The organism is Amycolatopsis sp. NPDC043889 (assembly GCF_056435645.1).
In genome coordinates this window covers 113,968-170,692 of the sequence record NZ_JBWKEC010000014.1, presented here as the reverse complement: position 1 = coordinate 170,692, position 56,725 = coordinate 113,968, and the positions used below count along the sequence as shown (strand labels likewise).

Annotated in this window: 57 protein-coding genes and 1 pseudogene (2 of these 58 running past the window's edge); 16 read left to right on the top strand and 42 right to left on the bottom strand. The window is 69.2% G+C overall.

Annotated elements, in window-relative coordinates; translation table 11 throughout:
• From AC0685_RS25005 to AC0685_RS24985, 5 genes are all read right to left on the bottom strand, one after another.
• On the bottom strand, positions 1–547 hold the 5' portion of the coding sequence (locus AC0685_RS25005; protein WP_478227729.1) for an ABC transporter ATP-binding protein. The gene continues 371 nt to the left of window position 1, outside the view; only the first 547 of its 918 coding nucleotides appear in the window; its start codon is at positions 545–547; its stop codon lies off the left edge, out of view.
• Positions 548–693: 146 nt separating this feature from the next.
• Complete coding sequence (locus AC0685_RS25000; RefSeq protein WP_340685416.1) at positions 694–2,082, bottom strand: glycine--tRNA ligase; 1,389 nt, start codon at positions 2,080–2,082, stop codon at positions 694–696.
• Between the two features lie 91 nt (positions 2,083–2,173).
• A complete protein-coding gene (locus AC0685_RS24995; protein WP_478227728.1) occupies positions 2,174–2,836 on the bottom strand; it encodes a class F sortase in 663 nt (220 codons plus the stop codon).
• Between the two features lie 158 nt (positions 2,837–2,994).
• Entirely contained in the window at positions 2,995–3,624 is a 630-nt protein-coding gene (locus AC0685_RS24990) for a class F sortase (RefSeq protein WP_478227727.1), read from the bottom strand.
• Between the two features lie 7 nt (positions 3,625–3,631).
• Positions 3,632–4,705, bottom strand: a complete 1,074-nt coding sequence (locus AC0685_RS24985) for a hypothetical protein (protein ID WP_478227726.1) — start codon at positions 4,703–4,705, stop codon at positions 3,632–3,634.
• Positions 4,706–4,962: 257 nt separating this feature from the next.
• Between AC0685_RS24985 and AC0685_RS24980 the strand changes: the two genes are divergently transcribed.
• Entirely contained in the window at positions 4,963–5,346 is a 384-nt protein-coding gene (locus AC0685_RS24980; RefSeq protein WP_340685420.1) for an ArsR/SmtB family transcription factor, read from the top strand.
• A 2-nt stretch (positions 5,347–5,348) separates the two neighbouring features.
• Entirely contained in the window at positions 5,349–5,762 is a 414-nt protein-coding gene (locus AC0685_RS24975; protein ID WP_034316411.1) for a Fur family transcriptional regulator, read from the top strand.
• A gap of 85 nt (positions 5,763–5,847) precedes the next feature.
• Here AC0685_RS24975 and AC0685_RS24970 read toward each other — a convergent pair whose 3' ends face one another.
• The 21 genes from AC0685_RS24970 to AC0685_RS24870 all read right to left on the bottom strand — a co-directional run bounded on the left by AC0685_RS24970 (position 5,848) and on the right by AC0685_RS24870 (position 22,359).
• On the bottom strand, positions 5,848–6,573 hold the full coding sequence (locus AC0685_RS24970) for a TIGR03943 family putative permease subunit (protein WP_340685421.1): 726 nt from the start codon (positions 6,571–6,573) through the stop codon (positions 5,848–5,850).
• The gene (locus tag AC0685_RS24965; RefSeq protein WP_478227725.1) at positions 6,570–7,586 is read right to left on the bottom strand and encodes a permease; all 1,017 of its coding nucleotides are present in this window, start codon (positions 7,584–7,586) and stop codon (positions 6,570–6,572) included. Before AC0685_RS24965 ends, AC0685_RS24970 begins: the two co-directional genes overlap by 4 nt.
• Positions 7,587–7,623: 37 nt before the next feature.
• Positions 7,624–8,046: a hypothetical protein gene (locus tag AC0685_RS24960; protein ID WP_005158775.1), complete on the bottom strand. Its 423-nt coding sequence runs from the start codon at positions 8,044–8,046 to the stop codon at positions 7,624–7,626.
• On the bottom strand, positions 8,043–8,873 hold the full coding sequence (locus AC0685_RS24955) for an isoprenyl transferase (RefSeq protein ID WP_340685422.1): 831 nt from the start codon (positions 8,871–8,873) through the stop codon (positions 8,043–8,045). Before AC0685_RS24955 ends, AC0685_RS24960 begins: the two co-directional genes overlap by 4 nt.
• A gap of 39 nt (positions 8,874–8,912) precedes the next feature.
• The gene (recO, locus tag AC0685_RS24950; RefSeq protein WP_478227724.1) at positions 8,913–9,674 is read right to left on the bottom strand and encodes a DNA repair protein RecO; all 762 of its coding nucleotides are present in this window, start codon (positions 9,672–9,674) and stop codon (positions 8,913–8,915) included.
• A gap of 49 nt (positions 9,675–9,723) precedes the next feature.
• Positions 9,724–10,155 carry a CD225/dispanin family protein gene (locus tag AC0685_RS24945; protein WP_038517052.1) on the bottom strand — a complete coding sequence of 144 codons (432 nt, stop codon included), beginning with the start codon at positions 10,153–10,155 and terminating at the stop codon, positions 9,724–9,726.
• A gap of 38 nt (positions 10,156–10,193) precedes the next feature.
• Positions 10,194–10,661 carry a CD225/dispanin family protein gene (locus AC0685_RS24940; RefSeq protein ID WP_091599740.1) on the bottom strand — a complete coding sequence of 156 codons (468 nt, stop codon included), beginning with the start codon at positions 10,659–10,661 and terminating at the stop codon, positions 10,194–10,196.
• A gap of 54 nt (positions 10,662–10,715) precedes the next feature.
• Positions 10,716–11,945 (bottom strand): RDD family protein, encoded by a 1,230-nt coding sequence (locus AC0685_RS24935; RefSeq protein ID WP_478227723.1) that lies wholly within the window; start codon positions 11,943–11,945, stop codon positions 10,716–10,718.
• Between the two features lie 147 nt (positions 11,946–12,092).
• Complete coding sequence (locus AC0685_RS24930) at positions 12,093–12,545, bottom strand: DUF2752 domain-containing protein (RefSeq protein ID WP_478227722.1); 453 nt, start codon at positions 12,543–12,545, stop codon at positions 12,093–12,095.
• A complete protein-coding gene (locus tag AC0685_RS24925) occupies positions 12,542–12,892 on the bottom strand; it encodes a CD225/dispanin family protein (RefSeq protein WP_478227721.1) in 351 nt (116 codons plus the stop codon). The genes AC0685_RS24930 and AC0685_RS24925 overlap by 4 nt, the downstream gene beginning before the upstream one ends.
• A gap of 25 nt (positions 12,893–12,917) precedes the next feature.
• Positions 12,918–13,259, bottom strand: coding sequence for a CD225/dispanin family protein (locus tag AC0685_RS24920; protein WP_478227720.1), 342 nt, complete (start codon positions 13,257–13,259; stop codon positions 12,918–12,920).
• 156 nt (positions 13,260–13,415) lie between these two features.
• Entirely contained in the window at positions 13,416–14,315 is a 900-nt protein-coding gene (era, locus tag AC0685_RS24915; RefSeq protein WP_478227719.1) for a GTPase Era, read from the bottom strand.
• Complete coding sequence (locus AC0685_RS24910; RefSeq protein ID WP_478227718.1) at positions 14,315–14,641, bottom strand: cytidine deaminase; 327 nt, start codon at positions 14,639–14,641, stop codon at positions 14,315–14,317. Before AC0685_RS24910 ends, era begins: the two co-directional genes overlap by 1 nt.
• Positions 14,634–15,986 (bottom strand): hemolysin family protein, encoded by a 1,353-nt coding sequence (locus AC0685_RS24905; RefSeq protein WP_478227717.1) that lies wholly within the window; start codon positions 15,984–15,986, stop codon positions 14,634–14,636. Before AC0685_RS24905 ends, AC0685_RS24910 begins: the two co-directional genes overlap by 8 nt.
• 11 nt (positions 15,987–15,997) lie before the next feature.
• Positions 15,998–16,552 (bottom strand): rRNA maturation RNase YbeY, encoded by a 555-nt coding sequence (gene ybeY / locus AC0685_RS24900; RefSeq protein WP_340685430.1) that lies wholly within the window; start codon positions 16,550–16,552, stop codon positions 15,998–16,000.
• A 55-nt stretch (positions 16,553–16,607) separates the two neighbouring features.
• Positions 16,608–17,690 (bottom strand): PhoH family protein, encoded by a 1,083-nt coding sequence (locus AC0685_RS24895; protein WP_478227716.1) that lies wholly within the window; start codon positions 17,688–17,690, stop codon positions 16,608–16,610.
• A gap of 114 nt (positions 17,691–17,804) precedes the next feature.
• Positions 17,805–18,155, bottom strand: a complete 351-nt coding sequence (locus tag AC0685_RS24890; protein WP_340685432.1) for a histidine triad nucleotide-binding protein — start codon at positions 18,153–18,155, stop codon at positions 17,805–17,807.
• A 529-nt stretch (positions 18,156–18,684) separates the two neighbouring features.
• Positions 18,685–19,437 carry a 16S rRNA (uracil(1498)-N(3))-methyltransferase gene (locus AC0685_RS24885; RefSeq protein ID WP_340685433.1) on the bottom strand — a complete coding sequence of 251 codons (753 nt, stop codon included), beginning with the start codon at positions 19,435–19,437 and terminating at the stop codon, positions 18,685–18,687.
• A 3-nt stretch (positions 19,438–19,440) separates the two neighbouring features.
• The gene (gene dnaJ / locus AC0685_RS24880; protein WP_340685434.1) at positions 19,441–20,601 is read right to left on the bottom strand and encodes a molecular chaperone DnaJ; all 1,161 of its coding nucleotides are present in this window, start codon (positions 20,599–20,601) and stop codon (positions 19,441–19,443) included.
• Between the two features lie 42 nt (positions 20,602–20,643).
• Positions 20,644–21,669 (bottom strand): heat-inducible transcriptional repressor HrcA, encoded by a 1,026-nt coding sequence (gene hrcA / locus AC0685_RS24875; protein WP_478227715.1) that lies wholly within the window; start codon positions 21,667–21,669, stop codon positions 20,644–20,646.
• Between the two features lie 81 nt (positions 21,670–21,750).
• Positions 21,751–22,359 carry a DUF1707 SHOCT-like domain-containing protein gene (locus AC0685_RS24870; protein WP_478227714.1) on the bottom strand — a complete coding sequence of 203 codons (609 nt, stop codon included), beginning with the start codon at positions 22,357–22,359 and terminating at the stop codon, positions 21,751–21,753.
• Between the two features lie 298 nt (positions 22,360–22,657).
• On the opposite strand from AC0685_RS24870, the gene AC0685_RS24865 reads away from it, so the two are divergent.
• Positions 22,658–23,848, top strand: a complete 1,191-nt coding sequence (locus AC0685_RS24865) for a lipase family protein (RefSeq protein WP_478227713.1) — start codon at positions 22,658–22,660, stop codon at positions 23,846–23,848.
• A gap of 104 nt (positions 23,849–23,952) precedes the next feature.
• Here the strand turns inward: AC0685_RS24865 and AC0685_RS24860 are convergent, their stop codons facing one another.
• Complete coding sequence (locus AC0685_RS24860) at positions 23,953–25,449, bottom strand: CoA-acylating methylmalonate-semialdehyde dehydrogenase (protein ID WP_478227712.1); 1,497 nt, start codon at positions 25,447–25,449, stop codon at positions 23,953–23,955.
• Between the two features lie 145 nt (positions 25,450–25,594).
• Here AC0685_RS24860 and AC0685_RS24855 point away from each other — a divergent pair, with 145 nt between their 5' ends.
• The gene (locus tag AC0685_RS24855; RefSeq protein ID WP_478227711.1) at positions 25,595–27,217 is read left to right on the top strand and encodes a PucR family transcriptional regulator; all 1,623 of its coding nucleotides are present in this window, start codon (positions 25,595–25,597) and stop codon (positions 27,215–27,217) included.
• 59 nt (positions 27,218–27,276) lie between these two features.
• Positions 27,277–27,642, top strand: a complete 366-nt coding sequence (locus tag AC0685_RS24850) for an SSI family serine proteinase inhibitor (protein WP_340685441.1) — start codon at positions 27,277–27,279, stop codon at positions 27,640–27,642.
• A 121-nt stretch (positions 27,643–27,763) separates the two neighbouring features.
• Here the strand turns inward: AC0685_RS24850 and AC0685_RS24845 are convergent, their stop codons facing one another.
• The 3 genes from AC0685_RS24845 to AC0685_RS24835 all read right to left on the bottom strand — a co-directional run bounded on the left by AC0685_RS24845 (position 27,764) and on the right by AC0685_RS24835 (position 31,113).
• Positions 27,764–29,326, bottom strand: coding sequence for a DUF4153 domain-containing protein (locus AC0685_RS24845; protein ID WP_478227710.1), 1,563 nt, complete (start codon positions 29,324–29,326; stop codon positions 27,764–27,766).
• Between the two features lie 69 nt (positions 29,327–29,395).
• Complete coding sequence (locus tag AC0685_RS24840; protein WP_478227709.1) at positions 29,396–30,433, bottom strand: HAMP domain-containing sensor histidine kinase; 1,038 nt, start codon at positions 30,431–30,433, stop codon at positions 29,396–29,398.
• Positions 30,430–31,113: a response regulator transcription factor gene (locus tag AC0685_RS24835; protein ID WP_478227766.1), complete on the bottom strand. Its 684-nt coding sequence runs from the start codon at positions 31,111–31,113 to the stop codon at positions 30,430–30,432. The genes AC0685_RS24840 and AC0685_RS24835 overlap by 4 nt, the downstream gene beginning before the upstream one ends.
• Positions 31,114–31,354: 241 nt before the next feature.
• On the opposite strand from AC0685_RS24835, the gene AC0685_RS24830 reads away from it, so the two are divergent.
• From AC0685_RS24830 to AC0685_RS24815, 4 genes are read left to right on the top strand one after another with little or no spacing between them, the layout of a single operon-like run.
• Positions 31,355–32,926, top strand: coding sequence for an NCS1 family nucleobase:cation symporter-1 (locus AC0685_RS24830; protein ID WP_478227708.1), 1,572 nt, complete (start codon positions 31,355–31,357; stop codon positions 32,924–32,926).
• A complete protein-coding gene (locus AC0685_RS24825; RefSeq protein WP_037310537.1) occupies positions 32,877–33,719 on the top strand; it encodes a nitrilase-related carbon-nitrogen hydrolase in 843 nt (280 codons plus the stop codon). The genes AC0685_RS24830 and AC0685_RS24825 overlap by 50 nt, the downstream gene beginning before the upstream one ends.
• Positions 33,719–35,104 carry a dihydropyrimidinase gene (gene hydA / locus AC0685_RS24820; RefSeq protein ID WP_478227707.1) on the top strand — a complete coding sequence of 462 codons (1,386 nt, stop codon included), beginning with the start codon at positions 33,719–33,721 and terminating at the stop codon, positions 35,102–35,104. The genes AC0685_RS24825 and hydA overlap by 1 nt, the downstream gene beginning before the upstream one ends.
• Before the next feature lie 12 nt (positions 35,105–35,116).
• A complete protein-coding gene (locus tag AC0685_RS24815) occupies positions 35,117–36,106 on the top strand; it encodes a TIGR03842 family LLM class F420-dependent oxidoreductase (protein ID WP_063274641.1) in 990 nt (329 codons plus the stop codon).
• A 61-nt stretch (positions 36,107–36,167) separates the two neighbouring features.
• Here the strand turns inward: AC0685_RS24815 and AC0685_RS24810 are convergent, their stop codons facing one another.
• Positions 36,168–37,661, bottom strand: a complete 1,494-nt coding sequence (locus AC0685_RS24810; RefSeq protein ID WP_478227706.1) for an FAD-dependent monooxygenase — start codon at positions 37,659–37,661, stop codon at positions 36,168–36,170.
• Positions 37,662–37,835: 174 nt separating this feature from the next.
• Between AC0685_RS24810 and AC0685_RS24805 the strand changes: the two genes are divergently transcribed.
• The gene (locus AC0685_RS24805; RefSeq protein ID WP_478227705.1) at positions 37,836–39,299 is read left to right on the top strand and encodes an alpha/beta hydrolase; all 1,464 of its coding nucleotides are present in this window, start codon (positions 37,836–37,838) and stop codon (positions 39,297–39,299) included.
• Here AC0685_RS24805 and AC0685_RS24800 read toward each other — a convergent pair.
• The 4 genes from AC0685_RS24800 to AC0685_RS24785 all read right to left on the bottom strand — a co-directional run bounded on the left by AC0685_RS24800 (position 39,275) and on the right by AC0685_RS24785 (position 43,251).
• Positions 39,275–40,504 (bottom strand): styrene monooxygenase/indole monooxygenase family protein, encoded by a 1,230-nt coding sequence (locus AC0685_RS24800; RefSeq protein WP_478227704.1) that lies wholly within the window; start codon positions 40,502–40,504, stop codon positions 39,275–39,277. The genes AC0685_RS24805 and AC0685_RS24800 overlap by 25 nt on opposite strands.
• A gap of 9 nt (positions 40,505–40,513) precedes the next feature.
• Positions 40,514–41,749, bottom strand: coding sequence for a serine hydrolase domain-containing protein (locus AC0685_RS24795; RefSeq protein ID WP_478227703.1), 1,236 nt, complete (start codon positions 41,747–41,749; stop codon positions 40,514–40,516).
• Positions 41,750–41,759: 10 nt separating this feature from the next.
• Positions 41,760–42,560 (bottom strand): siderophore-interacting protein, encoded by an 801-nt coding sequence (locus AC0685_RS24790; RefSeq protein WP_478227702.1) that lies wholly within the window; start codon positions 42,558–42,560, stop codon positions 41,760–41,762.
• Positions 42,561–42,837: 277 nt separating this feature from the next.
• Entirely contained in the window at positions 42,838–43,251 is a 414-nt protein-coding gene (locus tag AC0685_RS24785) for an SgcJ/EcaC family oxidoreductase (protein WP_478227701.1), read from the bottom strand.
• A gap of 111 nt (positions 43,252–43,362) precedes the next feature.
• Between AC0685_RS24785 and AC0685_RS24780 the strand changes: the two genes are divergently transcribed.
• Positions 43,363–44,037 carry a TetR/AcrR family transcriptional regulator gene (locus AC0685_RS24780; RefSeq protein ID WP_340685454.1) on the top strand — a complete coding sequence of 225 codons (675 nt, stop codon included), beginning with the start codon at positions 43,363–43,365 and terminating at the stop codon, positions 44,035–44,037.
• Positions 44,038–44,265: 228 nt separating this feature from the next.
• Here the strand turns inward: AC0685_RS24780 and AC0685_RS24775 are convergent, their stop codons facing one another.
• The 4 genes from AC0685_RS24775 to AC0685_RS24760 are packed head-to-tail and all read right to left on the bottom strand — an operon-like array spanning position 44,266 to position 48,150.
• A complete protein-coding gene (locus AC0685_RS24775; protein ID WP_478227765.1) occupies positions 44,266–45,288 on the bottom strand; it encodes a GNAT family N-acetyltransferase in 1,023 nt (340 codons plus the stop codon).
• The gene (locus tag AC0685_RS24770) at positions 45,282–46,325 is read right to left on the bottom strand and encodes a GNAT family N-acetyltransferase (RefSeq protein ID WP_478227700.1); all 1,044 of its coding nucleotides are present in this window, start codon (positions 46,323–46,325) and stop codon (positions 45,282–45,284) included. Before AC0685_RS24770 ends, AC0685_RS24775 begins: the two co-directional genes overlap by 7 nt.
• Entirely contained in the window at positions 46,322–47,425 is a 1,104-nt protein-coding gene (locus tag AC0685_RS24765; protein ID WP_478227699.1) for a hypothetical protein, read from the bottom strand. Before AC0685_RS24765 ends, AC0685_RS24770 begins: the two co-directional genes overlap by 4 nt.
• Complete coding sequence (locus tag AC0685_RS24760; protein WP_478227698.1) at positions 47,425–48,150, bottom strand: hypothetical protein; 726 nt, start codon at positions 48,148–48,150, stop codon at positions 47,425–47,427. Before AC0685_RS24760 ends, AC0685_RS24765 begins: the two co-directional genes overlap by 1 nt.
• A 322-nt stretch (positions 48,151–48,472) precedes the next feature.
• On the opposite strand from AC0685_RS24760, the pseudogene AC0685_RS24755 reads away from it, so the two are divergent.
• The 5 genes and pseudogenes from AC0685_RS24755 to AC0685_RS24735 form a co-directional block, all read left to right on the top strand.
• Positions 48,473–49,423, top strand: a pseudogene (locus AC0685_RS24755) (glycosyltransferase family 2 protein); the annotation flags it as partial.
• A 3-nt stretch (positions 49,424–49,426) separates the two neighbouring features.
• Positions 49,427–50,707 (top strand): ATP-grasp domain-containing protein, encoded by a 1,281-nt coding sequence (locus AC0685_RS24750; protein ID WP_478227764.1) that lies wholly within the window; start codon positions 49,427–49,429, stop codon positions 50,705–50,707.
• On the top strand, positions 50,704–51,981 hold the full coding sequence (locus tag AC0685_RS24745; protein WP_478227697.1) for a hypothetical protein: 1,278 nt from the start codon (positions 50,704–50,706) through the stop codon (positions 51,979–51,981). Before AC0685_RS24750 ends, AC0685_RS24745 begins: the two co-directional genes overlap by 4 nt.
• Positions 51,982–52,001: 20 nt before the next feature.
• Positions 52,002–53,804 carry a carbamoyltransferase family protein gene (locus AC0685_RS24740; protein WP_478227696.1) on the top strand — a complete coding sequence of 601 codons (1,803 nt, stop codon included), beginning with the start codon at positions 52,002–52,004 and terminating at the stop codon, positions 53,802–53,804.
• The gene (locus AC0685_RS24735) at positions 53,801–54,493 is read left to right on the top strand and encodes a hypothetical protein (RefSeq protein WP_478227695.1); all 693 of its coding nucleotides are present in this window, start codon (positions 53,801–53,803) and stop codon (positions 54,491–54,493) included. Before AC0685_RS24740 ends, AC0685_RS24735 begins: the two co-directional genes overlap by 4 nt.
• A gap of 455 nt (positions 54,494–54,948) precedes the next feature.
• On the opposite strand, the gene hemW is transcribed toward AC0685_RS24735, so the two are convergent.
• From hemW to AC0685_RS24720, 3 genes are all read right to left on the bottom strand, one after another.
• Positions 54,949–56,163, bottom strand: coding sequence for a radical SAM family heme chaperone HemW (gene hemW / locus AC0685_RS24730; protein WP_478227694.1), 1,215 nt, complete (start codon positions 56,161–56,163; stop codon positions 54,949–54,951).
• A 65-nt stretch (positions 56,164–56,228) separates the two neighbouring features.
• On the bottom strand, positions 56,229–56,585 hold the full coding sequence (locus AC0685_RS24725) for a hypothetical protein (protein ID WP_478227693.1): 357 nt from the start codon (positions 56,583–56,585) through the stop codon (positions 56,229–56,231).
• 85 nt (positions 56,586–56,670) lie between these two features.
• A protein-coding gene (locus tag AC0685_RS24720; RefSeq protein ID WP_126729537.1) for a VOC family protein crosses the window boundary here: on the bottom strand, positions 56,671–56,725 show its end. Its footprint extends 359 nt past the window's final position; 55 of the gene's 414 nt are visible here — the last part of the coding sequence; its start codon lies beyond the right edge, outside the window — the gene reads right to left on this strand; it ends in the stop codon at positions 56,671–56,673.

Here is a 56,725-nt window from a genome sequence, read left to right as displayed (position 1 = left end):
TCGTGTACTCGTACATGGACTTCCAGAACTCGCGGCGCGTGCCGACGTCCATCGCGGCGGTCGGCTCGTCGAGGATCAGCAGATCGGGGTCGCTCACGAGCGCGACGGCGAACCGCACGCGCTGCTTCTGCCCACCGGAAAGCTTGGTGGAGCGCCGGTTCGCGAGGTCATCGATCCCGGCGCGGCGCAACGCCTCGCGCACGGGCATCGGCTCGCGGTGCAGCGCCGCGACCGTGCCGACGGTCTCGGCGACCGTGAGATCCTCGACGAGGGCGCCGCCCTGCAGCATCGCGCCGATCATCCCGTCGCCGACCGCGTCCCCCGGCTCACGCCCGAAGACGGTCACGGAACCGCTGTCGGGCACGCTCAGGCCCAGGATCATGTCGACCGTGGTGGATTTGCCCGCGCCGTTGGGGCCGAGGAGGGCGACCACCTCGCCCGGCGCGATCGTCAGTTCCACGCCGTCGACGGCGTGGACGTCGCCATAGTGCTTACGCAGACCGGAAATCCGGACCGCCGCCCCCGCGGTGATGTCTTGTTCTCGCATGCCTCAAGCCTGTCGCGACCGGGCGGCCTGGGCGTGGGCCGCGCGTCACGACCTGAGGGTGACAGTTGTCAGGGGTATAGCGCGTGAAGGCCCCCTTCCCTCGGCTGAGCAGAGGGAAGGGGGCCTTCACGCGCCAGGAACGGGCGTCAGGCGCCGATCAGCCGACCCGCCAGGTACGACTCCAGCTTGTCGATCGCGACCCGCTCCTGCGCCATGGTGTCGCGCTCCCGCACGGTCACCGCGTGGTCGTTGAGCGAGTCGAAGTCGACGGTGACGCAGTACGGCGTCCCGATCTCGTCCTGGCGCCGGTAGCGGCGGCCGATCGCGCCGGCGTCGTCGAAGTCGGCGTTCCAGTGCTTGCGCAGCGCCGCCGCGACGTCGCGCGCCTTCGGCGTGAGATCGGCGTTGCGCGACAACGGGAGAACGGCGACCTTGAACGGCGCGAGCCGGTAGTCCAGCTTGAGCACCGCGCGGGTGTCGGTGCTGCCCTTGGCGTTCGGCACCTCTTCCTCGTGGTAGGCGTCGACGAGGAACGCCATCATCGACCGGCCGACACCGGCCGCGGGCTCGATGACGAACGGGCGGAAACGCTGCTTCGTGGCCTGGTCGAAGAACGACAGGTCGACGCCGGAGTGGTTCGAGTGCGTCGTGAGATCGAAGTCGGTGCGGTTCGCGATGCCTTCGAGCTCGCCCCATTCCTGGCCCGCGTTGAACGCGAAGCGGTACTCGATGTCGACGGTGCGCTTCGAGTAGTGGGAGAGCTTTTCCTTCGGGTGCTCGTAAAGGCGGAGGTTGTCCGCCTTGATGCCGAGATCCTTGTACCACTCGGTGCGCGCGTCGATCCAGTACTGGTGCCAGGTCTCGTCCTCGCCCGGCTCGACGAAGAACTCCATCTCCATCTGCTCGAACTCGCGCGTGCGGAAGATGAAGTTGCCCGGCGTGATCTCGTTCCGGAACGATTTGCCGATCTGGCCGATGCCGAACGGCGGCTTCTTGCGCGCCGCGGTCTGCACGTTGAGGAAGTTGATGAAGATGCCCTGCGCGGTCTCCGGGCGGAGGTAGTGCACGCCTTCCTCGGACTCGACCGGGCCGAGGTAGGTCTTGAGCATCATGTTGAAGTCACGCGGCGCGGTGTACTGCCCGCGGGTGCCGCAGTTCGGGCACGGCACCTCGGACAGGTCGTCCTCGGACACCTCCTTGCCCGAGCGGGCGGAGAAGTCCTCGGCCAGCTGGTCGGCGCGGAAACGCTTGTGGCAGGACAGACATTCGATCAGCGGGTCGGTGAAGACGTCGAGGTGACCCGACGCGACCCACACCTGGCGCGGCAGGATGACCGAGGAGTCGAGGCCGACGACGTCGTCGCGGCTCTGCACGACGGTCTTCCACCACTGGCGCTTGATGTTGTCCTTCAGTTCGACACCGAGGGGCCCGTAGTCCCACGCCGACTTGGTACCGCCGTAGATCTCTCCACACGGGAAAACGAAGCCTCGACGCTTGCACAGGCTGACGACGGTCTCAATGGTGTTGGCGGGCACTCCACGCTCCGAAGCATGCGGGGACGGGTATGGACTAGAAGGACAAGACTAACCGCCCGTCCCCGCACGACCTCCGGCGAGGTCGGACCGCTCAGGGCCTGCTGACCAAGGAGGCGGTGACGATGCGGTTGTCCTCGTAACCGTCGGTCCCGCCGACGTACTCGCCACCACAGGTGACCAGCACCAGCCGATGCGGCCCGTCCGGTCCGAACAGCTTCTCCGCCTGTTCGGCCAGCTTCGTCTTGTGCACGGTGACGATCTCGCCGATCTGGTAGACCCACTTGCCGCCGTCGGTGTCTACGAGGTCGACCTGCTGGCCGGTCTTGAGCCGCCACAGTTCGTCGAACGGGCCCTTCTTCCCCTTCCAGTTCACATGCCCGGAAAGCACGGAAGCACCCTGGCCGGCGCCCAGTTTCGCGCCCCACCAGGTGGCTTCGTCGAGACCCTCGGGGATGGGGAGGGTCCCGTCCGCGGTCAGTTCCTTGCGGATCAGTTTCGCCGTGCCGCCGCCGGGGAGCCTGACCGTGCCGGGCGCCTGTCCCGTGTCCGCCGGAGCCTGGGGTGTCTGCACCGACGACGTGGTCACCTGGTCCTGGGCGGCCGCGACGACGGAATCACTCTTTCCGGTGAAAACCAGCACCGCGACCACGGCCGCCACCACGAAGATCGCGCCACCGGCGAGGATCAAGCCCAGGCCGGAACGCTTTTTCGGCCGCTCCTCGCTCGCCGTACCGTCGTCGAACTGTCCCACCATCGGGTATTACTCCTTGCTCGCGTCAAGCCGCCGGAGCGGCCGGTGTGGCTAGACACGCGACGCGAGCCGAGAGAGGTTGCACCGACTTCCCGCGTTTCGTCCTCTGAATGCGGTAGTTGCGCACGCATGGACCGCATTCAGAGGACGAAATGCGGGAGTCAGGCGGGCGGCCCGGAAACGAGAGTCGCGACGATGACCCGGTTGTCCCGGTAGCCGTCCGTTCCCCCGAGGTAGTCGCCGCCGCAGGTGACCAGCACCAGCCGGTGCGGCCCGCTCTGCGCGAACAGCTTCGCCGCCCGCACGGGCAGGTCGTTCTTGTGCACGGTGACGACCTCGCGCACGCGATAGACCCAGATGCCGCCCGCCGCGTCGCTGACGGCCACCTCCTGGCCCTCGTGCATCCGCCACAGCTCGTCGAAGGGCCCTTTGACGCCGCCCCAGTTGACGTGCCCGGAGATCAGCGACGTACCCGTTTCGGCGCCGAGCCGCGCACCCCACCACGCCGCGCCGCCGAGGCCGCGCGGGATCGGGAGGACACCGTGGGAGGTGACCTCGGAGCGGACGAGTTTCGCCGATCCGCCTTCGGGCAGGCGGATCGTGCCGGGCCGCTGCCCCCGTTTCGAACTGTCGGCGGGCAGCGCCAAGGGAGCGCCGTCCTCGCCCGGCATGACCGCGGGTTCCGCGAGCGAGACCACCGGTTCGGGCGGGATCCAGGTCAGCACGACGACGCCCGCTGAGATGGCGAGCGCGGTGACCACGGCGGACAGTACCGCCAGCCAGGACCGCACGGGGCCGCTACTTCTCCCGCACCGGCACGGGCTTGCGACGGCGGAGCAGCAGCATGGCCGCGGCGCCGATCACGATGCCGCCGCCCAGCAGCGCGAGCCCGACCACGGTCCGCGTCGAGTCCGCGGTCTGCGGCGGGATACCGCCCGCGGGCACCGTGCCCGGCACCGCGGGCTGCGCGGGCGCGGCGCCGGGTCCCGTACCGCCGGCGGGCTTCGCCACGAAGTTCCTCGGGATACCGCAGCTCACGCCGCCGAGCACGATCGTCGTGCGGGCCTCGCGCAGATCCTTGTCCTCCTCGTCGCGCACGTGCGTGACGACGTCGACCTTCCAGCCCGCCACCGCGGTCACGTCACCGGCGCGCCAGCCGTCCTGCCGGATGAGCTGGTCGAAGGCGGTCACCCGCGACACGGTCAGGTCGGAGGTGGTCTTGTCCTTGCTGGCCGTCTTGTCGATCCCGCCGGTCGACGGCGGGCCGAGCTTGAGTCCCTTGACGTCGATACCCGAAGCGCCGGACGGCTTCAGGTCACCGTTCTGGTCCCGCACCCAGATCTTGCCCACGCTCGTCGACGACGTCGCCTTGCCAGGCGAGGAGCAGTCGACGGAGCTCTTCGCGCCTTCGAGCACCAGCACGGTGTTGTCGATGGGCTTCGCGCCGCCGCGCCCGTTGTCGATGAGGGCGTAGTTGCTCTCCGCGACCGCCGTCGGGACCGTGGTCTGCTGCAGCGCGGCGATCACGTTGTGGTCGCGGCTGGCGATCCCGGCCGGGAAGGGGCTCTGATCGCCGTAACGGCCAAGGTTGATCGCCCATTGGTCACCGAGGGTGGTCCGCTCACCGGCGTCACGCGGGACGACGGTGCGGTCCGGGGAGAGTTTCGACTGGCCGGGGGTCAACGGCGAACGCTGGGTCTCGGTGATCAGTGATCCCGGGTTCCCGATGCGCACCGACGCCACGTTCGCGAACGACACGGGACCGGTCTTCTCGTCGACGGCCTGCGTCGTCTGCGCCGAGGCGAGCCCCGGAACCGACGCCAAAGCGATGGCCGCCGTCGCGGCGGCCAGCTTCGTCACGAAACGAGTCATGTCTCCCCACTGCCTCTCGGGCTCTCAGAGCGCGGTCGTCAGCGAGAAGCGACGAAACGCTCCGCGACAACCTTGCACCGTCGGCGACGACATGCGAAGCGGAATGGCCATTTCTCCGCGAAGTCACCCGAATGGAGCAGTAACGCCGCCGCCGAGTGGTCGCCCGGTCGGCGAACAGACCACCCGGGACGGGAACACTAAGATGGACTGGACTGTTACTGGCAATGACTTCGGAAATCATGAACATGGAGGCGGCGATGGCTACGGTGACCCCGGACTCGGCCGCCCCGGGCCTCTCGGAAGACCCCGGACCGCATTCGTCGGCCCGTCCCCCCGCCGAACCCGCCGTGTCGGCCTCGCCCGCCGTCCTCGCGGACGCCGGCGACCTGCTCCGGGCACTCGCCGCACCCGTGCGCATCGCCATCGTGCTGCAGCTGCGTAACGCGGACCGGTGCGTCCACGAACTGGTGGACACGCTCGATGTCGCGCAGCCGCTGATCAGCCAGCACCTGCGGGTACTGAAGACCGCGGGTGTCGTACAGGGTGAGCGACGCGGCCGTGAGGTGGTGTACCGGCTGGTCGACGATCACCTTGCGCATATCGTGGTGGACGCCGTAGCCCACGTTCAAGAGGGGAAGTGAGCATGAGTCCGACGACGGCCAACAGTTCCGCGCCGGTGCCGGGACGCCGGTCGACGAAACAGCGGGCCGCCGTGGTCGAGCTGCTCAAGGAGATCGACGACTTCCGTTCCGCCCAGGAACTGCACGACGAGCTGCGCAAACGCGGCGACGGGATCGGGCTCACCACGGTGTACCGGACGCTGCAGTCGCTCTCGGAGGCGGGCGAGATCGACGTCCTGCGCACCGATACCGGCGAGGCCATCTACCGGCGCTGCTCGTCTCACCACCACCATCACCTGGTGTGCCGGATCTGCGGCAGCACCGTCGAGGTCGAGGGACCGGCCGTGGAGCGGTGGGCCGAGAAGATCGCCTCGGAGCACGGCTTCTCCGACATCAGCCACACCGTGGAGATCGTCGGGACCTGCTCGAACCACTGACGCCCTCTAGTAGTGCGATGAAGGACGCTTTCATAGCAAATTTTGCTATGAAAGCGTCCTTCATCGCACGCCGCAGGGGGCGCGGTCAGTACTCGTAGGGGTCCTTCGGCGCCGGCACCTGCCGCACCGAGGTGAGCGTCAAGTCCGGCATGTAGCTGTTCTCCCGCACGGCGGTCCCCGGCACGACCGTCCCGGTGACCTCCAGCCAGGTGTCGTCGCCGAATCCCGACGCGCCCTCGCCCACCATCCGCACGGTGATCGGGAAGGCGTCGGCGGCGCAGCAGCCGATCACCATCCTGGCCAGCATCGTGTTGCCCTCGTTGTGCACCACGAACCCGGACAGCCGCACCGTCCGCCCGTTCAGGCTGCCGCTCTTGTCCCAGCCCGCCCGGCTGACGAACTCGTTGACCTCCAACGGGACCACGTCCCCGGCGGGCAGCGGCGGGAAGGCGGCCGCGTTGCTGGCCGAAGCGCTTTGCGGCGCCCTGGCCTCGGTGCGCGTCACCGAATCGGCGCCCAGCGCGGGCGGCGCGACCAGGAACACGGCCAGCACCGGCACCATCAGCAGCCAGGCCGACCGGGTGTTGTGGTCGTGCGCGTGGACGTCCCCGGACACGACGGCGGCGGCCCGCGCGGCCAGCAGGTCACGGACGATCGCGACCGCGCCCAGCGCGACCATCACCGCACCGCCGGCGATGATCCACGGCTGTTGCGCGGGTTTGACGTAGCGCAGGTAGTCGCCGTTGATCGTGATCTTGAGCAGCGCCCCGCCGAGCAGGATCAGGAGGATGTTCTGGGTCTCGCGTTTCACGCGCCACCTCCGAGGATGAGTACGCCGGAGACGACGGCGCAGGACAGCGCGACGACGAACGTCACGGGCGCGAACCGCAGCGCGAACGACTTGCCGAAGGTACCGGTCTGGAGCGCGAACAGCTTCACGTCGATCGCGGGCCCGACCACCAGGAACACCAGCTTCGGCAGCAGCGGCATCGCGGTCAGCGACGCGGCGACGAAGGCGTCGGCCTCACTGCACAGCGCCAGCACGACGGCGAGCACGGCCATCACCAGCACCCCGAGCACGATCTGCTCCCCCAGTACCCCGAACCATTTGGCGGGCACCAGGACGTTCATCGCGGCGGCGATCATCGCGCCGAGCACGAGGAACCCGCCCGCCTCGACCAGGTCCGCCCGCGCGGTCTCGGCGAAGGTCTTCCAGCGCGAACCGTGCTGGACCTCGGGAAGACGCCGCAAAGCGCGCTCCGCCATCCAGTCGAGCTTCCCCCACTTCGCCCACAGCCAGCCCATCACCATCGCCGTGGCGAGCGAACCGGCGAACCGGGCGAACACCATCTCCGGGTTCCCGGGGAACGCCACCGCGGTGGCCACCAGCACCACCGGGTTCACCGCGGGCGCGGCCAGCAGGAACGTCAGCGCGGCCGCGGGCGCGACACCCTGTCCGATCAGCCGCCGCGCGACGGGCACCGACGCGCACTCACAACCCGGCAGCGCGACCCCGGCCAGCCCCGCGACACCGACCGCCGCGCCGGCCCGGCGAGGAAGCACCTTCTCCAGCACCCGCGCGGGCACGAACGCCGCGATCGCGCCGCTGATCAGCACCCCGAGCACCAGGAACGGCAACGCCTGCACGCAGACCGCGACGAACACCGTCGAGCCGGTCCGCAGCGCGGGCACGTCGAACACCTGCTGGAGCCAGCTCTGCCCGAGGATCGCGATCAGCAGGATCGCGCAGAGCACCTCGATCGAGGTGATCTTGAACCGCCGGGCGGGCTTCCGCTCCGGGGCGCTCCTGGAAATGGTTTCCATGCGCGCGATGATGCCAGGTGACCCTGCGTTCCGGCGGTCACTCCCCGGGAGCGGTCCCCAGCAGGTCCGAACGCAGCTGCGACGCCGTCGAGACGACCAGCATGAGCAGCGTTCCGAGCGGCGAGGGATCCATGCCCTCCGCCGGGAACGCGTACCTCAGCGTGATGTCGATGCCCTTCTCCGAGCGCACGACGCCGAGCGTCCCGAACAGGCCCTGTCCGGCGCGTTCCGCCGCAGAGGCCGCGATCGCCGGGTCGTCCGGCAGGTCCCAGGCGACGACGCAGGTCAGGCTCAGCACGGTCAGCCCTTCGGCCAGCCGGGTCGCCTGGATGACGCACGGGACGTCCGCGTGCGAGAAGGTCAGCGCGCCGTCGTCGTCGACGTGGACTTCGAGATAGCGCTCGAGGGCTTCCCGTGCCGACGTCAGCAACGCCGCCGTGTCCGCTGCTTCGGTGGTCATGCGGTCCCTTCGGAAGCCTTGTCGGCTTTGTCGACGGCCCCGCCGAAGCGGCGGTCCCGTTTCGCGAACTCGAGGCAGGCCCGCCACAGGTGGGTGCGGTCGAAGTCCGGGAAGAGCGTGTCCTGGTAGACCATCTCGGCGTAGGCCGACTGCCAGAGCAGGAAGTTCGACGTGCGCTGCTCCCCCGACGGCCGCAGGAACAGGTCCACGTCCGGCATGTCGGGCTGGTACAGGTACTTCCCGATGGTCTTCTCGGTGACCTTGTCCGGGTTCAGCTTCCCGTCGGCGACGTCCTGGGCGATCCGCCGCATGGCGTCACCCAGCTCGGCGCGGCCGCCGTAGTTGACGCACATGGTCATGTTGAGCGCCGTGTTGTGCTTGGTCTTCTCCTCGGCGACCTGCAGTTCCTTGATGACGCTCGCCCACAGCTTGGGGCGGCGGCCCGCCCAGCGGATGCGGACGCCGATCGAACCGAGGTAGTCGACCTGGCGGCGGATGGTGTCGCGGTTGAAGCCCATCAGGAAGCGGACCTCCTCCGGGCTTCGCTTCCAGTTCTCGGTGGAGAACGCGTACACCGACAGCCATTTGACGCCCAGCTCCACGGCACCGCTGGCGACGTCGATCATCACCGCTTCCCCGCGTTTGTGGCCTTCGATCCGCGGCAGTCCCCGCTGGTTGGCCCAGCGGCCGTTGCCGTCCATCACCAGCGCCACATGCTTCGGGAGGAGTTCCCGGGGGATCTCCGGCGGCCGGGCACCGGACGGATGCGGCTCCGGCGCGCGAAGTTCGAATTGTGACGCCTTGTTCTCGCGTCCCCTGCGCAGCACCTTCGAGCCTCCTGATCGAGCGAACCTGTGCCTGCGACCCTACTGCGCCTGCGTGCTGGCCTCCCGCGCACGCCTCTCCACCAGGGGCAGCGACCGCAACTGGCGCTCCAGATGCCACTGCAGATGGGCCGCGACCAGGCCGGACGCGTCCCGCCGCGGCACCGGCTGCGAAGCCTCGGCCACCGGCCACTCGCCGTGCAGGAGCGCCGCGAGCAGGGTCAGCACCTCCGGGGAGGGGTGGACACAGCCGGGGACCCGGCAATCCGGGCACATCGAGCCGCCCGCCGACACGCTGAACGCCTTGTGCGGTCCTGGCAGGCCGCACCGGGCGCATTCGGTGATCGCGGGCGCCCAGCCGGCGTACGCCATCGCCCGCAGGAAGAAGGCATCGAGGATGAGGGAACTGTCCCGCTCCCCGCCCGCGAGCGCGCGAAGGGCTCCGACGACGAGCATGTAGAGCTTGAGCACCGGCTCGCCCTCTTCGGCGGACAACCGGTCCGCCGTCTCGGCGATGGCGCTCGCGGCGGTGTAGCGCTGGTAATCGGCCACCAGGGGCAGCGCGAAGGCGTCGACCGTCTCGACCTGGGTGATCACGTCGAGGGAGCGGCCGGTGTAGAACTGCACGTCGACGTGCCCGAACGGCTCCAGACGGGCCCCGAAGCGCGATGACGTCCGACGCACGCCCTTCGCGACCGCACGGACCTTGCCGTGCCGCCGCGTGAGCAGGGTGACGATCCGGTCGGCCTCACCCAGCTTGTGCGTCCGCAACACCACTCCGGTGTCGCGATAGAGGTTCACCACCCCGACATCGTCCCACCAGGGACCGACATCGGGGTGGTGCGCCCCGGAATCAGCAGTAGCGGCCGTAGCAGCTCGGCACGGACGCGGCCGCGACGATCGAGATGATGATCATCACGATGGCGAAGAGGCAGCCGAGGCCGCCGATGATCGACGCGATCATGCACATGGTCCGTGTCGACCGTGACGCGTCCGCGGCGGCGGCGTAGTTGCCCTGCATCTTGTACGTGTTGACCTCGTTGGACTTCATGATCGCGAAGATCGCGATGATCCAGCAGAGGAAGATGCAGCCGATCGCCCAGCCCTTGTAGTCCTTGATGGCGTTGATGTCGCCACCGCCGCCCGGCATACCGCCCGGAGCGCCGTAAGGGGAAGGCTGGCCGTACGGGGCGGGCTGCCCGTAGGGAGCGGGCATGCCACCGGAGGGCGGCCCATAGCCAGGCTGCTGTCCGTAGGGCTGCTGCTGGCCGTAGGGGTTGGTCATGAAAGTGGTCCTCGTTGTTCTTTCGGCTACGGGTCGGGCTAGATGCTCGCGGCGACCAGGACGATCCAGAGAATGGAGAACAGGCAGCCGACCCCGCCGATGATCGAGGCGATCATGCACATGGTCTTCGTCGACTTCGACGCGTCCATGGCGGCGGCGTAGTTGCCCTGCATCTTGTACGTGTTGACCTCGTTGGACTTCATGATCGCGAAGATCGCGATGATCCAGCAGAGGAAGATGCAGCCGATCGCCCAGCCCTTGTAGTCCGGGATCGAGTTGATGTCGCCGCCACCGGGCATGCCGCCCGGAGCGCCATAGGGCGCGGGCTGACCGTACGGCGCGGGCTGGCCATACGGCGCCGGCTGGCCGTACGGCATCGGGTTCGCGCCGGAAGGCTGGCCGTACGGCGCGGGCGTGGCGCCGGACGGGGGTCCGTATCCGGGCTGAGGCTGCTGACCATAGGGCTGCTGGCCGGGGCCGGGCTGCTGGCCGTACGGGTTCGTCATCGGGTTCCCCACTTGTGTCGTGCTTCCCGACGGGTGGATCCCGCCGGTCGTTCCTTACTGCTGCGGTGTTCCGGGCCCGTTCGGCCCATCCGCTCCGGGCAACTGCTGCCTCAGCTGCTCCGGGGTGATCTTCTGCGTCGGCTCGGCTTCGTCGAACCCGGACGGCGCCTGCTGAGGCTGCTGCCCCGGGCGAAGGACCTGCGTCGGCTCGGACTCGCCCAGGGCCGGTCCAGGCTGGGACTCCGAGGACGGCGCCGCGGTTCCCTGCGGCGCCTGACCGAACGGCTGGGACGGCTGCTGTCCGAACGGCTGGGGCTGCTGGGGCGCGCCGAACGGCTGCTGCGGCTGCTGGCCGAACGGCGAGGGCGGCGCGGGGAACGACGACGAAGCCGGCTGCGGCGGCTCGGGGAATCCCGGCGCCTGGCCGAAGGGCGCCGACGCGGGCGCGGCGGCTTCGCCCGGCACGACGACGGTGCTGAGGATCTTGTCGGCGAACGTCTGCTTCTTCTGGTCCCACAGCGGCCAGAGGTAACCGAGACCGCAGACCCAGCCGTCCAGGTTGTGGCACAGGTCCCGGACGAAGGCCATCAGCGGGCCGATCGGCTGCCCGTCACTCTCGCGGACGAGTTTGATCTTCAGGATCTTCTTGCCGAGTGACTGGCCGGTGGTGCCCATCTTGATCCACCGGTTGTAGACGGTCCAGGCGATCCCGGCGAGGTAGCCGACGACGGAGATGATGCCGCCGATGAGCGAATTCGCGTTCGTGGCGATGATGGCGCCGATGATCGGGAGCACGAAGATCGGCGCGAAGTCGATCAGCGACCCGGCCGCGCGCAGGCCCCAGTGGGCGTAGTCGGTCTGCGGGCCGAACTGGGCGGCCTGACCGAACGGCGAGGGCTGGCCCTGCTGCCCGAACGGCGAAGATTGCCCCGGCTGCTGGCCGAACGGGGACTGCGGCTGCGCGCCGAACGGCTGCGACTGCTGCTGCCCGAACGGCGAAGGCTGCTCGGCGGGCGCTTGCTGCCCGAAGGGCGAAGGCTGACCAGATTGCTGTTGTCCGAACGGCGAAGCCTGCTCACCAGGAGCCTGCTGCCCGAACGGCGAAGGCTGGCCACCTTGCTGCGACTGCTGGGCCTGTTGCCCGAACGGCGAAGGCTGTTCTCCCGACGGCTGCTGTCCGAACGGCTGCTGCGGCTGCGGTGACTGCTGCCCCTCCCCCGGCGGGGGCCCGGATCCGGGCGGCGGCTGCTGTCCCGGCGGCTGCTGGCCGTAGGGAGTGGTCATCGAAATCCCCTCGCTGGTTCCTCGCCCCTGGCGCACGGGGCCTAGTGCGGCGACCCGGGGTGAATGTACGGCATGGGTACACACCGAGCAGACCGGTGCGCGGGAGCGTACTCGGTACCACCGACGATCCGGGCCTCGGCCCGGCACTCACACGTAGAGCGAGGTGAACGGGGCGAAGGGCAGGTTACGGATGACGAACCAGACGACGAACACGACACCGAACGCGAGCGGCGTCCAGCGCCAGTGCAGCCAGCTGTTCACCGCGCGGCCCCGAAGTCTTCCGACCGCCCAGGCGACGGTGCTCCAGACGAGCAGCAGAACGACCACAAAGGACACCGCGTTGTAGTGCAGCGCGGCGGGAATGTCCCCGTGCAGCGCGCTGTAGACCATGCGCATGCCACCGCAGCCGGGACAGACGATGCCCAGCAAGGTCTTGGTGGGACACACCGGAAGCGGTCCGCCAGGGGTGGTGGGATCGCCCAGCCACAGGGCGACGCAGCCGAGGCCCGCACCGGCGGCGATGGCCAGGGGTGGTCCCAGCGCGCGGGCCTTCGCCTTGAACCCGCGCGCCGGGAATCCCGTGTAGACGGACGACGTCACGGCGTGTAGCTCGCCGCCGAAGCACCGATGATGATCATCACCACGATGAAGATGATGTACAGCAGGACGAGAACGCCGGTGGCGATCGCTCCCCACATGGACCACTTCTTCGCGTCGTCGGCGGCCTTCTGGGCTTCGGCGTGGAAGCCCTGCGACCACAACGTCTGCACCTGGCTCGACTTCACGATCGCCACGATACCCAGCGGCAAGCAACACAACACCGTGCAGAGAATGGCCCACACCAGGTTGTTGTCCGGCGGCGGACCGTAGTTCGGCACGCCGCCGTAGTACGGCTGCTGCGGCGGTGGCCCGCCCGGAGGCGGGTAGTTCGGGTACTGGTCGGTCATGAGGTCTCCCCCTCGATCGCCTCGATCAGCGGTAGGTGTTCATGTCGACGGAGGTCGCGAAGACACCGAGCACGACGACGAGGATGACGTACAGGATGGCGAGCACGACACCGACGATCGCCGCGATGATCGACCACTTCTTGGCCGCGTCGGCAGCTTCCTGCGCCGCGGCGGGCTGGCCCTGCGCCCAGAGGGTGTTCACCTGGTTCGCCTTGACGATGGCGACGATACCGAAGGGCAGGCAGCACAGGATCGTGGTGAGGATGGCCCACACCAGGTTGTTGTTGGGCGGCGGGCCGGGGTTGTTGAAGCCTCCACCGCCCTGAGGGTCGCCGGAGTAGTTGGGCAGGCCCTGGTTGTCGGTCATTTACCGCTTTCCCTTCACGAATGAGATGTGGAACTGCGACCCGGGCGCGCCGCCCGATCAGCGATCACCGGAGTCAAGGGTTGAGACTCTAAGGTCACCCGTCCGGTTCCACATCATCAACCGGTCTCCGCGACCGAATCGAGACATTCCGTTCAGTCAGAAGCCCAGCCGTCGCAACTGACGGGGGTCGCGCTGCCACTCTTTGGCGACCTTGATGTGCAGGTCGAGGTAGACCTTCGAGCCAAGGAGCCCCTCGATCTGCTGCCGGGCGCGGGCGCCGACGTCCTTCAGCCGCTCACCCTTGTGCCCGAGGATGATGCCCTTCTGGCTCGGTCGTTCCACATAAAGGAACGCGTGCACGTCGATCATGTCGTCCCTGCCCTCGTGGGGCAGCATTTCCTCGACGGTGACGGCGATCGAATGCGGGAGCTCGTCCCGGACACCCTCCAGCGCCGCCTCGCGGATCAGCTCGGCGACCAGGATCTGCTCGGGTTCGTCGGTGAGTTCGCCGCCCGGGTACAGCTGCGGGCCTTCGGGAAGGTGCCGCACCAGCAGATCCGAGAGCGCGCCGACCTGGAAACCGTCCACAGCGGACACCGGGATCAGCTCGGCGAACTCCATGACCTCCTGCAGGGCGAGCAACTGCTCGGCGACCTGCTCGGGTTTCACGAGGTCCGTTTTGGTGACGACGCCGATCACCGGGGTGCGCTTGGCGATCTTCTTGAGCTCGGCGGCGATGAACCGGTCACCGGGACCGACTTTTTCGTTGGCGGGCACGCAAAGCCCGACAACGTCCACTTCGGACCATGTCGAGTGGACGATGTCGTTGAGCCGCTCGCCGAGCAGGGTTCTCGGCCGGTGCAGCCCCGGCGTGTCGATGATCACCAGCTGGGCGTCGTCGCGGTGGACGATGCCGCGGATGGCGTGGCGGGTGGTCTGCGGTTTGCTGGAGGTGATCGCCACCTTGCTGCCGACGAGCGCGTTGGTCAGCGTCGACTTGCCCGCGTTGGGCCGTCCGACGAAGCAGGCGAATCCGGAACGATGCGGCTCGGCCATCAGCTCAGCACCTTGCCGCTGGGATCCGCGAGATAGACCGGGGCGTCTTCGGCGATGTCCCGCACCGCCTGGAGCGAGGCGCCGTTCAGGAGGGCGTCACCGCTGACGACGACGGCGGCCTCGATTCCTTCGGCTCCGCTCGAAACGGCGGCGGCGACGGCGGCCTGCAGCGCGGTGAGCGTGAACGACGGCTGGTCGACCGTGCTCGCCGCGTAGGTGCGTCCGTCGGTGTCGCGGAGCGCGGCGCCCTCGGCGGCCTGGGTGCGGGCTCGCGCGGACCTGGCCAGGGTCACCAGCTTCTGGTCTTCGGCGTCCAGCTCAGGCATGTTCGACACTCCTGTCACTTTCATCGGGCTGCGGGACCCGGGTCCGGCGCCTGCCCTGGGCGGCGTCGGTCACCGCGTCCGCGTCGGCGGGGTGGACGACCACCGTGGTGATCCGCATCCGACCGCGCCGGTCCTTACCGCCTTCGGCGAACAGCCGAAGTCCGGCGACCTCGGCTTCGGCCCCCGGCAGCGGGACCCTACCCAGTCGCTCGGCGAGCAGCCCGCCCACGGTCTCCACGTCGTGGTCTTCGAGGTCGATCCCGAACAGTTCGCCCAGGTCGTCGATCGAGAGCCGGGACGAGACGCGGACCGCGCCGTTTTCGAGTTCTTCGACCTCGGGACGTTCGTCTGCGTCGGATTCGTCGGTGATCTCGCCGACGATCTCCTCGAGGATGTCCTCGATGGTGAGCAGGCCGGCGGTGCCGCCGTACTCGTCGACGGCGATCGCCATGTGGTTGTGGGAGACCTGCATCTCCTTGAGCAGGTCGTCGAGCCGCTTCGAGTCCGGCACGAAGCTCGCCGGGTTCATCAGCTCCTCGACCTGGCGCTGCGACCCGCCCTCGGCCATGTACGCGGGCATGAGGTCCTTGATGTTGACCACGCCCACCACGTCGTCGACGGAGTCGCCGATCACCGGCAGCCGGGTGAACCCGGTCCGCAGGGCCAGCGCGAGCGCCTGGCGCACGGTCTTGTCGTGCTCGATCCAGACGATCTCCGTCCGCGGCACCATGACCTCGCGCGCGACGGTGTCACCGAGCTCGAACACCGAATGGATCATCTCGCGTTCGGATTCCTCGACGACGCCGCGTTCCTGGGCGAGGTCGACCAGTTCACGCAGTTCGACTTCGGAGGTGAACGGGCCTTCGCGGAAGCCGCGGCCGGGGGTGATGGCGTTACCGAGGACGATCAGCAGCCTGCTGAGCGGGCCGAGGATCGAGCCGAGGACGCGTACCGGTCCCGCGACGACCAGGCCGATCCGGTACGGGTGCTGGCGGCCGAGGGTGCGCGGGCCGACCCCGATGAGCACGTAGCTCACCACGACCATCACGCCGGCGGCGACGACCACGGCGAGCCACAGCGGCCGGACCCAGCCGAGGACGTCGACGGTGACCAGCACGGTGGCGGTCAGCTCGCAGGTCATCCGCAGCAGCAGGATCAGGTTGATGTGACGGCGGCGTTCGGCGATGACCAGCGAAAGCTGACGCGCGCCGGGACGCCCGAGCCGGACGAGACCGTCGGCACGGGCCTTGGAGACCGTGCTGACCGCCGCGTCGGCGGCAGCGAACACCCCGGCGAGCAGGATCAGCGCGATGGCGATGACCAGCAGGGCCGCGGGACTACCCATTTCGGCGCCGCCTAAGCCGGTGGTTCGTCGGCGGGCACGGCGTCGAGGCCGGCGGTTCCGAGGAGCCTGTCGTCCGCGGACCGCTGCGCGTCGCGCTTGTTGAGCGCGGCCACGGCCGCCTGGAACTCGCCGAGGATCCGCTTCTGCAGGCCGAACATCTCACGTTCCTCGGCCGGTTCGGCGTGGTCGTAGCCGAGCAGGTGCAGCACGCCGTGCGTGGTGAGCAGGTGCAGCTCGTCCATCAGCGAGTGACCCGCAGTCTTGGCCTGGTCCTTCGCGAACGCCGGGCACAGCACGATGTCGCCGAGCAGCGCGGGCGAGGCGTCCGGCGCGTCGGGGCGGCGCGACGAGTCGAGCTCGTCCATCGGGAAGGCCATCACGTCGGTGGGACCGGGCAGGTCCATCCACCGCTCGTGCAGGTCCTCCATCACTTCGAGGGTGACGAGCAGGATGGACAGCTCGGCGAGCGGGCTGACCTCCATCTTGTCGAGCGCGAAGCGGGCGGCCGACACGATGGAGGCCTCGTCGACGTTCACGCCCGATTCATTGGCGATCTCGATGCTCATTTCTCATCCCCGATAGTGCGCGCCTTTGTCGATTCGGGCAACGGGCGCTCAATCCTCATCTCCGTTGCCCTTTCCAGCCGTTGCTCTTGTCCTGGCTGTCCTGCAGCGCCTGCCACTTCTCGTACGCGTCGACGATGTCGCCGACGAGCTTGTGCCGCACCACGTCCTGGCTGGTGAGCTGGGCGAAGTGCAGGTCCTCGACACCTTCGAGGATGTCGCGGACCACCCGCAGGCCGCTCTTCTGGCCGGTGGGGAGGTCGACCTGCGTGACGTCGCCGGTGACGACGATCTTGGCGCCGAACCCGAGCCGGGTGAGGAACATCTTCATCTGTTCCGGCGTGGTGTTCTGCGCCTCGTCGAGGATGATGAAGGCGTCGTTGAGGGTGCGGCCGCGCATGTACGCCAGCGGCGCGATCTCGATGGTGCCCGCCTGCATCAGCCGCGGGATCGACTCGGGCTCGACCATGTCGTGCAGCGCGTCGTAGAGCGGGCGCAGGTACGGGTCGATCTTCTCGTTGAGCGTGCCCGGCAGGTAGCCGAGGCGCTCACCGGCTTCGACCGCCGGACGGGTCAGCACGATGCGCGTGACCTGCTTCGCCTGCAGTGCCTGGACGGCCTTCGCCATGGCGAGATACGTCTTGCCGGTACCGGCGGGGCCGATGCCGAAGACGATCGTGTGCTTGTCGATGGCGTCGACGTAGCGCTTCTGGTTGAGCGTCTTGGGCCGGATCGTCTTGCCGCGCCGGGAGATGATGTTCATGCTCAGCACTTCGGCCGGTGACTCGTGGTCACCGGTGGAGAGCATGCCGACGGTGCGGCGGACGGTGGCCGGGTCGACCTGCTGGCCGCGGCCGGCGATGGTCACGAGTTCGGCGAAGACACGCTCCGCGAAGGCGACGTCGGCGGGTGCGCCGGTCAGGGTGACCTCGTTGCCCCGGACGTGGACGTCGGCGGCGAGGAGTTCCTCGGCGACGCGGAGGTTCTCGTCCCTCGAGCCGAGCAGGCTGAGCGCGGCGGCGTCGGGGATGGGGAATCGGGACTGGGCCGCCTCGGTGATCGCGGCCTCGTCGGTCTTCGTCGGGATGACGTCCGCGGGAACGTCGGGTCGGGCGGCTTCACCCGGTACGGTTCCGGCCACGTGGCCTCGGGCCTACTTCCTGCGCTTACGCTGCGATTTTCAACGACAGTGACGAGTTCGATGTTACTGGTTGCGGGTGCCGGCACGCAGTCCGGTTTCCGCGGGGCGCGCGCTTCAGCGCCCGAAATGCCCCAGCTGCTCGCCGCCGAGCACGTGCGCGTGCACGTGGAAGACGGTCTGCCCGGCGTCACCGTCGGTGTTGAACACCACCCGGTAACCGGACTCGGCGATCCCCTCGATCTCCGCCACCTTGCGGGCCGTAAGCGCGACATCCGCCAGCAACTGCGGATCCGCCGCCGCCAGCTCCGCCACGTTCCGGTAGCGCTTCTTCGGCACCACGAGCACATGCACCCGGGCCTGCGGCGCTATGTCCCGGAACGCATACGTCGTCGCGTCCTCGTACACCTTGTCGGACGGGATCTCCCCCGCGATGATCCGCTCGAACAACGTCTCCGCGTCACTCATTCCCCCACCCTATCCCCACGCCGAGTACGTGCGCGGATGGCCGACACACGTGCGGAAATGGACGCCACGCGTGATCAGACGGACGACTCACAACCGAGGCGCCTCTACCTCACCAGGCGAGGGCCGCCAGGCCCTATGCCGGTACCGAAGACCTACGCACGCTCGGTCCCCTACGCACGCTTCGCTTTGCCGCTCCGCCCGCCAACCCCCGCCGACCGCACCGTGGGGGTCCGGGGGGCTCGGCCCCCCGGGTCGACACGCGGAACCGCGCCGCGGCAGCGAATTTCGGGGCGGAGCCTGCGAAGCCCCCGAAATGAAGATGCCGCGGCGCGGTGGAGCCTGGGGGTCGCTCCACCGCCGCCGCGGCTCCGCCGGACCGAGGGGGGAGGTGCCCGGCGGGGATTCACGCGCGCGACTGGGCTTCATCCCCAGTGGCGCGCCGAAACCGTGTGTTGCGCGTCAGTTGACGAGAGTAACGGCTGTTTGCGTGATCGCGCCATAACTCGCCGCAAATTAGTGGGGTGTTTTTTCACTTCCAGCGCTCCGTGAGAACCCCCAGCGCCCCGAGTGCCACGGCGGCGGCGGTGGAGGTGCGCAAAACGGTGGGGCCCAACCGAATGGCGGTCGCGCCGGCGTCGGTGAGGGTACTCAGTTCTTCGTCGGTGATGCCGCCTTCGGGGCCGACGACGAGGAGGATGTCGCCTTGTGCCGGGAGTTCGATCTCGGTGAGGCGGGTGGTGATGCCGGATTCGAGGACCAGCGCGCGGGAAACGGTCTGGGCGAGTTCGGCGAGTTCGCGGGTGGTGACGGGTTCGGCGACTTCGGGGACGTGGGCGCGGCGGGCTTGTTTGGCGGCGGCCCGGGCGGTGGTGCGCCAGCGGCTGAGGGCTTTGTCGCCGCGGGTTCCTTCTTCCCAGCGGGCGACGCTGCGCGCGGCGCGCCAGGGGACGATGGCGTCGGCGCCGGCTTCGGTGGCGAGTTCGACGGCGAGTTCGCCGCGGTCGCCCTTCGCGAGCGCCTGGGCGACGATGACGCGCAGGGCGGGCGGTTCCTCGATCCAGTGTTCTTCGATGGCGAGGGTGAGCGCCGCGTCGCGGCCCGCCTGGACGGCTTCGACGACGCAGCGTGCCATGCCGCCTTCGCCGTCTGAGAGCACGAGACGTTCACCGACGCGCAGGCGGCGGACGGTGGCGGCGTGCCGGGCTTCCTCACCGTCGAGCGTGGTGCGCCCGGAGCCGGGCAGCGCGGCGGTGAGGAAGACCGGGAGTGTCGTCTCCGGCACGGGTTACCGGTGGTTCTTGGTGCGCAGCTTGGAGAACAGCCCGCCGGGCTTGGAGCCGTTCGAAGCGAGCGAAGGGACGTCTTCGCCGCGTTGCTGGGCGAGTTCGACGAGGAGGTCGCGCTGGGCGTCGTCGAGTTTGGTCGGCACCACGACGTCGATGTGGACGTGCAGGTCACCGCGGCCGTCGACGCGGCCGGAGGACCGCAGCCGCGGCATGCCCTTGGCGGTGAGCACGAGTTCGGTGGCGGGCTGGGTGCCCGGCTCGATGTCGAGTTCGTAGTCGCCGTCGATGAGCGTCTCGATGGGCACCGTGGCGCCGAGGGCGGCGGTGGTCATCGGGATGCGGAAGTTGCAGTGCAGGTCGTTGCCCTGCCGGACGAACACCTCGTGGGGGGCCTCGTCGATCTCGACGTACAGGTCGCCGGCGGGGCCGCCACCGGGGCCGACCTCGCCCTGGCCGGAGAGGCGGATGCGCATGCCGTCGCCGACGCCCGGCGGGATCTTGGCGGTGACGTTGCGGCGGGCGCGGACCCTGCCGTCGCCGCCGCACTGGCGGCAAGGGTCGGGGATGACCTCGCCGAAGCCCCGGCAAACCGGGCACGGACGGGCCGTGACGACCTGGCCGAGGAAGGACCGCTGCACGGACTGGACCTCGCCCGCGCCGCCGCAGGTGTCGCACGTCTTGGTGCCGGTGCCTTCGGCGGCGCCGGCGCCGCGGCACAGGTCGCAGACGATGGCGGTGTCGACGGTGATCTCGCGGTCGACGCCGGTGGCGCATTCCTCGAGGGTGAGGCCGAGGCGGATGAGCGCGTCGGAACCGGGCTGCACGCGGCTGCGCGGGCCACGGCCGCGGCCGCCGCCACCTCCGGCGGCGCCGAAGAAGGCGTCCATGATGTCGCCGAGGCCGCCGAACCCCGAGAACGGGTCTCCGCCGCCGCGGGCGCCGCCGTCCATCGGGTCGCCGCCGAGGTCGACGACCTTGCGCTTCTGCGGATCGGACAGCACCTCGTACGCGGTGGTCACCTCGCCGAAGCGGTGCTGAGCGTCTTCCGACGGGTTGACGTCGGGGTGCAGTTCACGGGCCAGTTTGCGGTACGCGCGCTTGATCTCCTGATCCGTCGCGTTCTTCGCAACCCCGAGAATGCCGTAATAGTCCCTCGCCACCGTCTTCGCCTTCTCCTTCTGACTTAGACCTCAACGCCGCGTTCAGCGGCCGGAGAGGATCTGCCCCACGTAGTTCGCCACCGCGCGCACCGCGGCGATGGTGTTCGGGTAGTCCATCCTGGTCGGCCCGACGACGCCCAGCCCGCCGAGCAGCATGTCGTCCATCCCGTAGCCGATGGACACCACCGAGGTGCTGCGCATCTGCTCGTCCTCATTTTCCTCACCGATGCGCACGCTGATCGCACCGGGGTTGCGGGCGGCCGCCAGCAGCTTGAGCACGATGACCTGCTCCTCGAGCGCCTCCAGCACCTGCCGCAGCGATCCGGGGAAGTCCGAAACGTTGCGGGTGAGGTTGGCCGTGCCGCCGAGCACCAGCCGCTCTTCGGGGTGTTCGACCAGCGATTCCACCAGCACGGTACAGACGCGGGTGAGGCTGTCGCGCAGTTCACCCGGCGACTTCTCCGGCAGTTCGGCGACCGCCGCCGCGGCCTCGGAGAGACGGCGGCCCGCCAGCGCCCCGTTGAGCACCGTGCGCAGCCTGGCGACGTTCTCGTCGGTGATGACGTCCCCGAGGTCGACGGTGCGCTGGTCGACGCGGCCGGAATCGGTGATCAGCACCAGCATCAGCCGCGCGGGGGTGAGCGGCACCACTTCGAGGTGGCGGACGGCGGAGTTGGTCATCATCGGGTACTGGATGACCGCGACCTGCCTGGTCAGCTGCGCGAGCAGCCGGACGGAGCGGCGCAGGACGTCGTCGACGTCGGTGCCGCTGTCGAGGAAGGCCGTGATGGCCCGGCGTTCGGCCGCGCTGAGCGGTTTGACCTCGGCGATCCGGTCGACGAACAGGCGGTATCCCTTGTCGGTGGGGATCCGGCCGGCACTGGTGTGGGGCTGTGTGATGTAGCCCTCTTCCTCCAGCGCCGCCATGTCGTTGCGCACCGTGGCGCTGGACACCCCGAGGTTGTGTCTGTCGACGATCGCCTTGGACCCGACGGGCTCCTGGTTGGAGACGTAATCGGCGACGATCGCGCGCAGCACTTCGAATCGGCGTTCTTCCGCGTTGGCCACCCGCACCTCCCTCGGCTCGTCCTCACAACGAGTTTACGGAAGGCGAAGTGCCCGGGGAGCCACCGGACTTCTTTGGGGCCGTCAACCGCGTCCGCGAAGGGAGCGCCGCCGCGGCTCCACGGGCCTTCGGATCACCTTCACGGACCCCCACCAGGCGAAACCCGTGACGCGGAGCACCGGCGCGCCCGTCGTCGGCCGCCGCCGCCCCGTCCCGCGGCCGGTGCCGAATCCGCCCATCAGGCCGATGCCCCGGACGTCGAGGGCGAAGTCCTCGGGAACGACGATCTTGACGCCGCCCATGACCGCCACCGCCCTGATCGTGCAAGGTCCGCCGTCGATCCGGGCCCGCCGCAGATCGAGGCGCACGCTGCCCCAGAACGCGCGGCTGACATGGTTCGGCGGCAGTGGCCCGGCGAACCGCCGCGTGGTGGCGGACATGACGGCGAACGAGCGCCGTCCGCCTTGCTCCCCGTCGCCTGCGTGGGACAGGGCGAGCGTGCCGCCGGGGGACAGATCCGCGACGACGGGTTCGAATTCCGCGAAGGTCTTGGCCGCGTAGACGGCGTCCAGCCTCGTTTCCAGTTCACCGGCGGTGATCCGTCCCGCGCCCATGGCTTCGCACAGCAGTCGCGCGACGTTTTCGCGATCGGAATCGGCCACCCGCATCGCCGACCGCTTCGATTCTGACATGACGGCGATGCTAACCGGAATCGGCGATCGCTCCGGCCATTCCCCGGCGACCGGACGGAAAGCCATGACCACCATGAGTGAATTCGGTTTCTCCACACTGACCGTAATGACAAATCCATTTTCCGGCTAACAATCGCGGAGGCGGACAGCCGTACCGCCGCGACAATCCGACGACCGGCGATTGACCGCGCGGGCACGGAAGGGCTTCCATCTAGGCATTCTTCCACCGGCCGCACTTTCCGACTCAGCGTGGAGCGCAGTAATGACTTCTCCCTTTCGCCATACCCTCATCGCCATCTTGACCGCGACCTTGGTCGCCGCGGGCACGGCGGTCGCGAGCGCGGACACGAATTCGGTGTACACCTCCTCTTCACCACTTCCCGCCGGCGAGAACGGTGACGTGGTCAAGTCGCAGCCTTCGGCCTACAACGGCGCGAAGGCGACCCGGATCCAATATCTGTCGCGGGACAACAAGAACAAGCAGGTCGCGGTGAGCGGCACCGTTCTGGTGCCGGACAAGCCGTGGAACGGTCCCGGCGAACAGCCGATCGTGGCCTACGCGCCCTTCACCTTCGGCATGGGGCCGGACTGCGCTCCCTCGAAAACCCTCGCGGGCGAGGGGGCCTCGGACCTGATCTCCGGATTCCAAGGCGGTTTCGTCAACGCGTTGCTGGGCGCCGGGTTCGCCGTGGCACAGACCGACTACATCGGACCGTGGGTGGAGGGCGGCGGCGACCACCCGTACGTCGTCCGGTTGTCCGAGGCGCACACCGTGCTCGACGTCATCCGCGCCGCGCAGCGGCTGCCGGGAACGGGCCTGCCCGCCAAGGGCCCGGTGGGCATCGCCGGCTACTCCGAGGGCGGCAGTGCCGCCGCGGCCGCCGCCGAACTGGCCGCCACCTACGCGCCCGAACTGGACATCAAAGGCGTCTACTCCGGCGCGCCGCCCGCGGACAAGGCCGTGCTGTCGAAGTCGCTCGACGGCGGGATGTACGCCGGGTTCCTCGGTTACGCCCTGATCGGTCTCAACCAGGCCTACCCCGAGGCCAGGTTGATGGACCTGGCCAACCAGGCCGGTGCCGAGCTGTTCCTGCGGGCCCGGCAGACCTGCACCATGAACGCGGTCCTCCAGTTCATGTACAAGCAGTCCAGCTCGCTGACCAAGGACGGCAAGCCGGTGTCCGCCTACCTGACCCAGCCGCCGTTCGACGCGATCGTGGCGGAGAACCGGATCGGCACGATCAAGCCCGCCATGCCGGTCATGGTCGAACACAGCCCGCTGGACGACGTCATCCCGGCCGCCGTCGGCAAGCAGATGGCGAAGGACTGGTGCGGCAAGGGCGCCAACGTCCAGTGGAAGGACTTGACGACCTTCACGCCGTTCTTGTCCCACGCGCTGGGTATGACGACCGCGTCCGGCGACGCCACCGAGTGGCTGAAGGGCGCGTTCACCGGGCAAGCCGGCAACGGCAACTGCGGCCGATTCTGACGCGCGGCGCGCCCCATCCGAGCGGCCTCGCGAGTGGCCCCGGTCCGTCCTCGTGAGTGGCTGGGACGGTTAGAACCGTCCCAGCCACTCACGAGACCCGAGCGTCAGCTGTTGCGGGGGAAGCCGAGGTTCACGCCGCCCTGCGAGGGGTCCGGCCACCGCGACGTGACGACCTTCGTCCGCGTGAAGAAGTGGAACCCCTCCGGCCCGTACGCGTGGCTGTCCCCGAACAGCGAGTCCTTCCACCCGCCGAACGAGTAGTAGCCGACCGGCACCGGGATCGGCACGTTCACGCCGACCATCCCGACCTCGACCTCGTTCTGGAACCGCCGCGCCGCGCGCCCGTCGTTGGTGAAGATCGCGGTGCCGTTGCCGTAGGGGTTGCCGTTGATCAGCTCCAGCGCGGCGTCGTACCCCTCGGCCCGCGCGACCGCCAGCACCGGCCCGAAGATCTCGTCGGTGTAGATCGACATCTCCGGCGTGACGTGGTCGAACAGCGTCGGGCCGAGCCAGAACCCGCCGTCCTCGCCGTCGACCTCGACGCCGCGGCCGTCGACGACGAGCCGGGCGCCCGCGTCGACCCCCGCCCCGACATAGGACTCGACGCGTTCGTGGTGGGCGGCGGTGACGAGCGGCCCCATCTCCGAGGTGGGCCGCATGCCGTCGCCGACGCGGAGCCGCTTGATCCGCTCGGCGATCTTCGCGACCAGTTCGTCGCCGACCGGGTCGACCGCGACCACGACCGACACCGCCATGCACCGCTCCCCCGCCGAGCCGAAGCCCGCCGAGACGGCCGCGTCGGCGGCGAGGTCGAGGTCCGCGTCCGGGAGCACGACCATGTGGTTCTTCGCGCCGCCGAGCGCCTGCACGCGTTTCCCGTGCCTGGTCCCGGTTTCGTAGACGTACTTCGCGATCGGCGTCGACCCGACGAACGAGATCGCCTTGACGTCGCGGTGTTCCAGCAACCCGTCGACGGCCACCTTGTCGCCGTGCAGGACGTTGAGGACGCCGTCGGGCAGGCCCGCCTCGGCGAACAGTTCCGCGATGAAAACGGCCGCGGACGGGTCCTTCTCGCTCGGCTTGAGCACGACGGTGTTGCCGCAGGCGAGTGCGTTCGGCACGAACCACAGCGGGACCATCGCCGGGAAGTTGAACGGCGAGATCACGCCGACCACGCCCAGCGGCTGCGAGATCGAGTAGACGTCGACACCGGTGGAGGCGTTCTCGCTGAATCCGCCCTTGAGCAGCTGCGCGGCACCGCAGGCGTACTCGACGTTCTCGATCGCGCGCGCGACTTCGCCCGCCGCGTCGGATTCGACCTTGCCGTGCTCGCTCGTGACGATCTTCGCCAGCTCGTGGCGCCGCGCCGAAAGCAGCTCACGGAAGGCGAACAGCACTCGCGTCCGCCCGGCCAGCGACGTCCCGCGCCAGCCCGGCAGCGCCCGGGAGGCGGCGGCGACGGCGGCGTCGACGTCGTCCCGCGCGGCGAAGGCGACCTTCGCCCGCACCTGGCCGGTGGCCGGATCGAACACGTCCCCGGATCGTTCGCCCACGCCTTCGCACGGTTTGCCGTCTATCCAGTGGGTGATGCGGTCGGTCACGGGTTCCGCCCTCCTGATCGCCGGGTGCCTGCTCCCGGTCGAGTCTGGGCGCGCGCGCCACACCGACGCCATCGGCAACGTGTACGGACTCCCGGTCCCGGCCGTACAGTCTGTCTCCAGCGTTGCCGAACCGAGTGGGAGGCCGATGTACCCGACCGTCGCCGAGGTGCTCGCGCTGCCGGTGCTGCGTCAGGGCAGGCCCCATGTGGTGGCGGGGGCGGCGGGGCTGGACGCGCCGGTCCGCTGGGCGCACGTCGCCGAGGTCGCGGACATCGCCCCGCTGCTGCGCGGCGGGGAACTCGTGCTCACCACCGGGGTCGCGCTGCCCGACGACGGCGCCGCGCTCGCCCGGTACGTCGCCGATCTGGCCGGTGTCGGAGTGGCGGGGATCGTCGTCGAACTCGTCCGGCATTGGAGCGAGAAGCTGCCGCCCGCGCTGGTCGACGCCGCGGATCGGCACGGTGTCCCGCTGATCACCCTTTCGCGCGAGACGCGCTTCGTGTCGGTCACCGAGGCGGTGAACGGGCTGATCGTCGACGCCCAGGTCGACGAACTCCGCGCGGCGGAGCGGGTCCACGAGACCTTCACCGCGCTGACGGTCGCCGGTGCCGAGCCGGGAGACATCCTGCGCGAGGTCGCGAGGCTCACCGAACATCCGGTCGTGCTGGAGACGCTGTCGCACGAGGTCCTCGCCTACGACACGGCGGGGACCGACCCCGGTGAACTGCTGCCCGGCTGGCCGTCCCGGTCGCGGCCGGTGCAGGTCGGCGAGCGGACCGGTTACCACCCGGGCGCGGGCTGGCTGATCACCGTGGTCGGCGCGCGCGGGCACGACTGGGGGCGGCTGGTCGTCGTCTGCGGGGATCCGCCCCCGCACCGGCACGTCGTGGTCGCCGAACGCGCCGCGTCCGCGCTCGCGGTCCACCGGCTGGTCGCCAAGGACACCGACTCCCTCGAACGCCAGGCGCACCGCGCGATCCTGACCGAACTGCTGGCCAACCCGGTGCCGCCCGCCGAACTGACCGCGCGGGCCTCGGCGCTGGGTGTCCCGCTGACGGGACGGCTGCTCGTCGGGGTCTCCGTGCGGCCGCGGATCACCGTGACCACCAAGGCCGCGCAGTCCACTCCGGTGCTGCTGCGGGAACTCGCCGAGGCGACCGTGCTCGCCGCCCGGCACGCCAAGGTGTCCGCGCTGGTGGCCACCGACGACACCCAGGTGCGCGCGCTGATCGCGCTGTCGCCGGAGGCCGGGGTCGACGCGGTACTGAGACGGCTGGCGAACGACGTCCACGAGGCCCGCGCCGGAGCGCCCGCCGTGGTCGCGGTCGGGACCACGGGCGGCGGGCCCGCCGACGCGCGCCGGACGCTCGTCGAAGCCGCGCAGGTGGCCGCCGCGGCGCTCGCGGAAAACGTCGAACGGATGGTCCACCGGCTCGACGACGTCCGGTTGCGCGGACTGCTGCATCTGCTGGCGAGCGACGAACGGATCACCGCGTTCGCCGCGCGGGAGCTCGGCCCGCTGCTGAGCCGGGACGCCGCACAGGGCAGCAGACTCGTCCAGGCGTTGAGGCATTACTGCGAGCACGGCGGCAACAAGTCGGCGGCGGCCGCCGCCGCGCACACCTCGCGCACCGCCTACTACCAGCAGCTGGCCAGGATCGAGCAGGTCCTCGGGGTACGGCTCGAAGATCCGGAGTCGATGCTCTCGCTTTATGTCGCTTTGCTCGCCCACGACATTCGAAAAGCGGACGACCACACGTCCGAGTGAGCAAATCTCACCCGAGCGTGGAACACAGTGACCGGGTCACGTCAGCCGATAGGGTTGATATGGCTTTCTTCGAACCGATCGGCGCCTGCGTGCTCGCGCTGGCCTGTATGGCCCCCGCGCAACCCGCCGAATCCACGTTTCAGCTGACCAGCCACGACACCCGGGGCCGGATCGGCACCGTCTCGCTCACCTGCGAACCCACCGGGGGGTCTCACCCGGGACGCGGTGGCGCCTGCGCCAAGCTGTCCGAAGTGGACGGAGAGTTCGACCGGCTCCGCCCGGAACCGCGGGCCTGCACCCTCGAGTACGCCCCGGTGGACGTCTCCGCGGTCGGCAAGTGGCGCGGCGAACCGGTCACCTACCGCACTTCCTACGCCAACCGTTGCGTCGCCGACGCCGAGTCGGCAGGCGTCTTCACCTTCTGACCGCTCCCGACTCCGTCGAGGTGACCGCCGGGCCTCCCCCTCGGTGGCCCGGCGGGGCCGGTCACCGCGGCCTTGATCGCCCTCACCCCCACGAGGGCGATCAAGGCCGTGGTGTCACGACTCAAGAACGGGGCAGGTACCGGCACCCGATCCCGTCCTTCGCGGCAACGGGGGTCTGACGCGCGAGGGACCGGCTCAGGTTCCATTCGCGCCAATCATCTTCCGAAATTCCCTTGAGGACCGGCCTGAGCACGCAGGACCGCAGCGGCTCCGGAAGCCGGTCGGCCGACGGCACGACGTCGGCGGAAAACCTTGAGAGGTAACCGGTGTCGAGCGTCTTGCCGTGCGCGAGCCGGTCGATGTTGCGGTCGGCGATGAACCGTTCCGGATCGAGGACGGCCAGTCCGAGCAGCGCCGCGACGGCGGCTCCGATGGCCGCGCGCGGCAGCCAGGCCGACCGCAGCGGGAGCAGGGAAACGAGCACCAGCAAGAAGATCAGCCCGATCCAGAGTTCGCAGACCTCGACCAGCAGCCGCAGCACTGTGAACCCGTACGCCTGCTGGTATGTCCACATGCGACTCAACGCCGAGGCGACCAGCACCAGGCTGAGCACGCTCAGCGCGCCGAGGAGGCCGCGCTGCCAGGCCCGATCGGCCGCCGACGACTTCGGCGCCCATCGCAGCGCGGCGGCGACCAGCAGCAGGGTCAGCACGGTGATGGCGGAGAGCTGCCAGAACCCGCTCCTGGCGTATTCGGCCGCCGTCAGGCCGCTCGTGGCCAGAAGGTATTCGGTGCCGCCGAACAACACGACCAGGCGGACCACGACGAAGCTCGTGAACAGCGCCGCCAGCACCCCCAGCGGCAACGTCCATTCGAGCCGGTGCGCCAGGCGTTTGCGCGGCGTGTCGACAGCAGCACTGTCGGACGGCAGCGGGGGCGCCGCCAGCAGGTAACACGCGCCGGTCACGGCCGACGCGGCCACGACGAAGAAGAATCCCCAGCGCACGAACGTTCCGGGGTTCAGTTCGGGGAGCACCGCGTCGACGACGTTCGCGAACGCGGCGTCCGCGCCCCGCAGCAGCGGCACGAACACCAGCAGCAAAAAGGCGCTGGCCAGCACCGGCACCAGGAACCTCGGCCTCGCGCGGCCTTCCTGCTTCTTGCCGAGCTTCACGAGCCCGCGCCCGATCCACGGGATCGAAAGCAGCGCTTCGATCGGGACCGCGAAGACGTCGTAGATGATCGTGTTCACCGTGCGTTTCCCGACCACGGCGAGGGATCCGGCGACGAGGGCGGCCAGCACGCACAACACGTTCAGCCACACCGACGCGCGGACCATGCCGACCGCGAGCAGGCCCAGCGCGGCCGCCGCCCATACCGCGTTGACCAGACGGAAATGCGGTTCGGCGTCGCCGCGGGCGCGCTTGTCGGCGAAGTAGACGGCCACCGCGAACGCGAGCCCGGCCACGAACCAGCCGGCTCCGGGCTCGTCCGGCATGGCGAAGGCGGCGATCAACCCGGCCGCGACCGCCGCGGGCAGGACGGAGCCGGGAAGCGGGACGATCGTCGATTTGGGCGGCACGCGGGGCCGCATCAGCACCGGGACCTGCGGCGCGGGCGGCAACGTGGCGGTCGCCGCCGGGGGCGGCGCGTGCGCCTGCCGGTCTTCTTGGTCTTCACTCATCTCACTCCTCCAGTTTGCGAAAGCACATATCGCAGTGTGCGCAGAGCCGCCGAAAACACGCGGCAGGGACTAGGGAACGGGGATCACGACGCGGATGACACAGCCCGGCCGGTGCTCGGGGGTGACGACCGCGATGCTGCCGTCGTGGAGGTCGACCACCCACCGCGCGATCGCGAGGCCGAGGCCGGTGCCCCCGCCGCCCGCCCGCTCGCCGCGGGTGAACCGCTCGAACACGCTGTCCCGCTCCCCCGGCGGGATCCCGGGGCCTTCGTCTTCGACCTCGATGACGACGTCGGTCTCGCGGGCCTCCGCCCGCACCCGGACCTCTCCCCCGGCCGGGCCGTGCCGGACGGCGTTGTCGAGCAGGTTGACCACGACCTGGTAGAGCCGGCCGCGGTCGGCGACGGCCGTCGCGCCGGGCGGCTGGACGTCGACGGCGAACCGCACGCCACGGCCGGTCGCGGCGGCGGTCACCCCGGCTTCGGCGGCGACCTCCTCCAGCAGCAGTTCGAGATCGAACTCCTCCAGCTGCAACGGGAACGCGCCCGCGTCGATCCGCGAAAGATCGAGGAGTTCCGAGACCAGCCTGCCGAGCCGCTCGGTCTGCTGCAGCGCGGTCTTCAACGTCGCCGGATCGGGTTCGGCGACGCCGTCGACGAGGTTCTCCAGCACCCCGTTCAGCGCGGTGATCGGCGTGCGGAGTTCGTGGGAGACGTTCGCGATCAGCTCCCGGCGCCGCTGATCCGAGGCGTCCAGGTCTGCGGCCATCTGGTTGAAGGCGTGTGACAGCTCCCCGACCTCGTCGCGGGCGGTCGCCCGGACCCGCCGGGTGTAGTCGCCCTTGGCCATCGCGCGGGCGGCGGCGGTCATCTCGCGCAGCGGCCTGGTCATCCCGTGCGCCAGGATCTGCGAGGTCACCACGGCGAGCACCATCGCGGCGATCGTGGTCCGCGGCGGCAGCCAGCCGATCTGCCAGTTGAAGAAGGCGAAAGCGATACCGCCCGAGGACACCAGCAGGATCGCGAGCTTGAGCTTGATGGAACGGACCGGGTCCAGCGGTCTCGGGAGCGCGTCGACGACGCGGCCGAGCAGGGGGCGAAGCTTCACGATCCCACCTCCAGGGCGTAGCCGACGCCGTGCACGGTGCGGATGAGGTCGGCGCCCAGCTTGCGGCGCAGCGCCTTGATGTGACTGTCGACCGCGCGGGTGCCCGAACCGGTGCCCGCGACGTCCCAGTCCCAGACCTCGCTGAGCAGGCGTTCCCTCGGCTGCACCGCCCTCGGGCGCTTCGCGAAGTGGACGAGGAGGTCGAACTCGATCGGCGTCAGCTGGGCCTGGTTGCCCGCGCGCGTGACCCGCCGCTGCTCGACGTCGATTTCGAGGTCGCCGAGGACGATCTTCGTACCGGCGTCGCTCACGTCGGTCCTGGCCGCTCGTTCGACGCGGCGCAGCAGCGCGTGCACCCGCGCCGAGAGCACCCGCATGGAGAACGGCTTGGTGAGGTAGTCGTCCGCGCCGACGCCGAGACCGATCAGCATGTCCGTCTCGTCCGAACGGGCGGTCAGCATCAGCACCGGGACCGGACGGCGGGCCTGGATCCGGCGGCAGACCTCGAGCCCGTCGAATCCCGGGAGCATCACGTCGAGCACCACCAGGTCCGGCTCGCGCTCGGCGTCGGTCTCGACGCCGGAAGGGCCGTCGTGCGCCAGGTCCACGGTGAATCCCTCGGCCCGCAGCCGCGCGGCGATGCTCTCGGCGATGGTCACGTGGTCCTCGACGACCAGCACCCGGCGTCCTCCCAGTTCCATGGGGATGACTGTAAGCACCGGCCGTGGAGACCATCCGGGTGAGCTGTGGAGATCCTGTGGAGATGTTTCGGCCGGTTTGCCGCATTGCAACGTCCGTGTGTGTGACGCAGGTCATGCACCGCGAGCCTTCGAGCGCAATCGACAGTCTGCGCTCCGACGCCCTCAACAGTGAACAGTCTGCCAGTCCCACCCGCGCGGCGCGGGCGAGCACGATTCCGCAATGGAGCCGACGGCACGCGGTACGCAGCACGTGCATCCTGATGGCCGGGTGGAACTCGGCGAGGTCGAGTCCTTGAAGGACAGCCGCTTCTACAACGAAGAACTCGCCCCGGTCCCGGTCGAAAAGCGGACCTGGACCACGTACACCTACTTCGCGCTGTGGATGGGCATGGCGCACAACATCCCGTCCTACGCGCTGGCGGCCTCGCTGATCGCGCTCGGGATGGACTGGGTGCAGGCGCTGCTCACGATCACCATCGGCAACCTGATCGTGCTGATCCCGATGCTGCTCAACAGCCACGCCGGGACGAAGTACGGCATCCCCTTCCCGGTGTTCGCCCGCGCCTTCTTCGGGATGCGCGGCGCGAATCTGGCGGCGTTGCTGCGGGCGTTCATCGCGTGCGGCTGGTTCGGCATCCAGACCTGGGTCGGCGGCGAGGCGATCTACATCATCGTCGGGCGGCTGGCGGGTTCCGGCTGGAAGGATTCCACCGTCGTCCTCGGCCAGCACTGGACACTGTGGCTTTCGTTCGGCCTGTTCTGGCTGTTCCAGATGCTCATCATCTGGCGCGGGATGGAGGCGGTCCGCCGGTTCGAGAACTGGACGGCTCCGCTGGTGTCGGTCGGCTTCCTGATCCTGCTGGGCTACGTGCTGGTCAAGGCGGGCGGGCTCGGCCCGATCCTGTCCGAACCCGGGAAACTCGGCTGGGGGCCGGACTTCTGGAAGGTGTTCGCCCCGGCGCTGATGGCGATGATCGCGTTCTGGTCGACGCTTTCGCTGAACATGCCGGACTTCACCCGGTTCGGCGGCAGCCAGGGCAAACAGGTCCGCGGCCAGATCCTCGGCCTGCCGACCACGATGACGTTCATCGCGATCGTGGCCATCCTGACCACCTCGGGCGGCAGCGTCCTCTACGGCGAGCAGATCTGGGATCCGGCGAAACTGGCCGACCGGTTCGATTCCCCGGTCGTCGTGGTGGTCGCGCTGATCGCGCTGGTGTTGGCGACCGTGTCGGCGAACCTCGCGGCCAACGTGGTCAGCCCGTCCTACGACTTCTCCAACGCGTTCCCGAAGAAGATCACCTTCGCCGCCGGCGGGCTGATCACGGGCATCATCGGCATCGTCATCCAGCCGTGGCGGCTCTACTCCGACCCGAACATCTACATCTTCGCGTGGCTCGGCTTCTACGGCGGCCTGCTCGGCGCGGTCGCCGGGGTGATGGTCGCCGGCTACTGGGTCGTCTACCGCACCAAGCTGCGTCTGCGGGATCTGTACACCGAACGCGGCGTCTACTGGTTCAACGGCGGCTGGAACTGGCGGGCGCTCGTCGCGACGCTGGTCGGTGCCGTCCTCGCGGTCGGCGGCGCGTACGGCGGGCCGTTCCCCGCCGACGGGCTGATCCCGCTCCTGAAACCGCTCTACGACTACAACTGGGTCGTCGGCCTGGCGGGCGCTTTCGTCGTCTACCTGCTGCTGGCCCTGCCAGAACGCAACCGCACCACCGAGATCGAGGAGGATGCAAGTGAGCGACCTGGTCCGAGCCGGATTGATCCAGCAGCGGTGGACGGGTGACAAGGAGTCGATGATCGCGAACGCGGTCGAAGCCATCGGCAAGGCCGCTTCGCAGGGAGCGCAGGTCGTCTGCCTGCAGGAGTTGTTCTACGGCCCGTACTTCTGCCAGGTGCAGGACACCGACTACTACTCCTACACCGAAGGCATCCCCGACGGGCCGACGACGAAGCTCATGCAGGAGGTCGCCGAACGCCACGGCGTCGTGCTGGTCGTCCCGATGTACGAGGTCGAGCAGCCCGGCGTGTACTACAACACCGCCGCGGTGATCGACGCCGACGGCACCTACCTCGGCAAGCACCGCAAGAACCACATCCCGCAGGTGAAGGGGTTCTGGGAGAAGTTCTACTTCCGGCCCGGGAACCTGGGCTACCCGGTGTTCGACACCGCCGTCGGCCGGATCGGCGTCTACATCTGTTACGAGCGGCACTTCCCGGAGGGCTGGCGCGCGCTCGGCCTGGCGGGCGCGAAGATCGTGTTCAACCCGTCGGCGACCAGCCGGGGCCTTTCGGAGTACCTGTGGCGGCTGGAGCAGCCCGCGGCCGCCGTCGCGAACGAGTACTACGTCGGCACGATCAACCGCGTCGGCGTGGAACCCTTGGGCGACAACGACTTCTACGGCCAGTCGTATTTCGCGGACCCGCGCGGCCAGCTCGTCGGCGAAGCCGCTTCCGACACCGAGGAGGAGATCGTCGTCCGCGACCTCGACATGGCGAAGCTCGCCGAAGTGCGGGACCTGTGGGCCTTCTACCGAGACCGGCGTCCCGACAGCTACGGACCGCTCGCGGAGGCGTGATGACCACCCTCATCAGCGGCGGGCAGGTGCTGTCCACGGCGGGCGCTTCGGCGGCGGACGTCCTCGTCGACGGCGAGACGATCTCGGCCGTCGGCGCCCCCGGCACACTGGGGCCCGCCGATTCGGTGATCGACGCCACCGGGAAGTACGTGCTGCCCGGCGGGATCGACGCGCACACCCATATGGAGATGCCTTTCGGCGGAACACATTCCGTCGACACCTTCGGCACCGGGACGACGGCGGCGGCGTGGGGCGGGACTACCACGATCATCGACTTCGCCGTCCAGGCCAAGGGCACGTCTCTGCTGTCCACTATGGACAAATGGCACGAGAAGGCCGACGGCAACTGCGCCATCGACTACGGCTTCCACATGATCGTCTCGGACGTCAACGATTCGTCGTTGAAGGAGATGCGGGCCTGCGTCGACGGCGGTGTCGGCAGCTTCAAGATGTTCATGGCCTATCCGGGAGTGTTCTACTCCACGGACGGCGAGATCCTGCTGGCCATGCAGAAGGCGCGCGAGATCGGCGCGACGATCATGATGCACGCGGAGAACGGCATCGCGATCGACCAGCTGGCCGCGCAGGCGTTCGCCGCCGGGAAGATCGACCCGGTGCAGCATGGGCTCACCCGGCCGCCGGAGCTGGAGGGCGAGGCGACCTCGCGCGCGATCCAGCTGGCCAAGGTGACCGGGGCGCCGCTGTACATCGTGCACCTCTCGGCGTCACAGGCGCTCGCGGCGGTCGCGGAAGCGCGTAACGACGGGCAGAACGTCTTCGCGGAGACGTGTCCGCAGTATCTCTATCTGTCCATTGAGGACTTGGCGAAGCCGGATTTCGAGGGTTCGAAGTACGTCGCCTCTCCCCCGTTGCGGGAGAAGTCGCATCAGGCTGATCTGTGGCGAGGTTTGCGCACCAACGACCTCTCGGTGGTGTCGACGGATCACTGCCCCTTCTGTTTCAAGGACCAGAAGGAGCTCGGTCGCGGCGACTTCCGCGCGATCCCCAACGGGATCCCCGGCGTCGAGCACCGGATGGACCTGCTGCACCAGGGTGTCATGGCGGGCGAGCTCACGCTCGGCCGCTGGGTCGAGACCTGCTCGACCACCCCGGCGCGGATGTTCGGGCTCTACCCGCGCAAGGGCGTCATCGCGGCGGGTTCGGACGCGGACATCGTCGTCTACGACCCGGCGGCGAAGCAGACCCTTTCGGTCGAGACGCACCACATGAACGTGGACTACTCGGCCTACGAAGGGATGGAGATCACCGGCAAGGTCGAGACGGTGCTCTCACGCGGGCGCGTGGTCGTGTCGCCGTCCGGCTTCTCGGGCAGTACGACGCACGGGAAATTCCTCTCGCGCGACCTGAACCAGTACCTGAACTGAGGCGGTGGCCGGATGGACTTCGGGATTGTGCTTCAGACCGACCCGCCCGCGCGCGACCTCGTCCGGCTGATGAAGGCCGCCGAGGACCAGGGTTTCCGCTACGGCTGGACCTTCGACTCGTGCGTGTTATGGCAGGAACCGTTCGTCATCTACTCGCAGATCCTCGCGGCGACGTCGTCGATGATCGTGGGCCCGATGGTGACCAGCCCGGCCACCCGGGACTGGTCGGTGATGGCGTCGACCTTCGCCACGCTCAACGACATGTACGGCAACCGCACCGTCTGCGGGATCGGCCGCGGCGACTCGGCGCACCGGGTGGTGGGCATGCCACCGTCCACTTTGGCCACCGTGCGCGACTGCATGCACGTGGTCAAGGAACTCGCCGAAGGACGCGAAGTCCTGTTGCGGGACAAGCCGGTGCAGATCCCCTGGATCCGCAACGGCAGACTCGAAATGTGGATGGCGGGATACGGGCCGAAGGCGCTGAAGACGGTCGGCGAGCACGCCGACGGCTTCATCCTCCAGTGCGCCGATCCCGCGATCGCCCGGTGGACCATCGGCTCCGTCCGTGAGGCGGCGCGCGCGGCGGGTCGGGATCCGGCGGGGATCACGATCTGCCTCGCGGCCCCGGCGTACGTCGGCGACGACCTGGCGCATCAGCGGGAACAGTTGCGCTGGTTCGGCGGGATGGTCGGCAACCACGTCGCGGATCTCGTGGCACGGTACGGCGATTCCGGGCCGGTGCCGCACGAGCTGACCGACTACATCCGCGAGCGACAGGGCTACGACTACTCGCACCACGGTCGGGCGGGCAATCCGTCGACCGATTTCGTGCCGGACGAGATCGTGGACCGGTTCTGCCTGCTCGGGCCGTCTTCGGCGCATGTGGAACGCCTGGAGGAGCTGGCTTCACTCGGTGTCGACCAGTTCTCGCTGTACCTGATGCACGACCAGCGCGAAGAAACCCTGAAGCGCTACGGCTCGGAGGTCATCAACCGCTGACGATCCGCATTTCGTCCTCTGAATGCGTTCTTACCGCATTCAGAGGACGCAATGCGTGGGGTCAGGCGCCGAACCAGGCGGCGAAGGCCTCTCGCAGGCCTTCGGTGTCGGTGTCGCCCGCCCAGGCGACGTAGCCGTCGGGGCGGATCAGGAGGACGTCGGCGGGCCGGTCCTCCGCCTTCGCGGTGTGGACGTCCACACGCCCCTGTGCGAGGTCACGCAGTTCGGGCCTGCCCGCGAGGTCGAGCAGGACCGGCCGCGCCGGGCGCAGCAGTTCGGCGACGCTGGTCGGGCCCTCGTCGGTCTCCAGCGCGAGATCCGGGACGAACGTGCCGGCGAGCGCGTGCCCGGAGCCCGGCATCGAGTAGCGCGTGTCGGTCCCGGCGACGTGAGAGGCCAGCCGTCGCGCCGCCTGCTCGTCGTCCAGCAGTTCCTGGAAAACCGTGCGGAGCGCTTCAGCCGCTTCGTCGTGCCCGCGCCGCAACGCGACCTGTGCCCGGGACTGCAGGAGCGCACGCGCACCGGCGGCGTGCCGTTCCGCGTGATAGGTGTCCAGCAGCCCTTCCGGCGCCCGGCCCTGGATCTCCGCGGCCAGCTTCCACGCCAGGTTGACCGAGTCGGACATGCCGACGTTGATCGCCGTGCCGGTGGACGGCAGCAGGTGGGCCGCGTCGCCCGCCAGCAGGATCCGGCCTTCGCGGTAGCGCTCCGCCTGGCGGGCGGAGAACTGGTAGCGCGAGAGCCGGACCGGCTCGCCCAACGGGACGTCGCCGCCGAGCACGCGGCGAATGCTGTCCCCGAGTTCGGCCAGGGTCATCGGCACGTCGTCGTCGACCTCGCCGGGATCGTCCTCCGTGGTCTGGATGAACACGATCCCCGGCGTCAGCGAACCGAGCGCGAACACGCCGGTGTCGGTGCGCGTGAAGCCCGCCTTGATCCGGCCCAGTTCCGGCGTCTCGATGTCGCCGTTGTCGTGGACGGTGAGCCCGTCGGGGATCTTGACCTGCCCGATCCGGTTGACCTCGGGATAGGTGGTGCCGGGGAAACCGATCCCCGCCATCGAACGGACGGGACTGCGTCCGCCGTCGCAGCCCACCAGGTACGGGGCGCTGACCTCGTACGATCCGTCGGGTCCGCGCACCTCGGCGGTCACCGAGTCCTCGTCCTGGCGCAGCCCGACGACTTCGTGCCCGCGACGCACTTCCGCGCCGAGTTCGATGGCGTGCTCCTCCAGCAGCCGCTCCAGCGACTGCTGCCGTACCGAAAGCGCCTTCAGCGGCGGCTCCTCGAACCGGGTGAGGTCCACGTGCACCCCACCGAACGGGAACCGATGCGGCGGGACGGGGTCGGTGACGAGCCCCCGCACCCGCTCCAGCAGGCCGCGATGGTGCAGCAGGTCCAGGATCTGCCCGCTGAGGCCGTGAGCCTTCGGAGTCTTCCCCTGTTCCGGCCGCCGTTCCAGGACCAGCGGGCGCGCACCGGCCAGCCGCAGTTCGGCGGCCAGCATCAGACCGGTCGGGCCGGCACCCACGATGATCACGTCGACGTCCGTCAAATCTTCACTCCTGTTCGGCCTGTTCTCGCTACGGCCGAGGATTCTGCGGCACCACCGGGGTCTTGCCGCAAGCCCCCAGGTGCGCTATATGTTGAACATGGAGGGGCTTACCCCACCATTTTTCCTGGTACAAGCACCAGGGATCGCGCGCCCGCGAGGCGAGACGCTGGGCCGGTGACCAGAATCCGCATCGCCGCCGTACTCACTCTCACCGCACTCACCGCCGTCACGATCGCGCCCGCGGTCTCGGCCGCGCCGAAGGGGCTCGCCTGGGGCCCCTGCCCGTCCGGATCGCCACCGGGGTACGACTGTGCCGAGATCGAAGTCCCGTTGTCCTATCAGGACCCGGGGGGACCTCGGATCACCATCGCGCTCGGCCGCCTCCCCGCGACGGACCAGAAGCACAAACGCGGCACCCTCTTCACCAACCCCGGCGGCCCTGGGAACCACGGCCGCTTCAGCAGGTTCCAGACCCCGTCCCTGCATCGGCAGTTCGACATCGTCGGCTTCGACCCGCGCGGCGTCGGCGCCAGCACACCGGTCCGATGCTTCACCTCCGACGCGGAAACCGTTCCGCTCAAACGAATCCTGGGCAACTTCCCGATCACCGCCGAGCAGGAGACCCGGCATTTCGCCGACGCCCGCGAGGTCACCGCCTCCTGCGGCCGCAACGCCGGGCCGCTGCTCGGCCACCTGTCGACCGCGAACGTCGCCAGGGACCTCGACAGGATGCGCCAAGCCGTCGGCGAGCCCCGCCTGCGCTACTACGGGCTTTCCTACGGCACCTACGTCGGCGAGGTGTACGCCAACCTGTTCCCGCATCGGGTCGGCGCCTTGGCACTGGACGCCGTCAACGATCCGATCGCCTGGTCCACCGGACACCGCCCGGAGGACGCGAACGTCCCGTTCAGCACCAGGCTCGGCGGGTTCCGGGACGCCGACCGCGCGCTCCAGGCGTTCCTCGACGCGTGCGCGGCCGACACCCGGTGCGCGTTCCGCGAGCCGGGAAAGGACTTGCGGGCCAAGTACGACGGGCTCCTCGACCGGCTGGAAGCCACGCCGGGGCCGGTCACCTATCAGGAGGTCGTCCGGCGTACCCACCACGGGTTGACCGACGAGGCCCACTCGCCCGCGCTGGCGGAATTCCTCCAGTCCGTGACGAAACCCGTCGTGGCGAAGGCCATCGCGACACCTTTCGATTCCGCGATGGGTGGCGGCGGGACGATCTGCGCGGACACCACGAACCCGCGTGACCCGGCCGCCTGGCCTCGCGCGGCCCGCGCGGCCGACCGGGAAAGCCGCGGTTTCGGTTCGTACGACGCGTATCTCTCCCTGCCGTGCGCCTTCTGGCCCGCCTCCGACCCGGCGCGGTACACGGGACCGTGGAACCGGCCGACCGCGCCGATCCTGTTGCTGGCCAACGGCAAGGGCGACCCGGAAACGCCGTACGCCGGGGCGAAGCGGGCCGAACGCATCCTCGGCAACGCCCGGCTCCTGACGCTGGACGCCTGGGGACACGGCGCGTTGAACCGCAGCGCCTGTGTCGACGCGGCTGTCGACGCCTACCTGTCCCACGGACGCCTTCCGGCGCGCGGCACCGTGTGCGCCCCGGATCACGCGCCGTTCGACGCCAGGTAAGCCCGTGCGGTGTCCGCGTCGGTGAGCCAACCGGCGTAGTCGGCGGGATCGGCGAAGATGTTCGCGAACCGGCGCGCCACCTCGGGCGCCGTCCGCGCGGCTTCCAGGGTGGCCAGCACGTGATCCGGCGGCGGGCCGAGCAGATCGTTGCTCAGCCGGGTCGCGTGCTGGGCCTTTTCCCAGTATTCGGCGAAAGTTCCACGCAGGAACGCTTCGTCGAACGGACGGTCACCGTGGTCGAGGATGCGCCGTTCGCAGACCGCGGCCGCGTGCGCCGCCATGTTCGCGCCCTGTCCGGCGATCGGGTCGTTCGTCACCGCGGCGTCGCCCATCGCCAGGACCTTCGCCCCCGACGGCAGTGTCCCGACCGGGTCGCGCACGATCGGCAGGACCCGGCCGCGCAGAACGTCCAGCGGCCCGCTCGGGCGAGCGTCGGCGAGCGACTCCTCGACCCACGGGAATTGCCTGCGCAGCACCCTCATCGCGAGGGCGAAATGCTCGTCGACGCCGGTGACGCCGTCCCAGACGTCCATGGGGCCGCCAGGCACACCGAAGAACCCGAGCCCGAAGACCGGTCCGCGCACGGACTGGATCGGCAGCCCGAACAGCTCACCGGCCTGGGAGAGCCCGAACGTCAGGCCCGGATACACCGGAAGTGGTTCGTCCCGGCCGGACACGAGGTACAGGATCCCGATGGTGCGCTGCGGCTCACGATGCGGGGAACGCGCGTCATCACGCGAGAAGAGGGCGTCGAACTGCGGCCCCCGCCCGGCCGCGACCAGCACGAGTTCGAATTCGCGGGCGTACTGCTCCAGCCCGTCCGGGGTCACCTTGCCGATCCGCACCTCGCCGCCGCGTTCGGCGAAGGCGGTCAGCCAGGCGGACACCTTGACCCGCTGGTCGACCGACTGCGCGGGATGGTCGAACCGGGCCTGCCACGAGACGGCGGGCTCCGGGGAGTCCCCGGCGAGCCCGAACGACGCGCCGAGGATCTCCGGGGCCTGTCCGTCCCAGAAGTTGATGCCCAGCGCGCGTTCCCGGGTCAGCGCGGGATGGAACACGCACTGGTTCGAGATGAGCCTGCCGTCGCGGATCGTTTCGGCGTCGCGGTCGGTGACCACGGTGACGGCGTATCCGTGCCGCTGCAGGCCCAAGGCCAGGACCAGTCCGGCTTGACCGGCCCCGACCACCACGATCCGGCGCATGGCTCCCCCTCAGTCGACCAAGGCTTGGTACACCAGGTTCCTCAATTCGACGCGGATCGGATAGGTCGACGACGGCAGCAACTGGGTGAAGAACAGGACCGTGATGTCTTCGTCCGGATCGACCCAGAACGCGGTGCTCGCCGCGCCGCCCCAGGCGAATTCCCCGGCGCTGGCCAGGGTCTTGGCCTTCACCGGGTCGTCGAGCACGGAAAAGCCCAGGCCGAAGCCGAAACCGTCGTACGGCGCCTCGGAGAACCCGGTTCGCCCGCAAGTCTCCAGGTCCACGCCGCCAGGCAGGTGGTTGGTCGCCATGAGCCGCACCGTGCGCGGGCCGAGCAGCCGGACGCCGTCGAGTTCGCCGCCGCGCACCAGCATCTGCGCGAAACGGTGGAAATCACCCGCCGTGGAGACCAGCCCTCCGCCACCCGAGAAGCACGAAGGCGCGACGCGGCCGACGTTGCCCAGCTCGTCGTGACGGAACGGCTCCTTGGTGGCGGGATGCGGCACGTAGAGCGCGGCCAGCCGGTCGAGATCGCCGGCGGCGGCCTGGAACCCCGTCTCGTGCATGCCGAGCGGAATAAAGATCCGTTCGGCGAAGAAGACGTCGAGTGACTGCCCGGAGACGACCTCGATCAGCCTGCCGAGGATGTCCGTCGCGACCGAATAGTTCCATTCCGAACCCGGCTGGAACAGCAGCGGCAACCGCGCGATCGCTTCGGAAACGCCCGCCAGATCGAGCCCGGGCGCGGTGCCGAGGTCGAACCCAGCCTCGCGGTAGAGCGCGTCGACCGGATGCGTGCGGTGGAAACCGTAGGTCAGCCCCGCGGTGTGGGTGAGCAGATGCCAGAGGCGGATCGGTTCGGCGGCGGGCACGGTCGCCTGCTTCACCGACGAGCCCCCGGCGAAGACCCGCGGTTCCGAGAACTCCGGCAGCCAGCGCGAGATCGGGTCCTTGAGGTCGATGAGCCCCGCTTCGACGAGCATCATCGCGGCGACGGAGGTGACCGGCTTCGTCATCGAGTAGACGCGCCAGATCGTGTCGGTCTCGATCGGAAGCCCGGCCTCGATGTCGCGCTGCCCGTTCGACGCGAGATGCGCGACCTTCCCGTTCCTGGTCACCACGGCCAGATACCCGGGGAGCCGCTTTCGCTCCAGATACCCGTCGAAGTGCTTGTCGATCCGGCGCAGCCGCTCCGCGTCGAAACCCACCTCGGCCGGGTCGACGTCCACCTTCAGCTCGATCATGCGACCGAGGCTACGCGTTCCGCTCGGCCTGTTTCTCCAGTCGCCACGCCTCGTCGGTCTTCCCGATCCGCCAGTATCCGGAGATCGACAGCAGGTCGCGACGCATGCCCCGGTCGTCCAGCAGATGACGCCGCAGGTCCCGGACGAACCCGGCCTCGCCGTGGACGAACGCCTGCACGACACCTTCACGCCAGTCGAGCGCGCGGACGGCGGCCGCGAGATCGTCACCCCGGCTCCGGTGCAGCCAGGTGATCCGCGCGTCGCCCTTGGTGGTCAGCGACTGCTCTTCGGCGGCGTCCTCCACGAGGATGAACGCGTGCACGGGAACACCGGCCGGCATCGCCTCGAGCGAAGCGGCGATCGCCGGCAGGGCACTCTCGTCCCCGGCGAGCAGATGCCAGTCGGCCTCCTCGCCCGGCGCGTACGCCCCGCCAGGTCCGGAAATGAGCAGCTCGTCGCCGGGTTTCGCGGCGGCGGCCCACGGCCCTGCGACCCCCTCGTCACCATGGTGGACGAAGTCGAGCACCAGCTCGCCGAGGTTCGCGTCGAAAGCGCGGACGGTGTACGAACGCATCCGCGGCCACTGCTCGCGCGGCAGCTCTTCGCGGACGCGGGCCAGGTCGAACGGTTCGGGATAGGTGACGCCAGGCACCCGGAAGTGCACCTTGACGTAGGCGTCGGTGAATTCGTTGGGCTGGAAGGAGGCGATCTCTTCGCCCCCGGCGACGATCCGGACCATATGCGGGGTGATCCGCTCGGTGCGCAGCACCCGCAGCCGGGTCGCCGACACCGCTCTCCGCGCCTCGGCCATGCACACTTCCTTTCCAGGGTTAGGTGAACCTAACCGAGCGTACGCCTTTCGCCGTCGGGCCGGGCGAGGTCTCCCATCATCCGATCAAAGCCTCGCCGACGTCGTACACCCGGTGGGTCACCCGGGCACCGGCCCGATCCTCCTCGACGGTGTACTCACCGCGATACCACCAGCCACCCTGCCGGGCGAGGAAATACGCTCGGCATCCGTCTCGAAGCCGGGGTTGCAGGGCCGCGCCCGCAGCGTCCCCGCGAGCCGAGTGAAGACCTCGGCGACCTCACGAAACCCTCGCGGCCGGATCGCTCACCCGGGTGTTCTGGAACGACGCGACGCGCCAGCCATCGGGCTCCTCCACGAGCACGTACGTCAGCGTCGACTCGCGGCCAGGTTCCGGCCTGTCGTCCGACAGCGACGACCCGCCGCCGGACACGACGATCGCGACGTCCGGCCGGATGAACCGCACCTTGGGCTCGCGGCCGCCCGCCACCAGCTTCGATCCCTTGAGCGACCCCTCGAACAGGGACCGGTGCGCGCTTTCGATCATCGCGCGGCCAGGCATGTTCGTCCCGAAAAAGGTCACGTAATCGGCGTCTTCGGTGAAGAGCGACGCGTACGCGGCCGCGTCGCCGTCGTTCCACGCGTCGGCGAGCTTGCCCAGTATGGCCAGGACTTCGGCCCGTCGTTCAGTCATGACTTCCTCCAGTTGGACGAACGGCGTTCGTTTAACGAACACCGTTCTACAAGCGAACAGTGTTCGCGTCAAGTAGAGTTCCCGCGAACCCCGGATCAGGAGGCGAACGAAGTGAGCAGGCCCCGGCGTCGCGCCGAGAAACCCGTGCTGTCCCAGGAGCTCGTGGTGAAGACGGCACTGGATCTCCTCGCCGCCGAGGGGCTGGAGGCGGTGAGCATGCGGCGCGTGGCCCAGGCGCTGGAGACCGGTCCGGCGTCGCTCTACGCCCACGTGGCGAACAAGGAAGAGCTCCACGAGCTGATGGTCGACCACGTCCTCGCCTTCGGCCCGTTCCCGGAACCCGATCCGCGGCGATGGGTCGAACAGGCGAAAGACCTGCTGCGCGACAACGTGCGCGCGCTGACGTCGGTCCCGGGGATCGCCAAGATCGCGTGGGCCATCCCCGTCCCGGTCGGTGCGAACGCCCTGCAGCAGGCCGAAGCGATGCTCGCGGTGCTGCGCGCGGGCGGCCTCGACCTCAAGCGGGCCTTGTTCGCCGCCGACGCGTTATGGCTCTACGCCAAGGCTTTCGCCTACGAAGGCGCCGGCTGGCAACACGGCGACATCGACCTGGCCGACCAGGAGGAACGCGGCAAGCGGATGGTCGAATACATGACATCGTTCCCGCCCGGCGCTTTTCCGAACCTACTGGCTTCGGGTGAATACTTCACCGCGGAGACCGCGCAGGAACGGTTCGAGTTCGCCATCGACCTCTTCTTGCGCGGCTTGGCCTCCGCCGCCTCATGATCTGATGTGGCGAAGTGTTGCGAAAGCCACTTTCGCAACACCTCTTGGGACGGCGTGCCCAGGTGAGCGTCGGTCGGGCCGGCCGTGCGCGGGCGGCGGTTTCGCGTGTCTGGATGGACGACACACGTGATCGACCGGACGACTCGCGGCGGAGCCTCGGCCCCGGGGCGTGTCGTCCATCCAGTCACGCGTGTCGTCCGCCGGATCACGCGCGGCGGTCGGGCGAGCTCAGAGCAGCGCGACCGCGGCCGCGTACTGCGGCACCAGATGCGCCCCCAGCGAAGCCTTCATCTCCGACATCTTCTTCCCGAACACCACCTGCGACCGCCCGGTTTCCACCGCCCATCGCACCGTTTCGCCGTAGAAGTGGAAGTACAGATTTGGTCGCCCGCCGAGTTCCGGCGGCAGCGCCGCCCAGTGGCGGGCGATCGGCAACGCCGGGTGGTCGAGAAGGGTCGCGACGGCGATCGCCCGGCCCGTTGCCGTCTCACGGTATTCGATGACGTGCACGTCCGGCTGTCGCAGGAGGGCACCCACGTAGCCCACGAACGCCGGGAGCGGCACGATCGGCACGTCGTGGTGTTTGGATTCGTTGTGCCTCAGCAGTTCCGCGATCTCGACCGGATCGGCCTCGGCACCCGGCCGCACGCGCACCTCGATCGACGGGTCGGCATCGAAGGTCCGGAAGATCTTGCGCAGGTTCTGTTTGCGTTTCCTGGCCAGCGAGTTCATCCAGTCGTCCCGGCTCGAGAACGGCGCGACGTCGAGGACCGCGACGTCCTCGGTCCGCCGCACCATCTTCAGCCCGCCGCGGACACTGTCCACTCCGGACTCACCGACCTGGCGCACCAGCAGCGCGCGCAGGCCGAAACCGAGTTCCGCGCGCATGGCCGGGACGAACGAGTCCAGCAGCATGCCGACGCCGCCGTCCCCGTCCGCGCCGTCGAACCACCAGCCCGGCATCGCCCCCGAGCCGGGGGACCGCACGTCGAGCCCGCCGAACCGGCCGCGTCCCATCGGCCGGGCGAACCGGTGCCGCCGGGTGAGCCCGGTGACCCAAGCGGAGCTGACCACGCCACGCGGTTCCCCGTCTTCGAGCAGGACCGTGACCGGCTGCTCGGTGCGCGCCGCCCACGCCTGGGTGGTGAGCACCTCCCAGCTCCAGTCCGCGCGCAGACCGGCCTTGGCCCGCAACGGTTTCCAGTAGGCGGGCTCCGGATCACGGCGCGGGTCCAGCACTTCGATCACCAGCGCGTCACCGGCCTCGGCACGATGACCCCGAGCAGCGGGACCGGCTGGAAACCGAGCGTCGCCTTGAGATCGGTCAGGCCCCGCCCCATCGACAGGGACTTCCGGTTGCCTTCGATCATGTAGCGCACGTTCCGCACGACAGCCTCGAAGTAGAGGTGCTTCGGCCGCCCCTCCTCGGGGGCCAGCGCCGCCCAATGCTGGTGCAGCGGCGCGACGGGATGGTCGAGCACGTTGGTGAACGCGAGCAGCCTGCCCTCGCCGTCGTGATAGGTCGAGGTGATCACGTCCGGCCGTCGCACGAGTTCGCCGAGGTATTCGGCGGTGACCGGACCGCGCCGGTCGAACTTCACCGGTCCCATCCGCGCACGGTGCTCCCGCAGCATGGTGGCCAGCTCCAGCGCGTCGAGGTCGGTGCGGGCGGCCTCGGTGCGGACGATCACGTCCGGGTCGGCGGCGATCTTCTTCGACTGGCCGCGCAGGCTCAGCCGCCTGCTCCGGCGCAGGGACGCCAGCCATCCGTCGACGTCGACGAACCGGTTCTCCAACACCGACGTCGGCATCGTATCGCGCACGGGCCTGCCCCGGCCGGTCAGCATGTCGAGCGATTCAGGCTCGACGGTCCGGTAAAGCACGCCGAGGCACCCGGGCCCGGTGAAGCGGCAGACCGCGCGCTCGAACCGGCGCGTGATCTCCCGCCGGTCGGCCGCGTCGACGCCGTCCGCGAACAGCCACGGCGGGTATCCGGAAAGCCACGCGTGCTGTACCTCGACCCAGCGCGGCCCGAGCCGCGCCACACCGCGCACGGCGCCGGGACGGTCCGGGGAGACCGGGGCGCACAGCATCGCCAGTACCGCGGCGACGATCTCACCCCCGTCCCTGATCACGGTGAGCACGTTCGGGCTGCGGGAAAAACGCGACTCCACCCGCAGCAATCCGTAGTCCCACGGGACCGGGGCCTGCTGCGCGGCGAGGAATCCCGCCCAGTCCTCGGGTTCCGGATCGGTCCGCGGGTCGAGCACCCGCACTTCCCAGGTCATCGGCCCAGCACCGGTCTCGGCACGGCGACCGACACCAGGGACCTGGTGCCGAAGCCGAGCGGGGTCTTGTTCTCCAGCATCGCCCGGCCGGCGGTCAGTTCGGGGCGCCGGTGCGTGATCATGTGCTCCACTCCCCTGGCGTAGAAGTCGACATAGAGCCCTTTCCGCCCGCCGCCCGCGCTCGGCAGCGCGGCCCACTGGTGCAGCGCGCCACCGTCGTCGGCGTCGAACACCGTGCCGAAGCCCAGCAGCCGCCCGGATCCGTCGCGGTAGGTACGGGTGATGACGTCCGGACGGTGGACGAGCGCCTCCAGATAGGACGGTGCGATCGGGCTGCGGGTGTCCATGTGCAGTCCGCCGAACCGCGACCGCTGTCCCCCGGCCCAGGCCCGGTCGTCCTGCCTGGACCGATGGGCGTTGAGCATCACGGCGAGTTCGTGGCAGTCCAGGTCCCGGCGGGCGGGCGCAGCCTCGGTGCGCAGGTCCCCGTCTTCACGCAGTTCGTGCAGTGTCTTGCGGATCCCGTCGTCGAGCGACCGTTCCCATTCGTCCACAGTGGAGTACTCGTTGGTCAGCACGGCGGCCGGGTCGATCTCACGCGACATCCGGCCGCGGCCGTCCAGCGCCGGGAGGAGTTCCGGATTCATCGCGCGGTAGATCACGCCCAGCAGTCCCGGACCGAGGTGGGCGCACAGTGCCCGTTCGAACCGGCGGACCACTTCCCGCCGCTCGGTCTCGTCCAGTCGCTCGTCGAGCACCCCGGCGGGATACCCGCTGAGCTGCCAGAGGTAGGCCTCCGCCCAGCGAGGGCGGAACCGCCCACCCAGGACGGACAGCGGCGCGAACTCACCCGCTCGCCAGCTCCGGCACACCATCACGGTGAACGCGCCGACGATCGTCCCGTTCCGGCGGAGCACCGCGAGTACCGCGGGGTTCTTCGCCATCCAGGCTTCCCTGCGCAGGACCTCGTACTCCCACACCGGCCACAACCGCGCCCGCCGCAGGAACCCGCTCCAGCCTTCGGGTTCGGTCGCGCTTCGCGGATCGAGCACCTCGACCTCGAACACGGCGCTCCGTGCCGCCACCTTCATCGTCCCCATCACGTGAGCACGACCGGTGTCCCGTGTCGCGGGCACGGCGCGATCTCACCACGGACGCCGCCCGCCGGGAGCACGTCCACGAACCGCGGGGAATCCTGCCGCAGCAGGGTGAACGCGAGACCGCCCGTCGTCGGGCGCGCGTAGACGCGAGGCCAGTCCAGGTGCCATCGGCCGCATTCCTCGATCGCGCCCAGGTAGCCCAGCGCCGGATCGTGGAGCACTCCGTACGGGCCGGAGTCCATTGTGTCCAGTTCTCGTCGCGGTACGGATTCGACCCGGTACGCACGGTCTTCGGGCAGCGCCGCCGCGAAGACGGAGAGCTGCTTGTCGTCACCGATCGCGAGCACGCGACGACCGCGGCGGAGCTCGGCCGACAGTTCCGCCAGCACACTCGGCGCCGGCACATCGGGATCCACCACACAGCAACGAACTCCGCGCGGCAGGTCCACCGGCGCCCGCACCTCGTCCCCGCCGAGCACGACGACCAGCGCGTCCCCGGTCACCGAACGTGCCTTGCGCAGCACGGGACCCAGCCCACGGCTCGGCTCGATCCGTTGTGTGCCACCGGCGAGCGGTACCAGGTCGACGATCTTGCGCACCGCCTCGGCCAGCGGCGCCGCGCCGGAATCCGTCCCGGTGCGACCCGGCACCAGCACGGGATCCGTTCTGCCGTCGAGTGCCCAGCGCTCCCGGTAGAACGGCACCGTCGCGAAGGCCGACCGCACGGACCGCCGGTAGGCAGCCCGCCAGGCAGCATTCACCCCCACAGTCCACATGGCGCGCAAGCCTGCGTCATCGACGCCGGTTTGGGAATACCCCGCGCCGGGTTCATCCGGTTTTCGGCCGACTTCCCACCTTTTCGACTGAGCTGAAAGGACGAACTTGCGGATTCCGCTGGCGAGAACAAAGCGAGTCTGCCTATAACACGAGAACTTTCGAGCCGGCACGACCTGCCGGACGCCTGGGGCCAAGGGGACTCATGAACCGTGAAAACACAACGCGTGACGCTACGAACACGATAGCGCACTCACCGCAGGGATACGACAGATGAGCTGGCCGGCCCCCGGCCCCGCGGAAAGCGGACTCACCGTAGTCGTCCCGTGCTTCAACGAAGTCGACAACGTCGAGCCCTCCTATCAGGAGATCGTCGCCGAGTTGGGAGATCTCCCACTCGAACTGCTCTATGTGGACGATGGGAGTACCGACGGGACGCTGGACGTCATCCGGGCACTCGCGCACACCGACCCCCGGGTGCGGTACGTGTCCTTCACCAGGAACTTCGGCTTCGAGGCGGCCTTTTCCGCCGGTTATCGGTACGCGGGGAAACCGTGGCTCCTGCACATCGACGCCGACCAGCAGTTCCCAGCCTCCGAAGCGGGGAAATTGATCACCGCCGCCGAGGCGGGCAACGACGCCGTTTTCGGTGTTCGCACCAATAGGCAAGATCCCTTACCAAGACGCTGGGGTACCGCCGCCTTCCATTTCCTCGGCCGCCGCGTGCTGGGCATCGAGATCCCGCCCGGCGCGACGGCGTTCCGCCTGGTGCGCACGGAGCTCGCGCGCAAGATCGTCGATCTCCGGCTGGGCACCCCGTACTTCCTCGCCACCGTGCCGAGACTGACCAGCCGCTACACCACCGTCCAGGTGGCACACCGGGCCCGCGAACGCGGCGAGTCCAAAGTGGGCTTCGGCTTCCTTTCCTCGCACGCCATCGAGTTGTTCGTCGGCTTCACCCGGCGGCTGACGACGGTTGCTTCGACCACGGCGGTGCTGACCGCCGGGATCTCGGTGCTCGCCGGGATCGCGGCCGCCACCGGGCTGCTCGGGCTGACCGCCGCGTCGACGCTGACGTTCGTCCTGTTCTCCGTGCTGCTCACGGTGCTCGCGCTGACCGTCCGCTACCTGGTCGTGGTCGGCGCGGGACAGCCGCGGCCACGGCAGTTCTACATCAGGGAAGCCAACTTCCCGGTCGACGAGGACGACCGGCTCTACGCCTCGGCCATGGCCGAGATCCATCCTGGGGAAAGGCAAGCGGGAGTGAAGAAAACCGAAGACACGGCGGCCGCACGGAGCCTGGTGATCCTGGGCGGCGCCGACGGTTCGGTCAGCACGTACCACCGGGCGCGGGAACTCGGTTTCCGGACCATCTGCGTGGACGTCCGCGCGAGCGCGCCCGCCGTGGCGCTGGCCGACGAGTTCGTCCAGGTCAGCGTCCGCGCGCCGGAGCAGATCGCGGCGGCACTCGACGGACGGGACGACATCGCCGGAGTGCTCTGTCCGGCCAGTGACGTCGGGCTGCCCGCGCTCGCCTGGCTCACCCGGCACTGGGGCCTGCCGGACCCGCTGCCCGAGGCCGCCGTCGCCGCTTCGGTCGACAAGTCCGTCTTCCGCGAACTCTGTGACAGGCTGCGCCTGCCGACCTACCGGAGTGTCGGCGGGAAACCGGGCCCGGATCTCGCGCTCGCCGCGCAGCAGCTGCGGTTTCCCACGCTGGTGAAACCGGTCGACTCCTCCGGCAGCCGCGGTGTCATCTCGTGCGCGAGCCCCGGCGGCCTGACCACCGCGTTCTCCGACTCGCTCGCGTTCTCGCCGTCCGGGAAGCTGGTCGTCGAGGAACACCTCGACGGCTCGCACTACACGATCGAAGCGCTCGTGGTCGACGGCCGGATCGTGTTCCACGCCGTCACCCGCCGCACGCTGACCCCGCCGCCGTTCTTCGTGACGGCGTCCCACCTGTTGCCCGCCGGGCTGCCGCCGGTGGTCGACCGCGCGCTGCCGGTGACGCTGGCCGCGTTGTGCGCCGAACTCGGTTACCGCACCGGGCCGCTGACGCTCGACGCGGTACTGGGCCGTGACGGGAAGTTCTACCTGATCGAGATGGGCGCCCGGATGGGCGGGAACGGCCTGGCCGAGGCGATCGAGCACAGCACCGGCGTCGACCTGATCGCCGCGGGGATCGCCGCCGCGACCGGCGGTGAGGTCGTGCTCTCGCCGCGCGACCCGCGACCGACGCTCATCCACATCCTCGCCTCCGACCGCGGTGGCCGGATCGTGCGCATCGAAGGCATCGACGAGGTCCGCGCCATGCCCGCGGTGCACAACCTGGAACTGTTCGCGGAGCAGGACTCCTACGTCAAACCGTACGAGCAGGCGGGCTACAAGATGGGGTACGCCGTGCTTTCCGCGCCGACCGTGCCCGAGGTGCTCGCGGCGGAGGACGAGTTGCGTGGCACGCTGAAGTTCCTGCTCGACGAGCGGGGAATGGCGGTACCGCTCCCTTGACCGGAACCTCGCTCACCGGTGCCGGCACCGCGTCGATCGCGGCGCCGAAGCCGTCGATGGTGCTCCGGCTGCTCGCCGGGCGTGGCGTCTTCCGGCTGGCGATCCAGGCGATGGGCCTGGTGCTGGTCACCGCGTGGGGTGCGCACGACTACGGCCGGTTCGCCACCGCGCTCGGGCTGATGACCTGGCTCAACTTCGTGCCGTCCGCGGCGGAGAAGTCTGCGTTGAAATGCCTGCCCCGGCTGCGGATTACGCGGGACGCGGTCGCGGCGCTGGCCGTCCGCGTCGCCGTCGTCCCGGTTCTGGTGGTCCTGGCGGCGATGGCGGTCGCGCTGATCGTCGCACCGGACTCGGACGCCGCGCTGTACCTGACGGCCGCGGGCTGGTCGATCTCCGGCGGCCTCCTGATGACGGTCTCCGGCCTGCACCGCTTCACCGGTAGGTCCACTTTGGACGCTCTGGCGTTCACCGCGGGCGCGCTGGTGGTCGGCGCCGTGACGGTGGGCACCTGGTTCGTCCGCTGGCCGCCGTTGACCCACCTCGGCCTGCTGCTCGCCGGGATCCTGCTCATCCTCGGTTTCTCCGCGGCGCTGCTGCCGAGGAAGTGGCTGCGCGTCCAACGGATCGAGGGACACCGGCTCCTGCCCGCGTTCGGCCGGACCACCGTGCTGCTCGGGATGACCGAGGTGCTGGACGTCCTCGCGACGTCGACGGTGTTCGGGGTGCTGGCACTGGCGGGCCGGACCGTCGACAGTGGACCGTTCTACGTCGCCTTGCTGGCCGGCAGCGCGTTCTGCTCGCTGCTGTTCTATCAGCTTCGGGTGCACCAGCCGTCGATTTCGGCGCGGCTGCGCGGAAGCGGGGCGGCGGCGGGCAGGGCTCGCGCGGTCGCACTGCTGAAGCTGGTCGAACGGGGCTCGCTCGCGTTCCTCGTCCTGGTGGGCTTCGCCTTCGTGATCCCGGTGGCCCGCGCGGTGCTGACCGCTGAAGAAACCGTCGGCGCGTACGTGGTCCTCGGTGTCTTCGTCCTGGTCGAGACGGTGTTGTTCGCTGTCCAGCTCTACGCGGGCTTCCTGATCGAGAACACCAACAGCAAGGTCCTCACGCTCACCGCGTCGGCGTCGATCGCCGGTCTGCTCACCACGCCGCCGGCCGCCGCCGCGCTCGTGCCGGCGATGGGGCCGGTCGGCGGGTTCGCCGCACTCGTCTTCGCGATCGGCGCGCGGGCGATCGTCCTCCGGCGGCTGCTGCGCCGCCGCCATCCCGAACTCTGAACGTCGCACTGGAGAAGGAAATGTACGTACTGGGAATCAGCAGGGTCCACGACTCGGCGGCCGCGCTCGTGCGCGACGGCGAGATCATCGCATTCGCCGAAGAAGAACGCTTCACCCGGAAGAAGCACGACGGGGACTTCCCCGCGGAGGCGATCAAGTTCTGCCTGGAGCGCGGCGGGATCACCCTCGCCGACGTCGACCACGTCGCCTACTACTGGCAGCGCTGGCGCGAAGGCATCCACGCGGCGAAGGTGTTCGCGAAGTACTTCCCGGCGACGCTGGAGGTGTTCCGCAACCAGAACGGTGACGAGGGCGGCTCCTCGGCGGGAATGGTGGAGACGTTCAAGACCGGTGGCGGCAAGGGCGTCGACGACTACCACGTCGGCGGCGCGGTGCTCGCGCATATCAAGCGGTCCTTCACCCTCGAACGCGACGTGAAGGAGGCCGTGGGCTGGACCGGCCCGGCGAAGTTCAAGACGCATCTGGTCGACCACCACAAGGCGCACGCCGCCAGCGGATACTTCATCTCGCCGTGGGAAGACTCGGCGGTGCTCACCTTCGACGGTATCGGCAGCGACGGCACCGCGACCTACCTGGGGCACGGCAAGGGAAACCGGATCATCGACATCCGGCGGATCAAGTTCCCGCACTCGCTCGGCGCGATGTACGCCGGCGTCACCGGTTACCTCGGCTTCTACCCCACCCGTGACGAAGGCAAGATCATGGGGCTGGCGCCGCTCGGCAACGACACCTACGTCGACGCGTTCAAACAGCTGATCCACCTCGACGACGACGGCGGCTACGAGCTCGATCTGAGCTTCTTCGGCCACCACCGCACCGGCAAGCACGTGATGTCGAAGAAGTTCACCGACCTGTTCGGCCCGGCACGGCCCAAGACCAGGGTCACCGCGGAGAACCCGGTGCCGCAGCACTACTGCGACGTCGCCTACGCGTTGCAGGTCACCCTGGAGGAAGCCGGATTGCACATCGCGCGCTGGCTGCAGCGGGAAACCGGGTCGCGCCGGCTGTGCGTCGCGGGCGGTGTCGCGCTGAACAGCGTGATGAACGGGCGGATCCTGCTGGAGACCCCGTTCGAGGACTTCTTCGCTCAGCCCGCGGCCGCAGACGACGGCTGTGCGCTCGGCTCGGCGCTGGAGGTGTCGGTCGGCAAGTACGGCAAGCCGCGTCCTCGCGACGGCTACACCTACACCGGGCCCGACTACACCGAGGCGGAGATGGAACTGGCACTGCAGGACGCCGGGGTCCGCTACACCAAGGTCGACGACATCGCCGCGCACACGGCGAAGAAGATCTCCGAGGGCAAGATCATCGGCTGGGTGCAGGGCCGGATGGAATGCGGGCCGCGTGCGCTCGGCAACCGCTCGCTGGTGGCCGACCCGCGCGACCCCGATTCGAAGACGCGGATGAACGAGAAGGTCAAGCACCGCGAGGCCTTCCGGCCGTTCGCGCCGTCGTGCCTGGCGGAACGCGCGGGCGACTGGTTCGTCAGCGACTACCCGTCGCCGGTCATGCTGCTGGTGTTCGACGTCCTGCCGGACAAACGCGACGAGGTCCCGGCCATCACCCACGTCGACGGGACGGCCCGCGTGCAGACGGTGACCGAATCGGACAACCCGCTGTACTACCGGATGATCAGCGAGTTCGAGAAGATCACCGGGGTGCCGATGGTGGTCAACACCTCGTTCAACGACAACAACGAACCGATCGTCGCCAGCCCGGCCGACGCGGTGGCCTGCTACCTCAAGACCGACGTCGACGCGCTCGCCCTCGGGCCGTTCTGGGCAGAGAAGGACGACCTGTGACCGCGACACTGCCCGACACCGACGGCTGGATTCCCGCGCTCTACCGGCGGCGGAAATGGCTGTGGCTGGTACCCGCCGTCCCGGCCGTGGTGACCACGCTGCTGATCATGGTGATCCTGCCGCCGGACCAGACGCTGGACAACCTCGTCGACTGGGCGTTCAAGCTGTGCCCGTTCGTGTTCGCGGTCGCCACGGTGGCGCTCTTCCCGCGCACCAAATGGGGTCCGGCGCTGATCGTGCTCGCGGTGTTCGTCTATATGTCCTATTTGGACACCGAGCTGATCATGCGGATCCAGGCGTTCGCCAGGAACGCCGCCACCGACGAGGACGCCTTCCAGCCGGTGTACCAGTTCGAACTGTTCATCGTGACGTTCATCGTCCTGTTCGGGCTGATGGCGTACCGGCTCGGCGGCGGCCGGACGGCGAACGTGCTCAAGACCGGGATCGCGGCGATCCTCGTGGTGATCTCGGGCGCGAACGACCTGACGTTCTGGGCGCTCAACGACGTCTGGGCGGCCGGGACGAAACCGACCGAGCTGAAGTGGGCGTCGCACATGATCGTGTTCCTCGGCGGACCGCCGAGCGTTCCGGTCGCGGTGATGTTCATGCTGGTGCACCTGGTGCTGGCGGCGATCGTGGTAGCACTGCCGGTGGGCCGATGGGTGGACCGGGCACTGGGGCTCACGTGAGTCGGCGCGTGTCGGGCTCTGTTGACGGGTAAGGCAAACGTGGCGTGCCGGAGTTGGCGACAGGAGCAGGCCTCGCCAAAGAGACCCGACACGTTCTCGTCTGTCCATAAAGGACACTTTTCGCGGTGAAAGTGCCGATCTAGGCGATTTGCACGGCTTCACAAGGGGGTCGTTAGTGATAAAGAGGATCAGAACACCACTTACCACTCACGACCCTTGTCGAAACCGCACATCTAGTCAACAAACAGACATTCCACCGCCGGAATGTGTCCCTTGTGGACACTCAAGACACAGCCAACTCCTGCCGGCCAGTCCAGAACCACCACACCACGAAGACCGCTTCTCCCACCTTGAAGTCAGCAAAGGTGGCGTGTCCGCGAAGGCCTCCTTCCCTACTCTCAAGGTAACGAAGGAGGCCTTCACGGACTTCGTGCCGCAACAGACCTGCCCGCCACTCAGGTGAGCCGGCGCACCAGACCGTCCGCCAGCAACCGCCCGCGATCGGTCAGCACCGCACGTCCCTGACGGTCCAAAGCGGACTGATCCAGCAGTCCTTCGGCGGCGGCGGCGCGGGCTTCGGCCCGGCCGTCGTCGTCGAGCGCGTCGAGCGGCAGCCCTTCGGACAGCCGGAGTTCCAGCATCACGCGTTCCAGATGCCGGTCCTCTTCGGTCAGCAGTTCGCGGCCCGCGGCAGGCGATTCCCCGGCCGCGAGGGACGCGGCGTAGCGGGCCGGGTGCTTGACGTTCCACCACCGGACGCCGCCGACGTGGCTGTGCGCGCCGGGCCCGGCGCCCCACCAGTCGCCGCCGCGCCAGTAGCCGATGTTGTGCCGGCAGCGGGCTTCCTCCGAGGTCGCCCAGTTGGACACCTCGTACCAGCGCAACCCCGCCGAAGCGAGGACACGGTCGATCATCTCGTAGTCGGCGGCCAGCACGTCGTCGTCCGGCGCGGGCAGTTCGCCACGACGGATGCGGCGGGCGAGCGCGGTGCCCTCTTCGACGATCAGCGCGTACGCCGAGACGTGGTCGACCCCGGCGGCCAGCACCGCGTCCAGCGAAGCCTGGAGGTCCTCGGTCCGCTCCCCCGGCGTGCCGTAGATGACGTCGAGGTTGACGTGCTCGAACCCCGCGGCGCGGGCCTCTTCGGCGGCCGCGACCGGACGGCCCGGAGTGTGCACGCGGTCGAGGATCTTCAGCACGTGCTGCGCGGCCGATTGCATCCCGAGCGAGATCCGGTTGTACCCGGCGTCTCGGATCCCCGCGAAGAACTCGGGCGAGGTGGACTCGGGATTGGACTCCGTAGTCACCTCGGCGTCCGGCGCGAGCCCGAAGGTGTCACGGACGGCGTCGAGAACGCTTCGGAGCCCGTCGGCGCCGAGCAGGGACGGGGTGCCGCCGCCGACGAAGACGGTGTCGACCGCGGGCGGCTTCCCCAGCACGCGCGCGGCCAGGTCGAACTCGCGCTTGAGGCCTTCGAGCCAGGACTGCGGCGACGAACCGCTCTCCAGCTCTCCGGCGGTGTAGGTGTTGAAGTCGCAATAGCCGCAGCGGGTCGCGCAGAAGGGGACGTGCACGTAGACACCGAACGGTCGCGTGCCGAGCCCTTCCAGCGCGCTCTCGGGGAGCGCGGACTCGACGGGTGTGGTGGTTTCGGGCAGCAACGCGGGCACACCCCAGTGTCCCCCACGCAGTGAAGGCCTCCTTCCCCGGGGAAAGAGGCCTTCACACCGAAGCGCTATCTGTCGGCGATGCGCACCTTGACCGACGTGGAGCGGGTGCCGTCCTCGAACCGCACCCAGACGAGGGTCTCCATGCTCAGCGAGTAGTCGTTGACCACGTGGTCGAGCGACCACTCGCCGTCGTCGTCCGCGACGACGTCGCGGCTCATGGCGACCTCGACCAGCACCGTATGGGCCAGGTGTCCCCGGACGTTCGGCGAGCAGCCGACCGCCTCGAACCGGTACGAGTCACCCTTGTGCAGCACCGCCCCCTCGTCAGGCGAGATCAGCCTGCAACCCTGCTGAGCCCCGGAAGCGGTACCGGGGATCAGCAGGGACGCCAGCACCATCGCGGCGACCACCCATCGGCGCATGCGCAACTCCTCCGTCCTCTGTGGATCGGAGATCGAAGCTAGCGGCGTCGGCGGCCTCGCGCGGCCTCACTCACCCGAAGCGGTACTAGGCCAACCCGTTCGCGGCCAGCCATTCCGGCGACGGCGGGATCACCTCGATG

Bases quoted from the DNA above. Each gene is read 5' to 3' on its own strand.
- AC0685_RS24995 (WP_478227728.1), bottom strand. From the start codon at position 2,836: ATGGTGGGACAGTTCGACGACGGTACGGCGAGCGAGGAGCGGCCGAAA.
- AC0685_RS24985 (WP_478227726.1), bottom strand. From the start codon at position 4,705: ATGACTCGTTTCGTGACGAAGCTGGCCGCCGCGACGGCGGCCATCGCT.
- AC0685_RS24980 (WP_340685420.1), top strand. From the start codon at position 4,963: ATGGCTACGGTGACCCCGGACTCGGCCGCCCCGGGCCTCTCGGAAGAC.
- AC0685_RS24975 (WP_034316411.1), top strand. From the start codon at position 5,349: ATGAGTCCGACGACGGCCAACAGTTCCGCGCCGGTGCCGGGACGCCGG.
- AC0685_RS24965 (WP_478227725.1), bottom strand. From the start codon at position 7,586: ATGGAAACCATTTCCAGGAGCGCCCCGGAGCGGAAGCCCGCCCGGCGG.
- AC0685_RS24960 (WP_005158775.1), bottom strand. From the start codon at position 8,046: ATGACCACCGAAGCAGCGGACACGGCGGCGTTGCTGACGTCGGCACGG.
- AC0685_RS24945 (WP_038517052.1), bottom strand. From the start codon at position 10,155: ATGACCAACCCCTACGGCCAGCAGCAGCCCTACGGACAGCAGCCTGGC.
- AC0685_RS24940 (WP_091599740.1), bottom strand. From the start codon at position 10,661: ATGACGAACCCGTACGGCCAGCAGCCCGGCCCCGGCCAGCAGCCCTAT.
- AC0685_RS24935 (WP_478227723.1), bottom strand. From the start codon at position 11,945: ATGACCACTCCCTACGGCCAGCAGCCGCCGGGACAGCAGCCGCCGCCC.
- AC0685_RS24925 (WP_478227721.1), bottom strand. From the start codon at position 12,892: ATGACCGACCAGTACCCGAACTACCCGCCTCCGGGCGGGCCACCGCCG.
- AC0685_RS24920 (WP_478227720.1), bottom strand. From the start codon at position 13,259: ATGACCGACAACCAGGGCCTGCCCAACTACTCCGGCGACCCTCAGGGC.
- era (WP_478227719.1), bottom strand. From the start codon at position 14,315: ATGGCCGAGCCGCATCGTTCCGGATTCGCCTGCTTCGTCGGACGGCCC.
- AC0685_RS24910 (WP_478227718.1), bottom strand. From the start codon at position 14,641: ATGCCTGAGCTGGACGCCGAAGACCAGAAGCTGGTGACCCTGGCCAGG.
- AC0685_RS24905 (WP_478227717.1), bottom strand. From the start codon at position 15,986: ATGGGTAGTCCCGCGGCCCTGCTGGTCATCGCCATCGCGCTGATCCTG.
- ybeY (WP_340685430.1), bottom strand. From the start codon at position 16,552: ATGAGCATCGAGATCGCCAATGAATCGGGCGTGAACGTCGACGAGGCC.
- AC0685_RS24890 (WP_340685432.1), bottom strand. From the start codon at position 18,155: ATGAGTGACGCGGAGACGTTGTTCGAGCGGATCATCGCGGGGGAGATC.
- AC0685_RS24870 (WP_478227714.1), bottom strand. From the start codon at position 22,359: ATGTCAGAATCGAAGCGGTCGGCGATGCGGGTGGCCGATTCCGATCGC.
- AC0685_RS24855 (WP_478227711.1), top strand. From the start codon at position 25,595: ATGTACCCGACCGTCGCCGAGGTGCTCGCGCTGCCGGTGCTGCGTCAG.
- AC0685_RS24850 (WP_340685441.1), top strand. From the start codon at position 27,277: ATGGCTTTCTTCGAACCGATCGGCGCCTGCGTGCTCGCGCTGGCCTGT.
- AC0685_RS24845 (WP_478227710.1), bottom strand. From the start codon at position 29,326: ATGAGTGAAGACCAAGAAGACCGGCAGGCGCACGCGCCGCCCCCGGCG.
- AC0685_RS24830 (WP_478227708.1), top strand. From the start codon at position 31,355: ATGGAGCCGACGGCACGCGGTACGCAGCACGTGCATCCTGATGGCCGG.
- hydA (WP_478227707.1), top strand. From the start codon at position 33,719: ATGACCACCCTCATCAGCGGCGGGCAGGTGCTGTCCACGGCGGGCGCT.
- AC0685_RS24815 (WP_063274641.1), top strand. From the start codon at position 35,117: ATGGACTTCGGGATTGTGCTTCAGACCGACCCGCCCGCGCGCGACCTC.
- AC0685_RS24800 (WP_478227704.1), bottom strand. From the start codon at position 40,504: ATGCGCCGGATCGTGGTGGTCGGGGCCGGTCAAGCCGGACTGGTCCTG.
- AC0685_RS24795 (WP_478227703.1), bottom strand. From the start codon at position 41,749: ATGATCGAGCTGAAGGTGGACGTCGACCCGGCCGAGGTGGGTTTCGAC.
- AC0685_RS24790 (WP_478227702.1), bottom strand. From the start codon at position 42,560: ATGGCCGAGGCGCGGAGAGCGGTGTCGGCGACCCGGCTGCGGGTGCTG.
- AC0685_RS24785 (WP_478227701.1), bottom strand. From the start codon at position 43,251: ATGACTGAACGACGGGCCGAAGTCCTGGCCATACTGGGCAAGCTCGCC.
- AC0685_RS24770 (WP_478227700.1), bottom strand. From the start codon at position 46,325: ATGACCTGGGAAGTGCGGGTGCTCGACCCGCGGACCGATCCGGAACCC.
- AC0685_RS24765 (WP_478227699.1), bottom strand. From the start codon at position 47,425: ATGGGGACGATGAAGGTGGCGGCACGGAGCGCCGTGTTCGAGGTCGAG.
- AC0685_RS24750 (WP_478227764.1), top strand. From the start codon at position 49,427: ATGGCCGAGATCCATCCTGGGGAAAGGCAAGCGGGAGTGAAGAAAACC.
- AC0685_RS24740 (WP_478227696.1), top strand. From the start codon at position 52,002: ATGTACGTACTGGGAATCAGCAGGGTCCACGACTCGGCGGCCGCGCTC.
- AC0685_RS24725 (WP_478227693.1), bottom strand. From the start codon at position 56,585: ATGCGCCGATGGGTGGTCGCCGCGATGGTGCTGGCGTCCCTGCTGATC.